48 protein-coding genes and 5 tRNA genes (2 of these 53 cut by a window edge) are annotated in these 56,403 nt (G+C 66.7%); 23 read left to right on the top strand and 30 right to left on the bottom strand.

Annotated features, from left to right (window positions below; translation table 11 throughout):
• From tig to FVQ98_RS13075, 11 genes are all read left to right on the top strand, one after another.
• A protein-coding gene (gene tig, locus FVQ98_RS13125) for a trigger factor (protein WP_147913896.1) crosses the window boundary here: on the top strand, positions 1-840 show its 3' portion. Its footprint begins 474 nt before the window's first position; 840 of the gene's 1,314 nt are visible here — the last part of the coding sequence; its start codon lies beyond the left edge, outside the window; its stop codon occupies positions 838-840.
• A gap of 330 nt (positions 841-1,170) precedes the next feature.
• Positions 1,171-1,782, top strand: a complete 612-nt coding sequence (gene clpP, locus FVQ98_RS13120) for an ATP-dependent Clp endopeptidase proteolytic subunit ClpP (RefSeq protein ID WP_147913895.1) — start codon at positions 1,171-1,173, stop codon at positions 1,780-1,782.
• A 157-nt stretch (positions 1,783-1,939) separates the two neighbouring features.
• Entirely contained in the window at positions 1,940-3,205 is a 1,266-nt protein-coding gene (gene clpX, locus FVQ98_RS13115) for an ATP-dependent Clp protease ATP-binding subunit ClpX (protein ID WP_147913894.1), read from the top strand.
• A gap of 217 nt (positions 3,206-3,422) precedes the next feature.
• On the top strand, positions 3,423-5,861 hold the full coding sequence (gene lon, locus FVQ98_RS13110) for an endopeptidase La (RefSeq protein WP_147913893.1): 2,439 nt from the start codon (positions 3,423-3,425) through the stop codon (positions 5,859-5,861).
• Between the two features lie 92 nt (positions 5,862-5,953).
• Positions 5,954-6,029: transfer RNA gene (locus FVQ98_RS13105), tRNA-Gly, on the top strand.
• Positions 6,030-6,107: 78 nt separating this feature from the next.
• A tRNA-Cys gene (locus FVQ98_RS13100) sits at positions 6,108-6,181 on the top strand.
• A gap of 121 nt (positions 6,182-6,302) precedes the next feature.
• Positions 6,303-6,378 (top strand) — tRNA-Gly (locus tag FVQ98_RS13095).
• A gap of 88 nt (positions 6,379-6,466) precedes the next feature.
• Positions 6,467-6,540: transfer RNA gene (locus FVQ98_RS13090), tRNA-Cys, on the top strand.
• Positions 6,541-6,683: 143 nt separating this feature from the next.
• A tRNA-Leu gene (locus FVQ98_RS13085) sits at positions 6,684-6,775 on the top strand.
• Positions 6,776-6,792: 17 nt separating this feature from the next.
• Positions 6,793-7,416 (top strand): DUF6806 family protein, encoded by a 624-nt coding sequence (locus FVQ98_RS13080; RefSeq protein WP_147913892.1) that lies wholly within the window; start codon positions 6,793-6,795, stop codon positions 7,414-7,416.
• 477 nt (positions 7,417-7,893) lie between these two features.
• Complete coding sequence (locus tag FVQ98_RS13075; RefSeq protein ID WP_147913891.1) at positions 7,894-10,128, top strand: NADP-dependent isocitrate dehydrogenase; 2,235 nt, start codon at positions 7,894-7,896, stop codon at positions 10,126-10,128.
• A 172-nt stretch (positions 10,129-10,300) separates the two neighbouring features.
• Here the strand turns inward: FVQ98_RS13075 and cydB are convergent, their stop codons facing one another.
• The 3 genes from cydB to FVQ98_RS13060 form a co-directional block, all read right to left on the bottom strand.
• A complete protein-coding gene (cydB, locus tag FVQ98_RS13070) occupies positions 10,301-11,338 on the bottom strand; it encodes a cytochrome d ubiquinol oxidase subunit II (protein ID WP_147913890.1) in 1,038 nt (345 codons plus the stop codon).
• Positions 11,335-12,753 carry a cytochrome ubiquinol oxidase subunit I gene (locus tag FVQ98_RS13065; protein WP_147913889.1) on the bottom strand — a complete coding sequence of 473 codons (1,419 nt, stop codon included), beginning with the start codon at positions 12,751-12,753 and terminating at the stop codon, positions 11,335-11,337. The genes cydB and FVQ98_RS13065 overlap by 4 nt, the downstream gene beginning before the upstream one ends.
• Positions 12,754-13,044: 291 nt before the next feature.
• Positions 13,045-13,554, bottom strand: coding sequence for a DUF192 domain-containing protein (locus FVQ98_RS13060; protein ID WP_147913888.1), 510 nt, complete (start codon positions 13,552-13,554; stop codon positions 13,045-13,047).
• A gap of 279 nt (positions 13,555-13,833) precedes the next feature.
• Between FVQ98_RS13060 and icd the strand changes: the two genes are divergently transcribed.
• Complete coding sequence (gene icd / locus FVQ98_RS13055) at positions 13,834-15,093, top strand: NADP-dependent isocitrate dehydrogenase (RefSeq protein ID WP_147913887.1); 1,260 nt, start codon at positions 13,834-13,836, stop codon at positions 15,091-15,093.
• Positions 15,094-15,183: 90 nt separating this feature from the next.
• Here the strand turns inward: icd and FVQ98_RS13050 are convergent, their stop codons facing one another.
• Positions 15,184-15,456, bottom strand: coding sequence for a cold-shock protein (locus FVQ98_RS13050; RefSeq protein WP_147913886.1), 273 nt, complete (start codon positions 15,454-15,456; stop codon positions 15,184-15,186).
• Positions 15,457-15,629: 173 nt separating this feature from the next.
• On the opposite strand from FVQ98_RS13050, the gene clpS reads away from it, so the two are divergent.
• Both clpS and clpA read left to right on the top strand, forming a co-directional pair.
• A complete protein-coding gene (clpS, locus tag FVQ98_RS13045; RefSeq protein ID WP_147913885.1) occupies positions 15,630-16,007 on the top strand; it encodes an ATP-dependent Clp protease adapter ClpS in 378 nt (125 codons plus the stop codon).
• A gap of 100 nt (positions 16,008-16,107) precedes the next feature.
• Positions 16,108-18,450 (top strand): ATP-dependent Clp protease ATP-binding subunit ClpA, encoded by a 2,343-nt coding sequence (gene clpA / locus FVQ98_RS13040; RefSeq protein WP_147913884.1) that lies wholly within the window; start codon positions 16,108-16,110, stop codon positions 18,448-18,450.
• 165 nt (positions 18,451-18,615) lie between these two features.
• On the opposite strand, the gene FVQ98_RS13035 is transcribed toward clpA, so the two are convergent.
• Positions 18,616-20,181 (bottom strand): glycosyltransferase family 39 protein, encoded by a 1,566-nt coding sequence (locus tag FVQ98_RS13035; protein ID WP_187265727.1) that lies wholly within the window; start codon positions 20,179-20,181, stop codon positions 18,616-18,618.
• Positions 20,182-20,574: 393 nt separating this feature from the next.
• Here FVQ98_RS13035 and sbcB point away from each other — a divergent pair, with 393 nt between their 5' ends.
• Entirely contained in the window at positions 20,575-22,020 is a 1,446-nt protein-coding gene (gene sbcB / locus FVQ98_RS13030; protein WP_147913882.1) for an exodeoxyribonuclease I, read from the top strand.
• 384 nt (positions 22,021-22,404) lie between these two features.
• On the opposite strand, the gene FVQ98_RS13025 is transcribed toward sbcB, so the two are convergent.
• From FVQ98_RS13025 to ribBA, 10 genes are all read right to left on the bottom strand, one after another.
• A complete protein-coding gene (locus FVQ98_RS13025; protein ID WP_187265726.1) occupies positions 22,405-22,968 on the bottom strand; it encodes a redoxin domain-containing protein in 564 nt (187 codons plus the stop codon).
• Between the two features lie 224 nt (positions 22,969-23,192).
• On the bottom strand, positions 23,193-24,389 hold the full coding sequence (gene tolA / locus FVQ98_RS13020) for a cell envelope integrity protein TolA (protein WP_147913880.1): 1,197 nt from the start codon (positions 24,387-24,389) through the stop codon (positions 23,193-23,195).
• Between the two features lie 10 nt (positions 24,390-24,399).
• The gene (locus tag FVQ98_RS13015; protein ID WP_147913879.1) at positions 24,400-24,810 is read right to left on the bottom strand and encodes an ExbD/TolR family protein; all 411 of its coding nucleotides are present in this window, start codon (positions 24,808-24,810) and stop codon (positions 24,400-24,402) included.
• 4 nt (positions 24,811-24,814) lie between these two features.
• Positions 24,815-25,534 carry a protein TolQ gene (gene tolQ / locus FVQ98_RS13010; protein WP_147913878.1) on the bottom strand — a complete coding sequence of 240 codons (720 nt, stop codon included), beginning with the start codon at positions 25,532-25,534 and terminating at the stop codon, positions 24,815-24,817.
• Positions 25,531-25,956: a YbgC/FadM family acyl-CoA thioesterase gene (locus FVQ98_RS13005; protein WP_147913877.1), complete on the bottom strand. Its 426-nt coding sequence runs from the start codon at positions 25,954-25,956 to the stop codon at positions 25,531-25,533. Before FVQ98_RS13005 ends, tolQ begins: the two co-directional genes overlap by 4 nt.
• Positions 25,957-25,969: 13 nt before the next feature.
• Entirely contained in the window at positions 25,970-27,187 is a 1,218-nt protein-coding gene (locus FVQ98_RS13000) for a pyridoxal phosphate-dependent aminotransferase (protein ID WP_147913876.1), read from the bottom strand.
• A 34-nt stretch (positions 27,188-27,221) separates the two neighbouring features.
• Complete coding sequence (locus FVQ98_RS12995; protein ID WP_147913875.1) at positions 27,222-29,075, bottom strand: polysaccharide deacetylase family protein; 1,854 nt, start codon at positions 29,073-29,075, stop codon at positions 27,222-27,224.
• Between the two features lie 4 nt (positions 29,076-29,079).
• The gene (gene nusB / locus FVQ98_RS12990; protein ID WP_147913874.1) at positions 29,080-29,604 is read right to left on the bottom strand and encodes a transcription antitermination factor NusB; all 525 of its coding nucleotides are present in this window, start codon (positions 29,602-29,604) and stop codon (positions 29,080-29,082) included.
• Complete coding sequence (gene ribH, locus FVQ98_RS12985) at positions 29,601-30,071, bottom strand: 6,7-dimethyl-8-ribityllumazine synthase (protein ID WP_147913873.1); 471 nt, start codon at positions 30,069-30,071, stop codon at positions 29,601-29,603. Before ribH ends, nusB begins: the two co-directional genes overlap by 4 nt.
• A gap of 18 nt (positions 30,072-30,089) precedes the next feature.
• Entirely contained in the window at positions 30,090-31,229 is a 1,140-nt protein-coding gene (ribBA, locus tag FVQ98_RS12980) for a bifunctional 3,4-dihydroxy-2-butanone-4-phosphate synthase/GTP cyclohydrolase II (RefSeq protein ID WP_147913921.1), read from the bottom strand.
• A 254-nt stretch (positions 31,230-31,483) separates the two neighbouring features.
• Here ribBA and FVQ98_RS12975 point away from each other — a divergent pair, with 254 nt between their 5' ends.
• Complete coding sequence (locus FVQ98_RS12975) at positions 31,484-32,440, top strand: AEC family transporter (RefSeq protein WP_147913872.1); 957 nt, start codon at positions 31,484-31,486, stop codon at positions 32,438-32,440.
• 14 nt (positions 32,441-32,454) lie between these two features.
• Here the strand turns inward: FVQ98_RS12975 and FVQ98_RS12970 are convergent, their stop codons facing one another.
• The 3 genes from FVQ98_RS12970 to FVQ98_RS12960 form a co-directional block, all read right to left on the bottom strand.
• Positions 32,455-33,336 carry a lysophospholipid acyltransferase family protein gene (locus tag FVQ98_RS12970; RefSeq protein ID WP_147913871.1) on the bottom strand — a complete coding sequence of 294 codons (882 nt, stop codon included), beginning with the start codon at positions 33,334-33,336 and terminating at the stop codon, positions 32,455-32,457.
• Between the two features lie 74 nt (positions 33,337-33,410).
• Positions 33,411-34,046, bottom strand: a complete 636-nt coding sequence (gene pdxH, locus FVQ98_RS12965) for a pyridoxamine 5'-phosphate oxidase (protein ID WP_147913870.1) — start codon at positions 34,044-34,046, stop codon at positions 33,411-33,413.
• A 45-nt stretch (positions 34,047-34,091) separates the two neighbouring features.
• Complete coding sequence (locus FVQ98_RS12960; protein ID WP_370512958.1) at positions 34,092-34,736, bottom strand: gamma-glutamylcyclotransferase; 645 nt, start codon at positions 34,734-34,736, stop codon at positions 34,092-34,094.
• A gap of 45 nt (positions 34,737-34,781) precedes the next feature.
• On the opposite strand from FVQ98_RS12960, the gene FVQ98_RS12955 reads away from it, so the two are divergent.
• Positions 34,782-35,417 (top strand): OmpA family protein, encoded by a 636-nt coding sequence (locus FVQ98_RS12955; RefSeq protein WP_255507771.1) that lies wholly within the window; start codon positions 34,782-34,784, stop codon positions 35,415-35,417.
• 257 nt (positions 35,418-35,674) lie between these two features.
• On the opposite strand, the gene FVQ98_RS12950 is transcribed toward FVQ98_RS12955, so the two are convergent.
• Both FVQ98_RS12950 and gloA read right to left on the bottom strand, forming a co-directional pair.
• A complete protein-coding gene (locus FVQ98_RS12950) occupies positions 35,675-37,279 on the bottom strand; it encodes a CYTH and CHAD domain-containing protein (RefSeq protein ID WP_147913869.1) in 1,605 nt (534 codons plus the stop codon).
• Positions 37,280-37,396: 117 nt separating this feature from the next.
• Positions 37,397-37,810, bottom strand: coding sequence for a lactoylglutathione lyase (gloA, locus tag FVQ98_RS12945; protein ID WP_147913868.1), 414 nt, complete (start codon positions 37,808-37,810; stop codon positions 37,397-37,399).
• Between the two features lie 260 nt (positions 37,811-38,070).
• On the opposite strand from gloA, the gene FVQ98_RS12940 reads away from it, so the two are divergent.
• From FVQ98_RS12940 to FVQ98_RS12920, 5 genes are all read left to right on the top strand, one after another.
• Entirely contained in the window at positions 38,071-38,598 is a 528-nt protein-coding gene (locus tag FVQ98_RS12940; RefSeq protein ID WP_255507770.1) for a TRAP transporter small permease, read from the top strand.
• 121 nt (positions 38,599-38,719) lie between these two features.
• A complete protein-coding gene (locus FVQ98_RS12935) occupies positions 38,720-40,042 on the top strand; it encodes a TRAP transporter large permease (RefSeq protein WP_147913867.1) in 1,323 nt (440 codons plus the stop codon).
• Positions 40,043-40,067: 25 nt separating this feature from the next.
• Positions 40,068-41,105 (top strand): TRAP transporter substrate-binding protein, encoded by a 1,038-nt coding sequence (locus FVQ98_RS12930; RefSeq protein ID WP_147913866.1) that lies wholly within the window; start codon positions 40,068-40,070, stop codon positions 41,103-41,105.
• A 453-nt stretch (positions 41,106-41,558) separates the two neighbouring features.
• Positions 41,559-42,074: an exosortase H gene (xrtH, locus tag FVQ98_RS12925; RefSeq protein ID WP_147913865.1), complete on the top strand. Its 516-nt coding sequence runs from the start codon at positions 41,559-41,561 to the stop codon at positions 42,072-42,074.
• Between the two features lie 16 nt (positions 42,075-42,090).
• Entirely contained in the window at positions 42,091-42,747 is a 657-nt protein-coding gene (locus FVQ98_RS12920; RefSeq protein ID WP_147913864.1) for an exosortase H-associated membrane protein, read from the top strand.
• 35 nt (positions 42,748-42,782) lie between these two features.
• Here FVQ98_RS12920 and FVQ98_RS12915 read toward each other — a convergent pair whose 3' ends face one another.
• From FVQ98_RS12915 to FVQ98_RS12875, 9 genes are all read right to left on the bottom strand, one after another.
• Complete coding sequence (locus FVQ98_RS12915; RefSeq protein ID WP_147913863.1) at positions 42,783-44,141, bottom strand: TolC family outer membrane protein; 1,359 nt, start codon at positions 44,139-44,141, stop codon at positions 42,783-42,785.
• 38 nt (positions 44,142-44,179) lie between these two features.
• Positions 44,180-44,521 carry a rhodanese-like domain-containing protein gene (locus FVQ98_RS12910; RefSeq protein ID WP_147913862.1) on the bottom strand — a complete coding sequence of 114 codons (342 nt, stop codon included), beginning with the start codon at positions 44,519-44,521 and terminating at the stop codon, positions 44,180-44,182.
• 33 nt (positions 44,522-44,554) lie between these two features.
• On the bottom strand, positions 44,555-45,229 hold the full coding sequence (locus FVQ98_RS12905) for a protein-L-isoaspartate O-methyltransferase family protein (RefSeq protein ID WP_147913861.1): 675 nt from the start codon (positions 45,227-45,229) through the stop codon (positions 44,555-44,557).
• Positions 45,230-45,257: 28 nt separating this feature from the next.
• On the bottom strand, positions 45,258-48,473 hold the full coding sequence (locus FVQ98_RS12900; RefSeq protein WP_147913860.1) for an efflux RND transporter permease subunit: 3,216 nt from the start codon (positions 48,471-48,473) through the stop codon (positions 45,258-45,260).
• Between the two features lie 106 nt (positions 48,474-48,579).
• Positions 48,580-49,743 carry an efflux RND transporter periplasmic adaptor subunit gene (locus FVQ98_RS12895; RefSeq protein ID WP_147913859.1) on the bottom strand — a complete coding sequence of 388 codons (1,164 nt, stop codon included), beginning with the start codon at positions 49,741-49,743 and terminating at the stop codon, positions 48,580-48,582.
• A complete protein-coding gene (locus FVQ98_RS12890; RefSeq protein ID WP_147913858.1) occupies positions 49,740-50,420 on the bottom strand; it encodes a TetR/AcrR family transcriptional regulator in 681 nt (226 codons plus the stop codon). Before FVQ98_RS12890 ends, FVQ98_RS12895 begins: the two co-directional genes overlap by 4 nt.
• 273 nt (positions 50,421-50,693) lie before the next feature.
• On the bottom strand, positions 50,694-52,250 hold the full coding sequence (locus FVQ98_RS12885; protein WP_147913857.1) for a potassium/proton antiporter: 1,557 nt from the start codon (positions 52,248-52,250) through the stop codon (positions 50,694-50,696).
• A 186-nt stretch (positions 52,251-52,436) separates the two neighbouring features.
• Positions 52,437-53,489 (bottom strand): serine/threonine protein kinase, encoded by a 1,053-nt coding sequence (locus FVQ98_RS12880; protein ID WP_147913856.1) that lies wholly within the window; start codon positions 53,487-53,489, stop codon positions 52,437-52,439.
• 48 nt (positions 53,490-53,537) lie between these two features.
• The gene (locus FVQ98_RS12875; protein WP_147913855.1) at positions 53,538-54,053 is read right to left on the bottom strand and encodes a DUF3617 domain-containing protein; all 516 of its coding nucleotides are present in this window, start codon (positions 54,051-54,053) and stop codon (positions 53,538-53,540) included.
• A 104-nt stretch (positions 54,054-54,157) separates the two neighbouring features.
• Between FVQ98_RS12875 and FVQ98_RS12870 the strand changes: the two genes are divergently transcribed.
• Entirely contained in the window at positions 54,158-55,375 is a 1,218-nt protein-coding gene (locus FVQ98_RS12870) for a PLP-dependent transferase (RefSeq protein WP_147913854.1), read from the top strand.
• A 159-nt stretch (positions 55,376-55,534) separates the two neighbouring features.
• Here FVQ98_RS12870 and FVQ98_RS12865 read toward each other — a convergent pair whose 3' ends face one another.
• Positions 55,535-56,403 carry the 3' portion of a cyanophycinase gene (locus FVQ98_RS12865; protein ID WP_187265725.1) on the bottom strand. Its footprint extends 334 nt past the window's final position, so 869 of the gene's 1,203 nt are visible here — the last part of the coding sequence; the start codon falls outside the window, past its right edge; its stop codon occupies positions 55,535-55,537.

Here is a 56,403-nt window from a genome sequence, read left to right as displayed (position 1 = left end):
CCCGCCGAAGACGGCGACCGCGTGACCGTGGACTTTGCCGGCAAGATCGACGGCGAGCCGTTCGAAGGTGGCAAGGCGGAAGACTTCCAGTTCGTCATCGCCGAAGGCCAGATGCTGAAGGAATTCGAAGACGCCGTGCGCGGCATGAAGGTCGGCGAATCCAAGACCTTCCCGCTGGCCTTCCCGGCCGACTACCACGGCGCTGACGTCGCGGGCAAGACCGCCGACTTCCTGGTGACCGTGAAGAACATCGAAGCCGCGCACCTGCCCGAAGTGAACGACCAGCTGGCCAAGTCGCTGGGCGTGAAGGAAGGCACCGTGGACGCGCTGCGCGCCGACATCCGCAAGAACCTGGAGCGTGAAGTCAGCTTCCGCGTGACCCAGCGCAACAAGCAGGCCGCCATGCAGGCCCTGGTCGGCGCCGCCGAGCTGGACGTGCCCAACGCTCTGGTCAAGGGCGAGGTCGACCGCATGATCGACAACGCCCGTGCCGACCTGAAGCAGCGTGGCATCAAGGACGTCGAGAAGTTGCCGATCCCCGAAGACACCTTCCGTCCCGAAGCCGAGCGCCGCGTGCGCACCGGCCTGGTGGTGGCCGAGCTGGTCAGCAAGAACGAACTGCAGGCCACGCCCGACCAGGTGAAGGCCCAGGTGGAGAACATGGCCGCCAGCTACGAACGCCCGGAAGAGGTCGTGCGCTACTATTTCGCCGACGCCAACCGCCTGGCCGAAGTGCAGGCCATCGCCACCGAGAACAACGTGGCCGACTTCGTGCTGGGCAAGGCCAAGGTCACCGACAAGAAGCTGGCCTTTGACGAGCTGATGGGCCAACAGGCGTAATTCGGTACACCCCCCTGAGCCGCTGGTGCGGCTTCCCCCCGCTCTCGCCGCACGGCGTGCGGCGGGCAGGGGGACGACACCGGCGGCCGGGCGGAGCCCGCTCCGCGGTGTCTGCTGGTGGAGGTGGCGAAGGCGCTGGCGACAGGCTTCTCGTTTGAAGTGATGAATACCGGATACTGCGATTTTGATAGCTGGCCGCGCAGGTGGTTGTAGGGCCAGAGGGCGAAATCGTTTGCAACGGGGGGGGTGACGGCACGCGCCCCATGCGTGGGGCTTGGAATCGGTGGGTTCCGGCCCCATTTGCTTGACCAGACCTAACTTGGAGTTTTCATGAGCGAGTACGACACCCAGCAAAACCTCGGCCTGATTCCGATGGTGATCGAGCAGTCCGGCCGCGGCGAACGCTCCTACGACATCTATTCGCGCCTGCTGCGCGAGCGCGTCGTGTTTCTGGTGGGCGAAGTGAACGACCAGACCGCCAACCTGGTGGTGGCCCAACTGCTGTTCCTGGAGAGCGAGAACCCGGACAAGGATATTTCCCTGTACATCAACTCGCCGGGCGGCAGCGTCACGGCCGGCATGTCGATCTACGACACCATGCAGTTCATCAAACCCGACGTGTCCACCATGTGCCTGGGCTTTGCGGCCAGCATGGGCGCCTTCCTGCTGGCCGCCGGCGCCAAGGGCAAGCGCTACAGCCTGCCCAACAGCAAGATCATGATCCACCAGGTGCTGGGCGGCGCGCGCGGCCAGGCGACCGACATCGAGATCCACGCCCGCGACATCCTGCGCACCAAGGACCAGATGAACCGCATCCTGGCCGAGCGCACCGGTCAGCCGCTGGAAAAAGTCCAGCGCGACACCGAGCGCGACTACTTCATGACCGCCGACGAAGCCAAGGACTACGGCATCGTCGACCAGGTCATTGCCAACCGGCCGTGACCGGCGCGCGCCGAGGCGCGGTGGGCCTGCACGGCCCGCGCGCTGACGGCGCGGTTTGCAAGGCCGTTTCACCCCCGTTGCCTGTGGGCAACGGGGTTTTCTGGCGCGGTGCATGATTTGGTTATCATGGGTCGCTTCAACACGAAACTGACATTCAATGGCCGATAAGAAAGGCTCTTCCAGCGAGAAATCGCTCTATTGCTCGTTCTGCGGCAAGAGCCAGCACGAGGTCAAGAAGCTGATCGCCGGCCCCTCGGTGTTCATCTGCGACGAGTGCATCGACCTGTGCAACGACATCATCCGTGAGGAAGTGCCCGCGGATGCCGCGCCGGGCGAGGCCAAGGCCGAACTGCCGACGCCGTCGGACATCAAGACCAACCTCGACAACTACGTCATCGGCCAGGAAAAGGCCAAGCGCACGCTGGCCGTGGCGGTCTACAACCACTACAAGCGCCTCAAGCACAAGGAAGACGCCAAGGCGGGCGAGGTCGAACTCGCCAAGAGCAACATCCTGCTGATCGGCCCCACGGGGTCGGGCAAGACGCTGCTGGCCCAGACGCTGGCGCGCCAACTGGACGTGCCCTTCGTCATGGCCGACGCCACCACGCTGACCGAGGCCGGTTACGTGGGTGAGGACGTCGAAAACATCATCAGCAAGCTGCTGCAAAGCTGCAACTACGACGTGGACCGCGCGCAGCGCGGCATCGTCTACATCGACGAGATCGACAAGATCAGCCGCAAGGCCGACAACCCGAGCATCACGCGCGACGTGTCGGGCGAGGGCGTGCAGCAGGCGCTGCTCAAGCTGATCGAAGGCACGATGGCCAGCATCCCGCCGCAGGGCGGGCGCAAGCACCCGAACCAGGACTTCCTGCAGATCGACACGACCAACATCCTGTTCATCTGCGGTGGCGCGTTCGCGGGGCTCGAAAAGGTCATCGAAGCGCGCACCGAAGCGTCCGGCATCGGCTTTGGCGCCACCGTGCGCAGCAAGCAGCAGCGCTCGATCAGCGAGGCGTTCCAGGAAGTCGAGCCTGAAGACCTGATCAAGTTCGGCATCATCCCCGAGCTGGTGGGCCGCATGCCCGTGGTGGCCACGCTGGCCGAGCTGACCGAAGACGCGCTGGTGCAGATCCTGACCGAGCCGAAAAACGCGCTGGTCAAGCAGTTCGGCCGCCTGCTGCAAATGGAAGGCGTCGAGCTGGAGATCCGCCCGTCGGCGCTCAAAGCCATCGCCCGCAAGGCGCTGGCGCGCAAGACCGGTGCGCGCGGGCTGCGTTCGATCCTCGAACAGGCGCTGATCGACACCATGTTCGAGCTGCCCCACACCGCCAACGTGGCCAAGGTGGTGGTGGACGAAAACACGATCGAAGACAACCAGCCGCCGCTGCTGGTGTACCGCGAAGCCGCGAAAAAGGCTTGACCAGCATCGGCACCGCGAATTCGGAACGATTTCGCGGCCCGGCCCTAGAGCCATCTGCGCGGCCAGCTACCATTAATGTAGCATTCAGTTGCGGCAAATGGCCTCGCCGCACGCCAGGGCCCGGCGCCAAGGGTCTGCCCCGAGCGGCCGCCGCGCCGCTGGGTTGAAAATAACGCCTGAGCAGCCATTTACTGGCGAATCACCCGAAGGATCATTCATGTCCGGAACCACCCCGTTGCCCGCCACGCCGATCGACCTGCCGCTGCTGCCGCTGCGCGACGTCGTGGTCTTTCCCCACATGGTCATCCCGCTGTTCGTGGGCCGGCCGAAGAGCATCAAGGCGCTGGAAACCGCCATGGCGGCCGACCGCCGCATCATGCTGGTGGCGCAAAAGACCGCCGCCAAGGACGAGCCCACGGTGGGCGACATGTTCGAAGTCGGCTGCGTGTCCACCATCCTGCAGATGCTCAAGCTGCCCGACGGCACCGTGAAGGTGCTGGTCGAAGGCCAGCAGCGCGCCACCGTGACGCACATCGAAGACGATGGTGAGTCGCACTTCGTCGCCACCGTCACGCCGATCGAGCCCGCGACCGACCAGGACGACGCCGAGGTCGAGGCGCTGCGCCGTGCGGTGATGCAGCAGTTCGACCAGTACGTCAAGCTGAACAAGAAGATCCCGCCCGAGATCCTGACCTCCATCGCCAGCATCGACGAGCCTGGCCGCCTGGCCGACACGATCGCCGCGCACCTCCCGCTCAAGCTGGAAAGCAAGCAGAACGTGCTGGACCTGGCCAGCGTGAAAGAGCGCCTGGAAAACCTGTTTGAGCAGATCGAGCGCGAAGTCGACATCCTGAATGTCGACAAGAAGATCCGTGGCCGCGTGAAGCGCCAGATGGAAAAGAACCAGCGCGACTTCTACCTGAACGAGCAGGTCAAGGCGATCCAGAAAGAACTGGGCGAAGGCGAAGAAGGCGCGGACATCGAAGAGATCGAAAAGAAGATCCGCGCCGCGCGCATGCCCAAAGAAGCGCGCAAGAAGGCCGAGGGCGAGCTGAAGAAGCTCAAGCTCATGTCGCCCATGTCGGCCGAGGCCACCGTGGTGCGCAACTACATCGACGTGCTGGTCGGCCTGCCGTGGTCGAAGAAGACCAAGATCAAGCACGATCTGGCCAACGCCGAGGCGGTGCTGAACGAAGACCACTACGGTCTGGAAAAGGTCAAGGACCGCATCCTCGAGTACCTCGCGGTGCAGCAGCGCGTGGACAAGGTCAAGGCGCCGATCCTGTGCCTGGTCGGCCCACCCGGCGTGGGCAAGACCTCGCTCGGCCAGTCGGTCGCCAAGGCCACGGGGCGCAAGTACGTGCGCATGGCGCTGGGTGGCATGCGCGACGAGGCGGAGATCCGCGGCCACCGACGCACTTACATCGGTGCGATGCCGGGCAAGGTGCTGCAAAGCCTGAACAAGGTCGGCACGCGCAACCCGCTGTTCCTGCTGGACGAGATCGACAAGCTGGGCATGGACTTCCGCGGTGACCCGTCCAGCGCGCTGCTGGAAGTGTTGGACCCCGAGCAGAACCACACCTTTGGCGACCACTACGTCGAGGTCGATTTCGACCTGTCGGACGTGATGTTCGTGGCGACCAGCAACTCGATGAACATCCCGCCGGCGCTGCTGGACCGGATGGAAGTCATCCGCCTGTCGGGCTACACCGAGGACGAGAAGACCAACATCGCCGTCAAGTACCTGCTGCCCAAGCAGATGAAGAACAACGGCGTGAAGGAAGACGAGTTGGACGTCACCGAAGCGGCGGTGCGCGACATCGTGCGCTACTACACACGCGAAGCCGGTGTGCGTTCGCTGGAGCGCGAGCTGTCCAAGATCTGCCGCAAGGTGGTCAAAGGTTTGCAGCTCAAGCAGATGACGCCGAAGGTAGTCGTCACGGCGGACAACCTCAACGACTTCCTGGGCGTGCGCAAGTACACCTACGGCCGCGCCGAACAGCAGAACCAGGTCGGTCAGGTGGTCGGTCTGGCGTGGACGGAAGTGGGCGGTGACCTGCTCACCATTGAAGCCGCCACCATGCCGGGCAAGGGCGCCATCCAGCGCACCGGCCAGCTGGGCGATGTGATGAAGGAATCTGTCGAGGCGGCGCGCACCGTGGTGCGCTCGCGTGCACGCGTGCTGGGCATCAAGGACGAGGTGTTCGAGAAGAAGGACATCCACATCCACGTGCCCGATGGCGCCACGCCCAAGGACGGCCCGAGTGCGGGCGCCGCCATGACGACAGCCATCGTGTCGGCGCTGACCGGCATCCCCGTGCGCAGCGACGTTGCGATGACCGGCGAGATCACGCTGCGCGGCGAGGTGACGGCGATCGGCGGTCTGAAGGAAAAGCTGCTCGCGGCCCTGCGTGGCGGCATCAAGACCGTACTGATCCCGGAAGAGAACGTCAAGGACCTTCAGGAGATCCCGGCGAACGTCAAGGAAGCCCTGAAGATCGTGCCCGTGCGGTGGATCGACAAGGTGCTGGAAATCGCGCTCGAGCGCCAGCCGACGCCGCTGCTGGACGACGACGCTGCTGCGCCTGAACCTGCCCCCGCCACATCGCCCGCCGCCAAGAAGACGGGCGAGCGCCGTGGTGCGGTGAAGCACTGAGGCGCAGCGCACGAAACCGGTGGCGCGAAGAATTTTTTCGCGCCACTGGGTCGAAACGATGAATTCCCGGTATAGAATCTAAGGCTTGCAGTGCGGGAATAGCTCAGTTGGTAGAGCGCAACCTTGCCAAGGTTGAGGTCGCGAGTTCGAGCCTCGTTTCCCGCTCCAGACATTGCATCCGGCTCACCAAGCCGGGAGCAGCCAAAAAGGGAAGCTCTGGCTTCCCTTTTTTGTCGCAGTACCTGCGGCGCGATAGCAAAGCGGTTATGCAACGGATTGCAAATCCGTCTAGTCCGGTTCGACTCCGGATCGCGCCTCCACTTCTCCTGTGCCATGTCGGATCGAAAGCAGTCGGTCGGGCCGGGGCTGTGAAGGGTGCTAACGCGAGGGGCATCGCAGCCAAAAGCGGGCACGTTTTTGGGTTATAATTTTGAGTTCCATGCGGGAATAGCTCAGTTGGTAGAGCGCAACCTTGCCAAGGTTGAGGTCGCGAGTTCGAGCCTCGTTTCCCGCTCCAAACGCTCGGCACCGGTCATTTGACAGGTGCTATAAAAAAAAGGAAGCATCCGCTTCCTTTTTTTTCAGGCGAATGGGCATGCATTCCCGGCGCGATAGCAAAGCGGTTATGCAACGGATTGCAAATCCGTCTAGTCCGGTTCGACTCCGGATCGCGCCTCCACCTTCCCCCTGGTTGTTCGACCGCACCCGCGAATTGAGCGGGAAGGCGCGGGCGTGATGGTGTACGCCAGGGATTGTTCGACGACGCCGCCAGCGCCGGTGCGAAGCGCCCAGGCAGGGATTGAGTGCGACAATGCACGTTTGGCCCCGGTGGTGAAACTGGTAGACACAGCGGACTTAAAATCCGCCGCTTCCCGAAAGGGCGCGTGCCGGTTCGATCCCGGCCCGGGGCACCAGTTGTGAGGAATACGCCATGAGTGATGACGCACCTTTCGAGATCCACGTGCATGGCGACGTGAAACTGCGCGCCGACGTCGGTTTCGACGCCCTGCAGGACGCGCTCAAGCCCTTGTGGAAGTACGCACGCGCCCGCTCGCTTGCCGACGGCGCTGCCAGCCTGTACGAGGACGAGCCCGGCATCCGTTTCGACGCCAAGGACCACCTGCTGCAGATGTGCTGGACGGTGAGCGGCGACGACGACTTCCGCCAGCAGCTGGACGACCTGTGCATGAACCTGAACGATCTGTCGGCCGAAGGCACCCAGATCGAAGTCACGTTTTACGACGCCCAGTACGACGAAGAAGACGAGGAGCAGGGCCGCGACTCGCGCGACGATTTCGTGCTGCTGTTCGTCGGCCCGACGCCTGAGGCCATCATGCAGGCGCAGCGCAACCTGCTGGTCGAAGACGTAGTGGCGTTGATGGAGCGCCACTTTGACGGCGCCGAGCTGGGTGGCGTGGTCAGCGAGATCGACAAGCTTTTCTCAGACCGCTTCACCGCGCTGGTCAGCTCGCTCGAACTGGGCAAGCCGCCGCGCAGCCCGGGCTCCGGCAACAACGGGCACGGCAGCGGGCGCCGTCCGCGCCATCTGCACTGAGGCAGATTGCATCGCAGTCGCGGTCAATGCTCCTGATTCAGGAGCTTTCCGCGCAGGTGGCTGTAGGGCTACAAGCCAAAATGTGTCTTAACGGGCGGTTGCAGCACATTCCGGCGAATTGAGCCGCCAACGCCGCGCCGCGGCCTCCAAGTCAGCCAGATCGCTGGTGAGCACCAAGTGAATGCGGTCAGACGCGGGTCAGTGGCTTCAGGGTTCAGCAGGCCGGCTGTGGCCAGCACGCGCTGCAGTCGTCGCGCCACTGCCGCCGCCGTACCCCAAATGCGCGCTTCTTGCGCCAGGTGAACAAAATAGTTCGGTCAAATCCCGCATGGTGGGAAATCGTTGCGTAATTGGAGATTCAGCCCGCCACGGGCACCGCACAATCGGGGATGACCGCCCGGACCGGCGACCGGCGCCACACGCGCCCGGCCTGCGCCCCTGCCCGGGCATGGCATCCCAACATCCAAGGAGAGACAGATGAGCACCCAGCAACCCACCATCATCTACACCCTGACCGACGAGGCGCCGCGCCTGGCCACGGCCTCGCTGCTGCCGATCGTGCGCAGCTTCGCCAAGGTGGCGGGCATCGACATGCAGACCAGCGACATCTCGGTGGCCGGCCGCATCCTGGGCCAGTTCCCCGAAGTGTTGACCGAAGCGCAGCGTGTGCCCGACAACCTGAGCGAGCTGGGCAAGCTGACGCTCAAGCCCGAAGCCAACATCATCAAGCTGCCCAACATCAGCGCGTCCGTGGCCCAGCTCAAGGCGGCCATCAAGGAGCTGCAGGACAAGGGCTACAAGGTGCCCGACTTTCCTGAGAACCCCAAGGACGACAAGGAAAAGGACATCCGCGCGCGCTACAACAAGTGCATCGGCTCGGCCGTGAACCCGGTGCTGCGCGAAGGCAACTCCGACCGCCGCGCGCCGCGCGCCGTCAAGGAGTACGCGCGCAAGCACCCGCACAGCATGGGCGAGTGGAGCCAGGCCTCGCGCTCGCACGTCTCGCACATGCACGGCGGCGACTTCTACCACGGCGAAAAGTCCATGACGCTGGACCGCGCGCGCGACGTCAAGATGGAGCTGATCACCAAGAGTGGCAAGGCCATCGTGCTCAAGCCCAAGGTGTCGCTGAAGGACCGCGAAGTCATCGACTCGATGTTCATGAGCAAGAAGGCGCTGATGGCCTTCTACGAGAAAGAGATCGCCGACGCGTACAAGACCGGCGTGATGTTCTCGCTGCACGTGAAGGCGACCATGATGAAGGTGTCGCACCCCATCGTGTTCGGCCACTGCGTGCGCATCTTCTACAAGGAGGCGTTCGAAAAGCACGCCAAGACCTTTGAAGAGCTGGGCGTGAACGTCAACAACGGCATGATCGATCTGTACAACAAGATCGCCGACCTGCCCGAAAGCCAGCAGGACGAGATCAAGCGCGACCTGCACGCCTGCCACGAGCACCGGCCCGAACTGGCCATGGTCGACTCGTCCAAGGGCATCACCAACTTTCATTCGCCCAACGACGTGATCGTGGACGCGTCCATGCCGGCCATGATCCGCAACAGCGGCAAGATGTACGGCGCCGACGGCCGCCTGAAGGACGTCAAGGCCGTGATGCCCGAATCGACCTTCGCCCGCATCTACCAGGAGATGATCAACTTCTGCAAGTGGCACGGCGCGTTCGACCCCAAGACCATGGGCACCGTGCCCAACGTCGGTCTGATGGCCCAGCAGGCCGAGGAATACGGCAGCCACGACAAGACCTTCGAGATCCCCGAAGACGGCGTGGCCAACATCACCGACCTGGACACGGGCGAAGTGCTGATGAGCCAGAACGTGGAAGCCGGCGACATCTGGCGCATGTGCCAGACCAAGGACGCCGCCGTGCGCGACTGGGTCAAGCTGGCCGTCACGCGCGCGCGCAACTCGGGCATGCCGGTGGTGTTCTGGCTGGACGCCTACCGCCCGCACGAGAAGGAGCTGATCACCAAGGTGCGCATGTACCTGCACGAGCACGACATCAGCGGCCTGGACATCCAGATCATGAGCCAGGTGCGCGCCATGCGCTACACGCTGGAGCGCGTGATTCGCGGCCAGGACACCATCAGCGCCACCGGCAACATCCTGCGCGACTACCTGACCGACCTGTTCCCGATCATGGAGTTGGGCACCAGCGCCAAGATGCTGTCCATCGTGCCGCTGATGGCCGGTGGCGGCATGTACGAAACGGGCGCGGGCGGCTCGGCCCCCAAGCACGTGCAGCAGCTCGTCGAGGAAAACCACCTGCGCTGGGATTCGCTGGGTGAGTTCCTGGCCTTGGCCGTCAGCCTGGAAGAGCTGGGCATCAAGGAAAACAACGCCCGCGCCAAACTGCTGGCCAAGGCGCTGGACGCCGCCACCGGCAAGCTGCTGGACAACAACAAGGGCCCAAGCCCCAAGACCGGCCAGCTCGACAACCGCGGCAGCCACTTCTACCTGGCACTGTACTGGGCGCAGGCCCTGACCGAGCAGAAGGAAGACGCCGAACTGGCCAAGGTATTCGCACCGGTCGCCAAGCAACTGGCCGATAACGAAGCCAAGATCGTCGAAGAGCTCGCCGCCGTGCAAGGCCAGCCGGCCGACATCGGGGGCTACTACCTGCTGGACGAGGCCAAGCTCGACCAGGTCATGCGCCCCAGCGCCACGCTGAACGCCGCGCTGGCCAAGCTCGGCTGATGCGCCTTCGGCCAGCAGCGGCGGGCCGCCACGGAAAAGCCACCGCGAGGTGGCTTTTTCTATGGTTTTTTGGCCTGCAGCCCTACAGCCACCAGCGCAGGCAGCTTCTTAATTGATAGCGGAGAAGGTTCGCTGCCTGCAGAAAAAACGTCGCACGGGGGTGGCGTACCGCTCAGTGGTAGCCCGCGTCCGCCGCCACCTTGCCCCGGAACACGCTGTACGACCAGCCGGTGTAGCCCAGGATCAGCGGCACCAGCACGACCAGACCCCACAGCACAAAGCCCTGCGATTCCGGCGGTGAGGCGGCGTCCCAGATCGAGAGCGCGGGCGGCACGATCAGCGGCCACATGCCCAGCACCAGCCCGATGAAACCCAGGCCAAACAGCGCCAGCGTCCAGAGGAACGGCCGAGCGTCGTGGGCGGCAGGCCGTTCGGGCGTGGCCAGTGCGGCGTCGCGCCACAGCAGCCACGCGACCCCCAGCGTGACGATCGGCACCGGCGACAGCCACAGGAAGTTGTAGCCGGAGAACCAGCGCGCCATCAGCCGCGATTCAAGGAAGGGCAGGCTGACGCTCACCGCCAGCATGGCCACCAGCACCGCCAGCACCAGCGGGCGCGCCAACTGGCGTGCCCGGGCGTGCAGCGCGCCCTCGGTTTTCAGGATCAGCCAGCCCGCGCCCAGCAGGGCGTAGCCGATCACCAGCGCCACCCCGGTCAGCAGCGCGAACGGGCTGAGCCAGCCGAATGGGCCCCCGTCGTAGTAGCCGCTGTTGTTCAGCGGTAGGCCCTGCACCAGCGCACCCAGGATCACGCCCTGGAAGAACGCTGCCACGATGGAGCCCAGGCTGAATGCCGCGCCCCAGGCGCGCCGCGCCGCGCCGTAGCCCTTGAAGCGGAATTCGAACGCGACGCCGCGAAACACCAGGGCCAGCAGCATCAGGATCACCGGCAGGTACAGGGCCGACAGCACCACCGCATAGGCGCGCGGAAACGCTGCCATGAGGCCGGCACCACCGAGCACCAGCCAGGTTTCGTTGCCGTCCCAGATGGGGGCGGCGGTGTTCATCATGTGGTCGAGCTGATCGCCGTCGCGGGCCGCGGGCGCCAGAATGCCCAAGCCGAGCACGAAGCCGTCGAGCAGCACGTACATCAGCACGCCAAAACCGATGACGCCGAACCACGCCACCGGAAGCCAGGTGCTGGCGTTCATGGCGTTCTCCTTTCGTCGATGTCTTCCGCGTCGGCGGCGGACAGTGGCCGCGCAGGCGTCTTGGTCACGCCTGAGCCGTGTTGCTGCGGCGCCGCCTCTTGCGACTGAGGCCCCTTGCGCAACAGGCGCAGCAAATACCAGATGCCGGCCCCGAAGATGATGGCGTACACGAGGACGAAGCCAGCCAGCGACGTGGCGACCTGCGTGCTCGTCAGGTGGGGGCTGACCGCGTCGCGCGTGCGCAGCAGGCCGTACACGACCCAGGGCTGGCGGCCGATCTCAGTCACGTACCAGCCGGCCAACAGGGCCACGAAGCCGGTGGGCGCCATCCAGCGCCAGCTGTTTAGCAGCCAGTGCGACCGCGTCAGCCAGCCGCGCCACCATGCCCAGGCCGACACCGCCATGAGCGCCAGCATCATGAAGCCCAGGCCGACCATCACGCGGAACGCGAAGAACACCGGCGCGACCGGTGGCCGGTCTTCCGGCGCCACCGAGGTCAGTGGCGGGATGTCGCCATCCCACGAGTGCGTGAGGATCACGCTGCCCAGGTGCGGCAGGGCGATCTCGTACAGGTTGCGCTCGTTGGCCTGGTCGGGCCACGCGAACAGGATCAGCGGCACGCCGGTGCCGGGTGGCTCGGAATGCCAGTGCGCTTCCATCGCAGCGACCTTGATCGGCTGGTGCTCCAGCGTGTTCAGACCGTGCTGGTCGCCCACCATCACCTGCAGCGGCACCGCGATCGCGCCGAACGCCACGGACAGCTTCAACATACGGGTGGCGGCGGCCACGTGCACGCCACGCCGCAGGTACCAGCCCGCCACGCCGCCGATCACCAGGCAGGTGGTGATGAAGGCGGCCAGCACCATGTGCGGAAGGCGGTAGAAGAAGGAGGGGTTGAAGATGATCGCCGGCCAGCTTTCGGGCACGAAGATGCCGTCCACCAGCACGTGGCCTTGCGGTGTGTGCATCCAGCTGATGGCCGCGATGATCCAGAAAGTGGAGATCAGCGTGCCCAGCGCCACCATGCAGGTGCAAAAGAAATGCACGGCCGGTTTGACGCGGTTCTGGCCGAACAGCATGACGCCGAGAAAGCCTGCCTCCAAGAAGAAGGCGGTGAGCACCTCGTAGCTGAGCAGGGGCCCCAGGACGTTGCCGGCGCGGGTGGACAACTCGGCCCAGTTCGTGCCGAACTGGAAGCTCATCACGATGCCCGAAACCACGCCCATGCCGAAGGAGATAGCGAACACCTTGGCCCAGAAGCGGTACAGGTCCATCCAGCTGTCGTCGCGCGTGCGCAGCCAGCGCCATTCCAGGAACATCAACCAGCTGGCCAGTCCGATCGTGAAGGCCGGGAACAGGATGTGAAACGAGATCACAAACCCGAACTGGATGCGCGAAAGCAGCAGGACGTCCATGGCGACATTCTGGGAAACACCGCCATCCTCGGATGTAGGCAGACCCCGACAAGTTGTACCCAGCGAGTGTGCGCCGGAGCTTGATCCGAATCAAGGGAAAACCCCAGGTGACATGTCGGTATGACCGGCAGCTTCGGGATGCTGCGTGGCGGTGCACGGCCTGCAGGCGGGGCAAAAGGCTGTTTTTAAGGGATTTTGGCCTATAGCCCTACAACCATCTGCGCAGGCAGCTATTGAAACAATAGTATTTTCGCCATCGTCAGGCGCAGCGGAGGCGCCCACAGGTGAGGCTCAGTGGCGGCGGAACAGCTCGCCGCCCAGCTTGTGGCCGGCCTTGATGTGCTTGGCGTCGAACCAGCCCTGGTTCATCTCCAGCACGTAGCGCACCGGGCCTTTGGAGCAGTGGCTGGTTTCGTCCTGCGGCTTCATGTCGGCCAGGTTGGCAATGGTGCCGTCGTCGGTGACGAAGGCCGCCGTCAGCGGGATCAGCGTGTTCTTCATCCAGAAACACTGCACGGCCGGTTGCTCGAACACGAACACCATGCCTTCGTGCTGGGGCATGTCCTGGCGGTGCATCAGGCCGATCTGGCGCTGCTGGTTGTTGCCCGCCACCTGCGCATCGATGCGGTGCATGCCAGCCGTGATGGTCGTGCGCGGCAGGTTGAGTTGCGGCTGGCCGGCCGGCGTCAGCTGGGCGTGCGCCGTGGCCCCAAGCAGGGACAGCGCGCCAGCCCAGGCGGTACGGCGCAGCGCAGGGCAGGGAACGGCGTTGGCACCGGAAAAAAGCGCAGAAAAAGCCATGGCAGCATGTTCGGAAGTAAAGGACAGGGCCAAGGCCGCTTGGAGCGGCGGAGGGCGCGGGCCACATTCTGCGCTACGTGGCCCCATGCCGCTCTTTCAGATACGCCGAGTCCGCACGGCTTAGCGCGACCGATCCGCCCAACCCTATGGGCGCTTGCATCGGCTCGTGCGTGCCGCCCGAATGGCCGAAGTCTCCGCCTAGAATCCTTGCGAGCGGCGCGAGCCATCGGCGATGGCGACGCGCGGTCCGATTGCCCCTTTCAGTTTGTGGAGACTGCCATGACCCGTTCCGAGCACATCCAGGTGCCTGCCGAAGGCCAGAAGATCACCGTCAACGCCGATTTTTCTCTCAACGTGCCCGACCAGCCGATCATTCCCTTCATCGAGGGGGACGGCACCGGGCTGGACATCACCCCGGTGATGATCAAGGTGGTCGATGCGGCGGTGGCCAAGGCCTACGGCGGCCAGCGCAAGATCCACTGGATGGAGGTGTACGCGGGCGAGAAGTCGACCCGGGTGTACGGCCCCGACGTCTGGCTGCCTGAGGAAACGCTGGCGGCCCTGAAGGAGTACGTGGTGTCGATCAAGGGCCCGCTGACCACGCCTGTGGGCGGCGGCATCCGCAGCCTGAACGTGGCGCTGCGCCAGGAGCTGGACCTGTACGTGTGTCTGCGGCCGGTGCAGTATTTCAAGGGCGTGCCCTCGCCGGTGAAGGAGCCCGAAAAAGTCAACATGGTGATCTTCCGCGAGAACAGCGAAGACATCTACGCCGGCATCGAGTACGAGGCCAAGTCGGACAAGGCCAAGAAGCTGATCAAGTTCCTGATCGACGAGATGGGCGTGAGCAAGATCCGCTTCCCGGAAAGCTCGGGCATTGGCATCAAACCCGTGTCGATCGAAGGCACCGAGCGCCTGGTGCGCAAGGCCATTCAGTACGCCATCGACAACGACAAGCCCAACGTCACGCTGGTGCACAAGGGCAACATCATGAAGTACACCGAAGGGGGCTTTCGCGACTGGGGCTACGCGCTGGCGCAGCGCGAATTCGGTGCCGAGCCGATCGACGGCGGGCCGTGGTGCAAGTTCAAGAACCCGAAGACCGGCAAGGACATCGTCGTCAAGGACGCGATCGCCGACGCCTTCCTGCAGCAGATCCTGCTGCGCCCGGCCGAGTACAGCGTGATCGCCACGCTCAACCTCAACGGCGACTACATCTCCGACGCGCTGGCGGCGCAGGTCGGCGGCATCGGCATCGCGCCCGGCGCCAATATGAGCGACAGCGTCGCTTGCTTCGAGGCCACGCACGGCACGGCGCCCAAGTACGCGGGCAAGGACTACGTTAACCCGGGTTCCGAAATCCTGTCGGCCGAGATGATGCTGCGCCACATGGGCTGGGCCGAAGCCGCCGACAAGATCATCGACAGCATGGAAGCGGCCATCCAGAGCAAGAAAGTGACCTACGACTTCGCCCGCCTGATGGACGGCGCCACGCAGGTCAGCTGCTCGGGCTTCGGGCAGGTCATGATCGATCATATGTGAGCAGAAATGCCGCCCAAGGCGGCGTGGCGCTGACGCAAAAAAGCCCGGCTGGACCGGGCTTTCTTTCCTGGGTGCGTGGGCTGACGCCGCTCAGGACAGCATCGGTGGTTGGATGTCCCCGGGGTTGCTCAGCGACATTTCACCTGGCAGCGGCGCAGCGGATTCCGTGCGAATGTGCATGGCCAACAGGCCCTTGGGGCCCTCGTTCACTTCGTAGCTGACGCGGCTGCCCTCTTTGAGGGTCTTGAAGCCGTCCATGTCGATAGCCGAAAAGTGAGCGAACACATCTGGACCACCGTCGTCCGGTTCAATGAACCCGAAGCCCTTCAAATCGTTGAACCATTTGACTTTCCCTACTGGCATGGCACGTCTCCTTTGCTTACTTCCATCCTGCGAAGCGAGTGTGCTGTAACAAGTTCTCACTTGTCAACCGAAAGGAGTCACCTGTGCGAACTGCGGAGGCTCAGCGCTGCACTTGTGCTGGTGGTTGGCGGCCGCATATGCAGGTTCGATGCGTGTGCGAGCGCACCGATAGAATGATTTTCATGGCGACCCGCAACCCCAAAAATCCCGTTCCTGCTCCGCCCAGCGTGACCCCCGCCCGCCAACCGGATGGCGGCGATGCCGTCGTGCTGGAGCGCGTGCCGCAGAAAGTCCAGCCGCCGCAGATGCACCAGGTCGTCATGCTCAACGACGACTTCACGCCGATGGAATTCGTGGTGCTGGTGATTCAGGAGTTCTTTGGCAAGGACCGTGAGAGCGCGACGCAGATCATGCTGAAGATTCATCTGGACGGTAAGGGCGTCTGCGGCGTGTATTCACGCGACGTGGCGGCCACCAAGGTCGATCAGGTCATGGGTGCGGCGCGCGATGCCGGCCACCCGCTGCAATGCGTGAGCGAGCCGGTCGAGTGAGGCCGCGGGGCGGCCTGTTGAATATGACCGAACTTCCCCCAACTGAGACTGTCGAAACCTGCAGAACGTCGTAAGCTGTAGGCGCAAAGGAAATACCATCATGATCGCCCAGGAACTTGAAGTCAGTCTCCACATGGCCTTTGTCGAGGCCCGGCAGCAACGCCACGAGTTCATCACCGTGGAGCACCTGTTGCTGGCCCTGCTGGACAACCCCAGCGCGGCTGAAGTGCTGCGCGCCTGTTCGGCCAACATCGACGACTTGCGCAAGTCGCTCACCAACTTCATCAAGGACAACACGCCGCAAGTGGCGGGCTCCGATGAAGTGGACACCCAACCCACGCTGGGCTTCCAGCGCGTGATTCAGCGCGCCATCATGCACGTGCAGTCCACGGGCAATGGCAAGAAGGAAGTCACCGGTGCCAACGTGTTGGTGGCGATCTTCGGTGAGAAGGACTCGCACGCCGTCTACTACCTGCACCAGCAGGGCGTAACGCGCCTGGACGTGGTGAATTTCATCGCGCACGGCATCCGCAAGAGCGATCCGCCCGAGCAGGCCAAGTCGCCCGATGGCCAGCAGCCCGGTGCCGAAGGCGAAAGCGAAGGCGGCGAGCGCAACGAGAAGCAGTCGCCCCTGGAGCAGTTCACCGTCAACCTCAACCAGAACGCCAAGGAAGGCAAGATCGATCCGCTGATCGGGCGCGAGTACGAGGTAGAGCGCACCATCCAGATCCTGTGCCGTCGCCGCAAGAACAACCCGCTGCTGGTGGGCGAAGCTGGCGTGGGCAAGACCGCCATCGCCGAAGGCTTGGCTTGGCGCATCACGGAAAGCACTGTGCCGGAGGTGCTGGAAGATGCGGTCGTCTACGCGCTCGACATGGGCGCGCTGCTGGCTGGCACCAAGTACCGCGGCGACTTTGAGCAGCGCCTCAAGGGCGTGCTCAAGGCACTCAAGGACAAGCCGAACGCGATCCTGTTCATCGACGAGATCCACACCCTGATCGGCGCGGGCGCCGCGTCGGGCGGCACGCTGGATGCGTCCAACCTGCTCAAGCCGGCGCTCTCGAGCGGCCAGCTCAAGTGCATTGGCGCAACCACCTTCACCGAGTACCGCGGCATCTTCGAAAAGGATGCGGCGCTGTCCCGTCGGTTCCAGAAGGTGGACGTCGTCGAGCCGACCGTGTCCGAGACCATCGACATCCTCAAGGGCCTCAAGAGCCGGTTTGAAGAGCACCACAGCGTGAAGTACGCGGCCGCTGCGCTGCAGGCTGCGGCCGAGCTGTCGGCCAAGTACATCACCGACCGCCATTTGCCCGACAAGGCCATCGACGTGATCGACGAGGCCGGTGCCGCGCAGCGCATTGCGCTTGCCAGCAAGCGCAAGAAGACCATCGGCAAGCACGAGATCGAGGAGATCGTGGCCAAGATCGCGCGCATTCCGCCGGCCAGCGTGTCCAACGACGATCGCAGCAAACTGCAGACGCTGGAACGCGACCTCAAGAGCGTGGTGTTCGGGCAGGACCAGGCGCTCGATGTGCTGTCGGCTGCGGTCAAGATGGCCCGCTCGGGCCTCGGCAAGGCGGACAAGCCGATCGGCTCGTTCCTGTTCAGCGGCCCGACCGGCGTCGGCAAGACCGAAGCGGCCAAGCAACTCGCCTACATCATGGGCGTGGACCTGATCCGCTTCGACATGTCGGAGTACATGGAGCGCCATGCGGTGTCGCGCCTGATCGGTGCGCCTCCGGGCTACGTGGGCTTTGACCAGGGTGGGCTGCTGACCGAGGCGATCACGAAGAAGCCGCACAGCGTGCTGCTGCTCGACGAGATCGAGAAGGCGCACCCGGACATCTTCAACGTGCTGCTGCAGGTCATGGACCACGGCACGCTGACGGACAACAACGGACGCAAGGCCGACTTCCGCAACGTCATCATCATCATGACGACGAACGCGGGTGCCGAGACCATGAACAAGGCGACCATCGGCTTCACCAACCCGCGCCAGGCGGGCGACGAGATGGCCGACATCAAGCGCCTGTTCACGCCCGAGTTCCGCAACCGGCTGGATGCGATCGTCAGCTTCAAGCCGCTCGATGAGCAGATCATTCTGCGCGTGGTCGACAAGTTCCTACTGCAACTGGAACAGCAGCTGGGCGAGAAGAAGGTGGAAGTCACCTTCACCGACAAGCTGCGCAAGTTCCTGGCGAAGAAGGGCTTCGATCCGCTGATGGGCGCCCGCCCGATGCAGCGCCTGATTCAGGACACCATCCGCAAGGCGCTGGCAGACGAGCTGCTCTTTGGTCGGCTGACCGAGGGCGGCCGACTGACTGTGGACCTGGACGAGAAGGACGAGGTGCTGCTCGACATCACGCCGCTGCCGAAGCGCGAACGGGCGAAAGGGTCGGAGCCGGCGGAGCCCGAAGAAGAGGTCACCACCGACACCGATTGACCGTCAGGTCGGCCGCGCCAAATGCGGCACAGATCAGCCAGCGGGCCGGAGGGCTCGCTGGCTTTTTTGTGGAAGTGGCGGCGTCAACTCGAGAGAGAAGGATTTCGTGTTTTCGCGAGCGCAAGCACTGCCATGCGGCGGAATCCCCGGCGGGGGGCGCCTAAGTCACGGTCCGCCTTTTGCAGCCACCGGCAGGTACTGCACAAGCAAGGTCGGCTGTCCCTGGCGGGCCCAGCGAAACGGCAGGCGCACCGTTGGGGGCTGGGTCGGAAAGTCCATCGCGCGGGTCGTGGTCCGCCACCAGGCGCGGGGCCCCGCGTCCTCGATGGCGATCATCCACCAGCCGGTGCCCTCCTGGCGCAGCGCGCGCACGGCGTCCAGCACGCACAGCTCGGCGCCCCACAACTCGATATCGCACACGGTCACCGGCGCTTGGGGAAAGCGGCTGCGCAGCAGGCCGCCCGCGATGTGGCGGCTGGCGATGATGGGGCTGTGGCCGTCGTAGCCGGCGGCGCGCAGCTGGGCCTCCAGCGTGGACACGGGCCAGTTGTGTCGGTCTTCCCGGCCGCGCCGAGCGTCGATGAGCGGGTCGAGCAGGCTCATCGTCCAGACCAGCAAGCCCATCCCAGCGACGGCGATCAGGTAGCGGCGCTCGCCGCGCGGTTGCGCGCCCAGCCCAGGGCGCCAGGCGAACGCGGCCATCGGCAGCACCAGCACCATCGGATGGATCCAGCGGCCGTCCAGCTTGGTCACGCCGGCAAGCAGCACCATGCCCAGCAGGGCGGCGCCGATCAGCAGCAGGTAGCGCAGCAACAGCTGCGGTGCCCAGGGAGCGGCGTGCGCTGCTGGCGCTTCGGCGTCGGCACGCCCTGCCCAAGCAGGCGCGCCAAAGGCCCATGCCGCCATCGCTGCCCAGGGTAGAGCGCCCAGCACGAAGACCTTGAAGAAGTCGCCCAGACCGCCGAGCAGGGCCGACCAGCCAACGCCCATGTCGGGCGGGCGCAGCTTGTCGACGGTGCTGCGCGTGGCGTCGTCCCAATGCGCCAGCACCCATTGCGCGTGCGGGGCCACCAGCAGCGCCGCCACCAGCGGCACCAGCCACCACCCGCGGCCCAGCAGCGCGCGGCGCGGCGTGGGCAGGCTCAAGGCGGCCAGCACCGCAGCGCCCGCGATCAGCACGTAGCTGTACTTGCACAGCACCCCCACGCCCATTGCCAGGCCCAACCAGGCGAACCCGGCGCGCGTGGGCCGCTGTACCTGGCGCAAGAGCAACCACCAGGTGGCGGCCACCGTGCAGGTGACCAGCACCGTGTGCGTCAGATCGCGCAACACCTCCCAGCCCATGCCCGGCAACCAGACGATGCCGAGCGCCGACAGCCAGGCGCTGCTTCGCGGCATGATCTGGCGTGCTGCCGCGTAGAGGAAGACGAAGGTCAGCACCATCAGCGCGTGCTTGACCACGGCAAGCGCCAGCACACTGGGGCCCAGCAGCGCGTTCACGCCCCACTGCAGCCAGGTGTAGAGCGGCGGTTGCGGGCCATAGCCCCAGGCCAACGACTGCGCCCAGACCAGCTGTTCCGCCTGGTCCCACATCACGGCAGACGACAGCAGCACCCGCGCGACGGTGGCGGCGGTGGCCCACGCCAGCAACCAGGTCAGCGGCGACGTCCAGCGCACGCCCGCGCCGCCGCAGGGGGGCGGGGCAGGCTGTTCGGACAAGGCGGTGGGCATGGCGGAGCTTGGGCGACGCCGCGGCGCGGGATCGCGCGAACGTCGCCCTGGGTGCAATCTATTACTGCATATAGTATGCATTTTGCTACACCAAACATAGCTACCTACGCCGGCGGGGCAATCGCTGCAGCTTGATTTGTTTCGGAAAAACACATGGAAGAACGTTCGCGGCATGGCACAAACACCTGCTCGACATGGCCCGTCATCACCCCGCGTAGCGCCAGGTGGCGTGACAGTGCGTGCCACCGCCGGGGTACCGTCACAATGCGTTAGCCTATTCTGGGTAATATCGGGCTCCAGCGCCGGTGCCATCTGCGCGAGCAGCTATCAAAAGTGCAGTCCTTGGCGCCAACGCTGCGCTCGCCTGTGGTCGGCGGTTATGCTCGCGCCACCATGAGCACGCCCACTTTCCTCTGGCACGACTACGAGACCTTCGGTGCCAACCCGCGGCGCGACCGGCCCGCGCAGTTCGCCGCCATCCGGACCGACGCCGAACTGAACGAAATCGGCGAGCCGGTGATGCTGTACTGCCAGCCCGCCAGCGACGCATTGCCCGAACCCGAGTCCTGCCTGATCACCGGCATCACGCCGCAGGAATGCGCGGCCAAAGGCGTACCCGAACACGAATTTGCTCGCCGGATTCAGGCCCTGTTGGCCGAGCCCGGCACCATCGGCGTCGGCTACAACTCGATCCGCTTTGACGACGAGGTCACGCGCTTCTTGCTGTGGCGCAACCTGCGCGACCCCTACGCGCGCGAGTGGCAGAACGATTGCGGACGCTGGGACCTGCTGGACGTCGTGCGCGCCGCCCACGCGCTGCGCCCGGAGGGCATCGAATGGCCGGTCGGCGACGACGGCCAGACCAGCTTCCGCCTGGAAAAGCTCAGCGCCGCCAATGGCTTGCTGCACGAGGCGGCGCACGACGCGCTGTCCGACGTGCGCGCCACCATCGCACTGGCCCGCCTGCTGCGCGAGCGCCAGCCCAAGCTGTTTGACTTCTGCCTGTCACTGCGAAAGAAAGAGCGCGTCGCGCAGGAGCTGGGCCTGCCCAGCACGCTGCGCGACGCGCGGCCCTTCCTGCACATCAGCGGCATGTTCGGCGCCGCGCGCGGCTGCGTTGCCGTGATGTGGCCGCTGGCCATGCACCCGACCAACAAGAACGAATTGCTGGCCTGGGACCTGTCCGCCGACCCCGCCGAACTGGCCGATCTGCAACCCGACCAAGTGCGCGAGCGCCTGTTTACGCCCAACGCCGAGCTGCCGGAGGGCGTGACGCGCCTGCCCATCAAGGGCGTGCACCTGAACAAATCGCCCATCGTCGTCAGCAGCCTGAAGACGCTGCGGCCCGAGTTGGCCGAACGCTGGGGCATCGACATGGCTCAGGCCGCGCACCACGCCGACACGCTGCGCGCGTTGCCCGACCTGAGTGCGCTGTGGCCCGCCGTGTTTGAGCGCCCGCGTGGCGAGCCGCTGGACGTCGACGAAGACCTGTACGGCGGCTTCGTCGGCAACAACGACCGCCGCCGGCTGGAGACGCTGCTCGGGCTGTCGCCCGATGAACTGGCGCGCGACCGCACCGGCTTTGACGACCCGCGCCTGGCCGAGCTGGTGTTCCGCTACCGCGCCCGCAATTTCCCGGACACGTTGAATGAAGCCGACGCCGAGCGCTGGCAAGCGCACCGCGTTGCGCGTCTGCTGGAGGGCGAAGGCGGAGCACTCACGGTGCAGGCATTGTTTGACCGCATCGACGCCCTGGCCGAATCGGCCGACGATGAGCGCACCCACAGTATTCTGGAAGCGCTGTATGAATGGGGCGAGGCATCGGCGCCCGACGCGTGATCGCTTGATGCGCTCTCTGCAGCGCAGTCGGGGGCGTTTTTTTCGCGGTGGTTAGATGGGTTTTCCCAGAAGAACCGACGAGGCAAGGGCTGGTTCGAACAGTCCTTGGCGTGTGATGGTCCTTCCATGACCGGATTGGGTAGCGCCACATTAGCGTTGGGATGGCAGGCAGCGAGGCAGACGCCTCGCATCAGCGTTGCGTGTTTTTTTCCCATGGAGAAGTCGGCGCGGATCAGAGGTTCGCCCGCAACTGCCTCGACCGACAACCGGTTGCGAGCGATATCGGAAAGTTAATTGCTATCGATCTGGAAGCTGCTTGCGCAAGTGGTTGTAGGGCCGAATGGCTATTTTCTTAAGATATGACGGTCGATGCCAGCCTGATCTTCAAGCCCGCCAGGCTGCCCACCACAGCCGCGCGCGCATGCCCAGCGTGGTCGTGTAGCCGACGCTGGTGCTGCTGATGCGGCCGTCCGGCGCGACCACCACCAGCGCTGGCACGGCGCCCAGGCCGTAGCGGCGTGCGATGTCGGCGCGCGGGTCGATCACGGTGGCCCAGTCGAGGCCGCGCTGAGCCATCACGCGGCCGACGTTGGCGACGTCGCCGGAGCTCATCGCGACGGTCAGTACCGGCCAGTCGGCCGCCACGCGGCTGACGTTGCCTTCTTCCATGCGGCAGATACCGCACCATTCCGCCCAGAAGTGCAGCGCCACCGGCCGGCCCGGGTGCGCTGCACGCCATTGCGCCAACGACATCGTCACACCAGGCTGGGTGCTGACCGCCAGCGCGTCAAAGTCCGGCGCCGGCCCGCTGGGCACGTGGCGCGTCTGCCACCATTGAAAGCCGACCAGGATGGCCAAGGCCATCAGCAGGTTGGGGAGCCAGCGGCGCATGCGGGCGGCAAGGCCCGCGCGCGGCGGAGAGCTGGGAAGGGGGGAAGCGGCGGTCATCGTGGGTTTCGGGGAGGGCGCTGGCTGCGGTGGCGTTGGCGTTGGCGCGAGTCCGCAGCCGTAACCGTTCGAGCCGGTCGTGTGCACACAAGGGTGATGCCCCGACGCCTTGTCGTTAGCCGCGCCTCGCGTTCCGTAAGGTCCCCGGTCGGCGCCGAAGTTCCGCCCAAACAGGCTGCGGCAAGAGGTGCGTGAGCGCGCCACTCGGGCATTCGCCCAAGGCCTCAGTCGCGCCGGTTGAATGCGATTTCGAGCGGGTTGTAGTAGCGACCGCCGTCTGACGGCAGCTTTTCGGTACGGTCCAAGGCGCGCAGCACGGCGTCGTCCCAGGACTTCACGCCGCTGGATTTCACAACGCGGGCGCTGATGATGGTGCCGGTCGGCCCCGTGCGTACTTCCACCACGGTGCGCGGGTTGCCGGGCACGTCGTCCGTGAACACGATGTTCGGGCGCACCGCGGCGCGGATACGGCCCGCATAGCCCGCCGAGGGACCTGCGTCGCGTTCGTCCTGACCGCCGGTGTTGCCACCGCCCTTGCCTTTGCCAGCGGCCGTTCCGCCATCCGAATCCGCGCTGCCGGCCATCTTGGCCATGCGCGCCAGTTCGGCTTTGCGACGGGCGTCCGATTCCTTGGCGTCGCGCGCCGCGGCTTCGGCCTTGGCCTTCTTGGCGTCGGCGGCGGCCTGGGCTTTTTCGGCGGCCTCGGCCTTGGCTTCTGCCTTCGCCTTCTCGGCGGCCTCGGCTTTGGCCTTGGCTTGCTTTTCCGCTTCGGCTTTCTTCTTGGCTTCGGCCGCGGCTTCGCGGCGCTCGGCTTCTTCTTCCTTTTTCTTTTCAGCAGCGGCCTGCTTGCGCTGCTCTTCGTCCTTGCGCTTCTTCTCTTCGGCCGCTTTCTTCTGCGCCAGTTCGCGTTTTTCCTCGGCCTTCTCCTTTTCGCGCTCGCGCCTCTCCTTCTCTTCCTCGCGGCGCTCTTTTTCTTCCTCGCGCTTGCGCTCGGCTTCTTTCTTGGCCAGCGCCAGCTTGCGCGCTTCGTCCTCTTTTTTCTTCTTCTGGGCGAGGGCGATCTCGGCGTCGCGCGCTTCGTCCACCTCGGGCTTCGGCGGTGGTGTCGGTTTGGGGGCGGGGGCCTTCACTTCCGGCTTGGGATCGGGCTTGGGTGGCGGCGGGGGAGGCACCGCGCGCTCGACCGGTGGCGGCGGAGGGGGGGGCGCTTTGGGCGCTGCCTTGGCCGAAGCGGACTGCGCGGTCGGGGACCACAGCTCGGCCTCCACCGCGTCTTCGGTGGCTTCGTGCTTCCAGTTCAGGCCCCAGGTCAGCGCCAGGATCAGCAGCAGGTGGGCGATCAACGCCAGCGTGAGCGCACGGCCAATGCCGCGCTGGGGCGGTGGGGCGAATTCGTTGCGCTCGGCGGTGCTGGCGTTCACGGGCGGCGCCTTACTTCACCGACAGGCCGACGCGCTGCACGCCAGCTTCGCGCAGCTGTTTCATCATGGTGATGACCTGCTGGTAGCGCAGTTCGCTGTCGGCGGCGATCATGACCGGCATCTCGGGGTTGTCGGACAGGGCAGCCTTGATCGCGGAAATGGCTTCCTTGTCGGTGATGTCTTTTTCCTTCAGTTCGCCCCCCAACGACAGCTTGCCTTCGTTGTCGATCAGCACGTCGATGCGCTTGTCCGGCGTCTTGCTGGACTGCCCAGCCGTCGGGATATTGATGCTGCCCGGCGTGATGACGGTGGCCGTGACCATGAAGATGATCAGCAGCACCAGCATCACGTCGATGAAGGGCACCATGTTGATTTCGTTCATGGCGCGGCGGCCACGGCCGCGGGAGCTGACGTTGGGCATGGCCTCAGTATCCGGTGGGCGAGCCCGTGGCCGGGCCGGCTGGCGGCGTGTGCACGCCGAGGTTGCGCTGCAGGATGTTGGAGAACTCTTCGATGAAGGTTTCCTGCTTGATCGAAATGCGGTCGATGTCGCGCGCGAAGCGGTTGTATGCCACGACCGCCGGGATGGCGGCGAACAGGCCGAGCGCCGTCGCCACTAGAGCCTCGGCAATGCCCGGCGCCACCGTCGCCAGCGTCACCTGCTGCAGACCGGCCAGGCCGGTGAAGGCGTGCATGATTCCCCACACGGTACCGAACAGGCCGACGTAAGGGCTGATGGAGCCGACCGAGGCCAGGAAGGACAGGTTGGATTCGGTGGCGTCCATCTCGCGTTGAAAGCTCGCGCGCATGGCGCGGCGCGCACCGTCGAGCAGGGTGCCGGGGTCGGCGATGCGGCGTTCGCGTAGCTTCTGGTATTCGCGCATACCGCTGGCGAAGATGCGTTCCATCGGGCCGCCCTGGCGCGCGTTCTGCGCGGCGGCGGCGTACAGGTCGTTCAGGCTGGTGCCGGACCAGAACTCGCGCTCGAATTCGTCGTTCTGCGCCTTGATTTCCTTCAGCGAGCGCAGCTTGCGGAAGATCGCGGCCCAGCTGGCGATGGAGCCGATCAGCAGCACCAGCATCACCAACTGCACGGTGAAGCTGGCGTGCAAGACCAGCTGGAGGATGGACATGTCCTGGTTCATGGATTTAACTTTTCTAGGATGGCGGACGGGATGCGCGCCGGCTTCATGGATTCGGCTTCAACCCAGCCGATGCGGATGCTGCCTTCGCACAGCAGGGCAGGTTGCGCGGCGTCGGCCGCTACCGTGCCGGGCTTCAACCAAGCCTGCTGCTGGACCACTAGGGCCGTCCGGCCGCTGGATTGGAGTTGGGCGGTGACCAGAAGTTCATCGTCCAGGCGGGCGGGCCGCCGGTATTTGAGAGCCGCGTCCGCCACGACGAACATGCCGCCGGCTTCCTCGCGCAGCGCCCACTGGCCGATGCCCAGCGCACGCAGCCATTCGGTGCGGGCGCGCTCAAAGTACTTCAGGTAATTGGCGTAGAAGACGATGCCACCGGCATCGGTGTCTTCCCAGTAGACGCGGATGGGCAACTCAAAAGCCATCGGCCCCGGTCCCTTACGCCAGCACCTCGCGCAGACGGGCCACCGCGGCTTCCAGCTGCGGCATGGCATTGGCGGTGGAAAAGCGGATGTAGCGCGCCGTGTCGGCATGGCCGAAGTCGCGCCCCGGCGTCACCGCCAGATGCGCACGCTTCATCAGCTCAAACGCGAATTCCCAGCTGCCTGCTGTCTGCATGCCGCTATTGTATTCGGAGCGAGAGGCGAACAGTTTGTCACATGCGCGGCTGCAATCGGCCCAGGCGTAGAAGGCGCCGTCGGGGGTCACCGGCACATCCAGGCCCAGCTCGCGCAGTGCGGGAACGAACCAGTCGCGGCGCGCCTTGAATTCGGCGCGGCGGCGCTCGTACTCGGCCAGGCTGTCGGGTTCAAAGCAGGCCAGCGCGGCGTACTGCGACACCGTGCTGGCGCAGATGAACAGGTGCTGGGCGATCTGCTCGACCACGTCGACCAGCGCGTCCGGCACCACCAGCCAGCCGAGGCGCCAGCCGGTCATGTTGAAGTATTTGCTGAAGCTGTTGATGCTGATGATGTCGTCCGACAGGCCCAGCGCGCTGTGGCTGTAGGTGTCTTCGTAACTCAGGCCCAGGTAGATCTCGTCGACCAGGGTGATGCCACCGCGTTCGGTCACGACGTCGTGGATGCGGCGCAGCTCGTCGGGATGGATCGAGGTGCCGGTCGGGTTGGAGGGCGACGCCAGCATCACGCCCCGCGTACGCGCTCCCCAGGCGTCGGCGACCTTCTCGGCGCTGAGCTGAAAGCGCTCCGCCGCCGTCGCAGGCAGCAACACGGCGCGGCCTTCGGCGGCGCTGACGAACTGCCGGTTGCACGGATAGCTGGGGTCCGGCATTAGGATTTCGTCGCCGGCGTCGATCAGCGCCAGGCAGGCCAGTTGCAGGGCCGCAGAAGCGCCTGCGGTCACCACGATGCGGCGCGCCGGCACTTGCAAGCCGAAGCGCTGCGCGTACCAGTCGCTGATGCGCTCGCGCAGCGGCATCAGGCCAGTGGCTTGCGTGTACTGCGTGCGCCCGTCGCGAATGGCGCGTTCAGCCGCCTCGCGCACCAGCGGCGGCGCGGTGAAATCGGGCTCGCCGATGTTCAGGTAGATCATGGGCCGGTCGCTGCCGGCAGCTTCGCGGGCAATGGCGTTGGCCGACTTGGCCATCTCCATCACGTAAAACGGCTCAATGCGCTGGGCGCGGGCGGAAATTCTCATGCGGCGATTAGAGCACTGCGCGACTGGCAGGCATTCAGTGGGCGCGTTCCAAGACAATCTGTGTTGGCCCGGCGGGCAAGTCCATCACCCAGCCATGGGCTGCATTGCGGCCGCTGGCCAAGGGTGCGCGCCAACCTTCAGGCAATTGCAGAGCCAGGCCGCGAATCGCCTCCGGCGCGTGAATTCGCAGGTGCGGCGCGCTCGTGGAGTCTCCAGGCGTGACGTCGATCTGAACAGCATCGCGTGCCCGCCACCAAGCGCCGAATTCACCAACCGTGCCGAACCATGCGCCACGCTCGCGCATGGCGGTGACAAACGCTTCCTGAAAGCGCAGCTTGTCGTCCAGCACGTTGGGGTGGATCAGCACGAGGCAAAGGCCGCCGTAGCGCGCCAACCGGTCCGCCACCTTGATCGCCTGCGGCAACAGCACTGTGTCCATGGGGCGCACACGCTCGTCCTCCAGCGTGATCGGGAACTCGAAAACCGCGACGGGTGCACGCCCCTCGCGCTGGTGGCTCAACTGGAACGGAAGGTGGCTCAGCGCCATGCCGGATGACACGGACGAGCTGAAACGGTAGCCTGTCGCCTGTAGCGCTTCGGGTAAGGACTTCGGATAGGCCAGATGACCGGGCCGGAAGCTGTCCACCTTGCGGCCGCCCGAGGCCTGTTCAAGCAGCATCTGGCTGATGCGCAACTCGCCCAGCACCGTGGCGCCGCGCGTCTTTTCCTTGGACTGCACATAGGGTGTGTAGTCAGAATAAATTTCTTCGCCGGTGCCCACCGGTACCGTCGCAAACACGGGCGTGTGGGCCACCGAATGGCTGGCCAGTTCACCGCCTAACGCCTGCAGCTCGCGCGCCAGCGCCAAGCCATTAGCGTCAAAGAAGCGCTCATCGCTCCAGTCCTTCACGTACTTAGTCTGCACGAAGAAGGTAGACCGCACTTTCTGGCGGGCTTCGCTGCGCGCGTAGTCCAGAGCGTTGCGCATTGATCCGCTGAAATCCACATCGTGCGACAGCACGACCGACAGGGCGCGGCCTTCCGGCGCGGTGGCCAGCGTCACGGCGGAGGGCTGCCCTTCCCGGTAAACGGCTTTCAGCCAGCGCAGCAGGACATCAACCGCGGGCTCGTAGCTGTTGATGTATTCCTGCCACAGCGCGCGCCGACCTTGCTGCGCGCCGGCGATGAAGGCGCCCGCGTCGAAAGCCAAGGTGTAGGCACGACCTTTGCCGTGGCGGTGCTCCAGCAGGGCCGGACTGGCGTCTTCGAATGTCGCCAGCACGCGCGCAGCCGGCGCGGCTTGCAGGCCAACGCCACGCAGCGGTGCCTGGGCGGTGCCCAAGCGGATCTCGCGCTCTTGCGGTGCGTCAAAGCCCCAACGCTGCGCGCCAGGCGACTCGAAGCGCAGTTGCCGCCGCTCGGCGCCTTCCTGCACGGACGTCAGTCCGAACACGTCCGCGAGGCCGGCACCCAGCACCTCGAAGCCGATCACCGTGCCACCCGCCTGCACATGCTGGCGCAAGGCCATCGACGCTGCGGCGGAGACTGTTCGACCCGACACGCGCGGATAGGCGAGGACAACGGTGTGCTGGGTGGCGCGGGCGGCCTCGGTGGTGACGACCAAGGGCACGCCGATGCTGCGCAGGCCGAACGCCAGGCTCAACCAGTCGCTGTCGGGGTCGGTGACCCATAGGGCCAGTGCAGAAGTTCCGCCGCTGGCGGGAAAGGCATCAGGCAAGGCTGCGGCCGGTGCTGCGGGCAGGGGCGTGATGGCTGACGGTCCCGCGACCCCCGGTATGCGCACAGCGGGGTCGAGCAGGCGCGATACGATCAGGCCGCCCAACACCAGCGCGACAGCGGCCACCAGGCCGATCAGCGCGCGGCGCATGGTGTCAGGCGTTGGGGCGGGGCTGGCTGGCGCCGCGGTCGGCAGCCACCTCGGCTGGACGCAGCTGCGGCGCGATGCCGTTCAGCACCGCATTGACGTACTTGTGGCCGTCCGTGCCGCCGAAGTCCTTGGCCAGCTCGATGCATTCGTTCAGCACCACGCGCCAGGGCACGTCGGGGCAGCGCAGGAATTCGTAAGCGCCAATCCACATGCAGCCGTGCTCGATCGGCGAGATCTGGCCCAGTTCGCGGTCGAGCTTGGGCACGATCAGCGCGTCCAGGTCGTCTTTCAGCTCAATGCAGCCGCGCAGCAGGGCGTCGTAATGCACCGAATCGGCCTTGCTGAAGCCCTGCAACTCGCGCGTGAAGGCGTCGATCACGGCGACGTCGCTGCCGCCCACGAAATGCTGGTAGAGGCCTTGCAGCGCAAATTCGCGCGCGCGCGAACGAGCCGACTTGGCGGAGGACTTGCGGGTGCCATTGGCAGGCGTTGCAGCGCGCGGCGGGCGGGAAGCCGGTGCGGTGCTCATGCCAGGCGCTCCTGCAGCAGGGCCATTTCCACCGCCACGCGGGCGGCGTCGCGGCCCTTTTCCACCTGGCGGACCACGGCCTGGGGCATGTTTTCGGTCGTCAGGATGGCGTTGGCGATCGGCACGGCGTTGTCCAGCGACACGCGCGTCACGCCCGCGCCGGACTCGTTGGCGACCAGCTCGAAGTGGTAGGTCTCGCCGCGCACGATGCAGCCCAGCGCGATGAGCGCATCGAACTGCCCGTCGCCGCTGCGCGCCATCGCCTGCAGCGCCAGCGGCACTTCCAGCGCACCCGGGACTGTGACGTGCACGATCTGTTCGGGTTTGACGCCCAGCACGGCCAGCTCGGCCAGGCAGGCGTCGCGCAGCGCGTTGGTCACGCCTTCGTTGAAGCGCGCCTGCACCACGCCGATGCGCAGGTGTTGGCCGTCGAGGGCCTGGGTTTGTCCTTTGTCAGCGCCAAGCATGGCCGTCCTTTGATCCGTTCAGTCCTTGGTGATGTGGCCGGCCACATCCAGTCCGTAGCCACCGGCCATGCTGGGCAGGCGGCGCGGGGTGCCCAGCAGCAGCATGCGCTGCACGCCGCAGTCGCGCAGGATCTGCGCACCGATGCCGTAGCTGCGCAAGTCCATGCGGCCACGCTCCGGTGCGTGCGACGAGCGCGCCGTGCCCTGGAACTGCGCCAACAGCTGCTCGGCCGTTTCGCCGCAGTTCAGCAGCACCACCACGCCGCGGCCTTCCTGCTGGATGCGCTGCAGTGCGGCGTCCAGGCTCCAGGAATGCATGCCTCGGTCCAGTTCCAGCGCGTCGAGCACCGAGAGCGGTTCGTGCACGCGCACGGGTACCGGCTCGTCGGGCGCCCACTGGCCGAGCACCAGGGCCAGGTGCAGGCTGCCACTGGGCTGGTCGCGGTAGGCGTGGGCGACGAATTCACCGTGCGCCGTGCGGATGGGGCGTGACGCCACTTTCTCGACCAGCGATTCGGTGCGGCTGCGGTATTCGATGAGGTCGGCAATCGTGCCGATCTTCAGACCGTGTTCGGCGGCGAACACCTGCAGATCGGGCAGGCGGGCCATCGTGCCGTCGTCCTTCATGATCTCGCAGATCACGGCGGCGGGCTCGCACCCGGCCATGGCCGCCAGATCGCAGCCGGCTTCAGTATGGCCGGCGCGCATGAGCACGCCGCCATCCACCGCCTGCAGCGGGAAGATGTGGCCGGGTTGCACCAGGTCGGTGGGCTTGGCGTTGGCGGCCACGGCGGCCTGCACAGTGCGGGCCCGGTCGGCGGCCGAGATGCCGGTGGTCACGCCTTCGGCCGCCTCGATCGACACGGTGAAGGCCGTGCCCATCTTGGTGCCGTTGCGGGCCACCATGGGCGGCAGGTTCAGGCGCTCGCAGCGCTCGCGCGACAGCGTCAGGCACACGAGGCCGCGGCCAAAGCGCGCCATGAAGTTGATGGCTTCGGGTGTGACGTGGTCGGCGGCCAGGATCAAATCGCCTTCGTTCTCGCGGTCTTCCTCGTCGACCAGAATGACCATGCGGCCGGCGCGCAGCTCGGCAACGATGTCTTCCACGGGCGAAATGCCGGCTACTGCGGGGTCAGCGGAGGCAAGAGGGGAGTTCATGGCGGTGTTCAGCAGGCGGGTGCCAGCGGGTGCCAGCGGGTGGCGCGGTGCGCGTTGGCCGGCGCGTCGCGGTGCGGCGTCGGCAGGCAAGTCCGCCATTATCCGCCCTTTGGCACCCTGGCCGGGCAGGGGAGGGCATGTGGCCTGACGGGGCCATCAAGCTGTTCGCTAGTAAAACAATAGCTGGTTGCGCAGACCAGTCATCATGAATGGGCGATTTCGCTTATAAATCCCGCACTTTGACCGCCTGACCCATGTCGCTCGACCACCCTGTCCTTTCCTCGCTGCTGCCCGTGGTGCTGCTGATCGCCATCGGTTTTGCGGCCGGGCGCCTGAAGCTGATCCGCGGCGAGGCGGTGCGCGACCTGTCCAACCTGGTGTTCCTCGTGCTGGTGCAGGCGCTGCTGTTTCGCACCATGGCCACCGCGCACCTGGAGCGGCTGGATTTGCGCTCGGTCGCGCTGTACTACATCGTGGCCGGGGCGATGTTTTTCGTGCTGCTGTTCATCCAGGGCCTGAACAGCCGGTCGGCCGTCGTGGCGCTGGCCGCGATTTTCAGCAACACGCTGATGATCGGCGTGCCGCTGGTGCAGCTGGCCTACGGGCAGGCTGGGCTGGTCAACCTGTTCACGCTGATCTCCATGCACGCCCTGGTGCTGCTGACGCTGGCGACCATCGTGATCGAGCTGCTGGTGGCGCGCGAGCAGGCGGCCAGCGGCCAGGCGCCACAGCGCCATTTGGCGGCGACGGTGGGTCTGGCCATCAAGAACGCCATCCTGCACCCGGTGCCGCTGCCGATCATTGCGGGCTTTCTGTATTCGCTGACAGGCTGGGGGCTGCACCCGGTGGTCGAGCGGCCTCTAAAGCTGTTGGGCGATGCCTTCGGTCCGGTCGCGCTGGTGCTGGTCGGCGTGACGCTGGCGCAAACGGCCATCGGCAGCCAGCTGCGTGGCGCGCTGCGCGTGTCGGTGCTGAAGTGCGTGGTTCACCCGATCCTGATGGCGCTGGCGGGCTGGGCGTTCGGCCTGTCGGGCCTGGCCTTGTCGGTGATGGTGGTGGCGGCCGCGCTGCCGGTGGGCGCCAACGTGTTCCTGTTCTCGCAGCGCTACCACAAGGCCGAAGAGCTGGTGACCGCGTCGGTGGCGGTGTCCACCGCGATGGCAGTGGTGACCATCTCGATCACCATGGCGTTGCTGGCGCGCTGGAACTGAGGGGTGCGACCGGCTCAAGCCGCCGGCGGCTTCGTCATCTCGTCCAGCAGGCCCCAGTTCCACCAGGCCCAAGGGCGCTCGCGCACGTCGCGCTCCAGCTGCTCGATCACCTGGTCGACCGCGCGCCCAGGGTCGCCGTCCAGCTCGCGGATGCGAACGCGGACATGGCCGTCGGGCTCGGTGAACGAGGTCACGTGCAGCAGCGCTGCCTGCGTGTGCGCGGCGATGCGCTCGATCCCCGTTGCCAGATACAGCGTCTTGCCCAGAAACGGGTGGCCGCGCTTGGCCTTGGCTTCCGGGTGCCAGGCGTCGGCCAGGATGGTCCAGGTGTTGCCCAGGCCCAGGCTGTCGTAAATCTTCTTGACCGAGCGGTTGCGCTTGACCGAGGTGCCGCCGGTCATGTCGTCGAACGTGCTGATCTTGCGGTGGAAGTACGCCTTTTCCAGCTCGGACAACTGGTTGTTCTCGTCGATTTCCATCGTCAGCGAGCTCACCGGAATGCCGGCCTGCGCCACCGCGATCGGGCCCGTCAGGATGCGGTCGAAGTGCGTCAGGATGATGATGGCGCCGTGCCCGGCTTGCAGGCCCCGCTGAAGCTTCTCGATGCCCTCGATCTTGAGCGGGATGTCGCCGCCGCGGCCCACGCGGCGCAGGGCGATGGCGTCCATCAATTCATAAGCGACCAGGTTGACGTGCTGGCGCGCCCAGGCCTGCACCGTGGCCTCGCCCGCATCCGGAAAGTGCTGGCGGAACAGGGCGTGCACGGCGTCCTCGGTCGAGCGGGCTTCTGCGGCGTGCGTGCGGCGGTACAGCCAGGGCGCCAGGCGCCAGGGCCAGCGGCCGGGCAGCTTGCTGGCCAGGCGGTAGATGCGTTCTTGTTGCGGGGTGCGGATCATGAAACGGGTCGCGTGCGCTATCTAAACCATAGCTGGTTGCGCAGTGGGTTGTAGGGCTGATGCCCGATTTTTCTTCAAGGTGCCAGTCGCTCGCGCACCCAGGCATCGCCTTCGCGCCGGTACTGCAGGCGGTCGTGCAGGCGGCTTTTGCGGCCTTGCCAGAACTCCCAGCGGTCGGGCACCAGGCGGTAGCCGCCCCAGTGCGGGGGGCGTGGCGGGTTGAGCAAGAACCTGGCGCCGACCTTGGCCGCCTCGGCCGCCAGCCAGGCGCGGCTGGGGATGACCTGGCTTTGCGGGCTGGCCCAGGCGCCCAGGCGGCTGTCCAGCGGGCGGCTGGCGTAGTAGGCGTCGCTTTCGGCGTCGCTGACCTTGTCCACCCGGCCTTCGACGCGCACCACGCGCTCCAGCTCGACCCAGTGGAACTGCAGTGCGGCGAACGGGTTGCCCGCCAGCTCCTGCCCCTTGCGGCCCTGGTAGTTGGTGAACCAGACGATGCCCTGCGCGTCGTAGCCCTTGATCAGCACGATGCGCGTGCTGGGCCGCAGGTCGCTGCCGACGGTGGCCAGGGTCATGGCGTTGGGCTCAAGCACTTCACTGCGGCGCGCTTCCTCGAACCACTGGCCGAACTGCGCCATCGGGTCGGCGTGCGAGGCGTCTTCGGACAGTTCGGCGCGCTCGTAACTCTTGCGCAGATGGGCGATGTCGGACATGCGCGGCAGTATAGGCAGGGTGGGGTGCGGCAGGGCGGGCCGCGCTCAGCGGGCGTCGTCGGCTTCAGCGTGGCGCAGCAGCGCGTCCAGGCGCCGGTCGGTCACGCCGTGTGAGCGCAGGCTGCCCTGGGTCTGGCGCGCGTAGTCGAGCGTGCTGCCGTAGCGGCCGGTGGCGTGGCGGAAGATGTGGCGGTACTGTTCGGCCGTCAGCTCGCCGGTGTGTGAGGGGCTGCGGCGCGACAGGGTGAAGGCCAGCGCCGGCACCGTGCCGTGCGGCGTGGCGCAGGGCAGCCAGCGCGGGTCGTACACGCCGCTGGGCATTTCGCGCGCCCACAGCGTGTCGAACACCGCTTCGGCGGTTTCGCGGGGAATGCGGAACACCACGCCCTGGCAGCTGCCGCCGGGCAGCAGCGCAAATACGAGGCCCGGCACCTCGGGCGTGCCGCGGTTGACGCGGCTCCACATCGCCAGCGCGCGGTGCCAGCCGTGCACGCGCGTGGCGTGGCGCTCGGCAAAGTCGAAGTCGGGGCGCCAGATCAGCGAGGCGTAGCCGAACACCCACAGATCCGGCTGGGCCCCCGCGACGGCGTGCCACTGCCGGCGCGCTGCGGCCAGCATGTCCAGCGGGTCGCGGCCCGGCTGGCGCAGGTGGGCGTAGGGTGCGTAAGCGGTGGTGTCACCAGGCTGCATGGTCAGACTTTATACAATCGCCCCAACTTTTCTGGAGCGACCTCAATGACAAACGACGACAACGACGACAACCAAGGCGTGGTGTGGGCCATCCTGATTGGCGTGATTCTGCTGGCCATCAGCCTGGCCGTGGGCATGGGCCTGTACCGCACCGGCAAGGCCGCTGCGGGTGGCGCGGGCGCGGTCAGCGCCTCGTCGGCTGGTGCTGCGGCCGCAGGCGCCGGCAGCGCGGCGGCTGGCGCCGCGACGGCGTCGACCAGCCCGACCGTGGTCGCCAGCGAGCCCGCTGCCGCTGGCATGCCCGCCGGCACCGCGCCCGGCAGCACCGCCGACATGACCAGCGCATCGGCCGACGTGGCCAGCATCCGCGTGGAAAACGGCGTGGTGAAGTTTTACTTCGCCAGCGCTAGCGCGGCGCTGGCACCGGGTGCCGCCGAGGCGCTGGGTGACGTGGTCAAGGGCGTGGCCGCCGGCCAGAAGGCCGTGATCAGCGGTTTCCACGACGTCACCGGTGACCCCGCCAAGAACGAAGAGCTGGCCAAGCAGCGCGCCTTCGCCGTGCGCGACGCCCTGGCTGCCCTGGGCATCGGCGAAGACAAGATGGACTTGAAAAAGCCCGAAGTCACCACCGCCACCGGCTCGAACGCCGAAGCGCGCCGCGTGGAAGTGTCGCTGCAGTAAGCGCGCCGACCTGCTTTGGTGCAAGAGCCCGGCTTCGGCCGGGTTTTTTATGCCTGTTTCAAGAGGCGGGGATTGGCGGGTTTGCCATCAGCGCGGCGTATTCAAGCGTTTTGCTATTAAAATAGAAGCTACTTGCGCTGACGGTTGTAGGGTTTGGGATCGATTTGGCTTGAAATCCTGAGTGCCGAGCCGATCCAGGTGTGCCGAGGCACATACGTCGAGGCTGCGCCGCAGACGGAGCCGAGGGCTCGTCGGTCTCAGCCGTCCGCCAGTCGACCAGCCGCCACGCCGCGCAGAAAACCCAGGATCGCGCGGTCGACGCCGATCGGCTCCAGCAGCGTGGCCAGCAGCATCAGGTCGCGCGCGGCGCCGATGCGGGTTTGCAGTTCGGTGGCCTGCTCTGCCCAGCGGCGCGTGCGGCGCTCGGGCAGCACTTCGGCCAGCCCTTGCAGCACGTAGCGCGTGCGCTTGGCCAGCAGGCGCACGCGGTGCTGGTGTTCGCTGGCGTGGTCGTTGGCGCCCGGTGCTTCGGGTGCATTGGCGGAGGTGTCGAGCTCGCGCACTTCGTGCTTCAGGCGGCGGTGCAGGCGCTGGGTGCGCTCGCGCGCCCACTGCGCCAGCGGTGCTTGCGCGCCCTCGGTCTGCGCGACGGCCTGCGGCAGGGCGTGCAGCCAGCGCTCCAGTTGCAGCAGCGCACGGCCGGTGGGCGGGGTCTGCAGCACGGCCAGCAGCCCGGCGCGGCGGATGCGGCGCTCGGCCAGCACCGCCGCTTCCATGGCCTGCCATTGCTCGGCGCGTTCGGGGTCGCCATCGACATAGGCGTCGGACCAGAGGGGCAGGCTTTCCAGACCGGCCACGTCCAGATCGCGCGTGCTGCCCAGCGCCTTGAGCAGCGGGCCCAGCGCGGCGCCGTGGGGCAGCGGATGCGCCCCTAGCAGGGGTTTGAACAGCCACAACGCGCTGCGCCAGCGGCGCCAGCCGACGCGCGCCTGGTGCACCAGCTCAGACCCGTCGGCGTGCAGGATGCCGCCCAGGTTGTCCAGGAACTGACCCAGCGCCTCGCCCAGCACGGCTTGGGCGGCGGCGGTGACGGTCATCTGGCGAGTGAGCGGCGGTGTGCGGGCGCGGCGTGGCGCGTGGCTGGTGCCGGCCAGCAGACGCCAGCCACGCTCGGCCTTGCTCAGGCTGGCGGGCAGCACGGGGATGTGTTGCGCGATCTGGTCGGCCAGCGCAAACAGCGCGTCGGGCTGGCCTTCGAGCAGTTCGAGCTCGAGTTCACACAGATCGACGGAGAGTTCGGCGGACGCGCCGTCGACGGACGTCGCTGCCGGAGCCCGCACGCGGCCGATGTCCAGTACCAGCTCGATCCGGCTGCCGTCGGCGCCTGGCAGCGCGCGCAGGGTGCGCGTGGCTTCGGTGGCGAAGGCAGGCGCCAGCTGCGGCCAGAGCGCACCGTCGGCGTCAAGCGCGGCCCAGGGCGGTGTCGCCTGCAGGGCGGTGCGGTCCAGCGCATGGTCTGCCAGTGGCGTCTCCCATTCGCCGCGCTGGCTGAGGCCGCCCGAGGCGCCGTCGGCGGTCTTGAGCGTTTGCAGCCAGCGCACGGGGGCGCCGTCGGTTTCGAGCCGGCGGATGCGCAGCGCCGCGCGTGCGCGGTGCAGGGCCTGGTCGGGGGTGTCGAAGTAGGTGTTGGTGAGGCGCTGCTCACTGACCCGAACGCCGGCGAGGCCCGGCAGCGCGGCCAATTGCTCGCCGATGCGCGCAGGGTCGGCGCCTGGCAGCGCGAGCTTGAGCTCGGTTTCCTGGGGCTGCGCCGGGCCGTCGGCTGCCGACGCCGGAGGAGAGGAAGGGGTGCGTCGGCTCATGGTCAAGTATGAAAGAAAAAGGTCTGTGGCGCTACAACCATCGGCGCAGGTAGCTACTTAAAACATAGCGCTCTATGGGCTCGCGATCTGGGCGGCAATGCGGTGACCTCCGGTGGCTCAGCGCAGACCACCGCCTGCGTCGCCCTCGGCGCGCTGGATCAGCTCGACCTTGTAGCCGTCGGGGTCGGTGACGAAGGCGATCACGGTCGTGCCGCCCTTGACCGGGCCCGCTTCGCGTGTGACGTTGCCGCCAGCGGCCTTGATCTTCTCGCACGCAGCGTAGGCGTCGGGCACAGCCAGTGCGATGTGGCCGTACGCGGTGCCCATGTCGTAGCTGTCGGTGCCCCAGTTGTAGGTCAGCTCGATTTCGGCTTGGCCGGGGTTGCCGCCGTCGTAGCCGACGAAGGCGAGCGAGTACTTGTATTCGGGGTTTTCGGAGGTGCGCAGCAGCTGCATGCCCAACACCTGGGTGTAGAAGTCGATGGAGCGCTGCAGATCGCCCACGCGCAGCATGGTGTGGAGAAGTCTCATGCAGCCATTGTGCCTGCCTCACATGACAGGCGTGAAAACACACCCCATATGACCGGGGCGTGTCAAGTCGGGGATGCGCGCTAGGCATTGCGCAATTTATTTAATACATTAAACGTTGCAACCCGTCGCGCCTAGGGGAGCCCCGAGATCGCGCTGCGCACCCGGTAGGTAGACTAGCCGGCCCGAAAACGTGTGCGTATGTGCCAGCCTGGCGGCCGTGACGCCCGGGATCATGAACAACGAGAGGAGAGCGGTGCTGCATGACCACCGAGCAACGAATGCGTGAAGGCCCTGTAGGGCGCGCACTGCACGTGCTGTGCGACGTCTGCGCCGTGATCGGCGGCGCCGTGCTGATCGCCATGGCCGCCATGACCGTGGTCAGCGTGATCGGGCGCACTTTCTTCGACAGCCCTATCCTGGGCGACGTCGAACTGGTGCAACTGGGTCTGGCGGTCTGCGTGGCGACCTTCCTGCCTTACACGCAGTTTCGCAGCGCCAACATCATCGTCGACTTCTTCACCGCCAAGGCTTCGCTGCGCAGCCAGCGCTGGATGGACGGCCTGGGTTGCCTGCTCTACGCCGGCATGACCGCGCTGATCGCCTGGCGCGTGTACGCCGGCGGCGTGATGAGCCAGGAGAACCAGGAAGCGTCCATGCTGATGAACCTGCCGCTGTGGATTCCTTACATGCTAATGGTGCCCGGCCTCGTGCTGTGCACCCTGGTGGGCCTGTACCAGGCGTTCATCTACTGGACGCAACCGGCCGATGAACAGGTGAGTGCGTCATGAGCGCGCCGGGCCGTTCCCAAGCGCGTACCCCGCAGTGCGCAGTACGGAGGGGTTGCCCCGGTCGCGCGCCGGGCCGTTCCCAAGCGCTCATTCCGCAGCGCACAGCGCGGAGGGACGTTCGATGAGCACCTTGACCATCGGCCTGATGCTGTTTGTGGCCATGTTGCTGCTGATGGCCATCCGCGTGCCGATCGCCGTGGCTATGTTCGTGCCCGGCGCCATCGGTTATGTGATGCTGTCGGGCTGGGACCCGCTGATGGCGCACTTGCGCGGCGCGGTGTACGGCCGCGTGTCGGTGTACGACCTGTCGGTGATTCCGCTGTTCATGCTGATGGGGGGCTTTGCCGTCAACGGCGGGCTGTCCAAGGCGCTGTTCGACTTCGCCAACTCGCTGCTCGGTCGCTTCAAGGGCGGCATGGCGATGGCCGGCATCCTAGCCTGCGCGGCGTTCGGGGCGATTTCGGGCTCCACGGTGGCGACCACGGCGACCATCGCTCAAGTGGCCTACCCGGAGATGCGGCGCATCAACTACTCAGGCCGGCTGGCCACCGCGGCCCTGGCCACCGGCGGCACCATGGGCGTGCTGCTGCCGCCTTCGGTCACCCTGATGGTCTACGCCATCCTGACCGAGCAGAACATCACCAAGACCTTCCTGGCCGCCTACGTGCCGGCCATCCTGGCTGCGCTGGGTTACTTGGTGGTCATTGCCATTTACGTGCGCCTGCGGCCCGACCAGGCGCCCGAGGCGCGCGCCGCCAGCGGTGCGGAGGTGATGCAGGCCGGCGCCAAGGTCTGGCCGATCGCGCTGATCTTCCTGGCGGTGTTTGGCGGCATTTACGGCGGCATTTTCACGCCGACCGAGGGCGCGGCCATCGGCGCCACGCTGACCTTCGTCATCACGCTGATCCAGCGTCAGCTGACGCTGAAGAAGGCGATCGAGTCGATCCGCACCACGGCGGTGACGTCCGGCATGATTTTCATGATCTTCATCGGCGCGGACATGATGAACGCCTCGCTGGCGCTGTCGCAGCTGCCCAACCAGATGGCCGACATGATTGCCCACGCCCAGATCCCGCCGGTGGTGGTGATGGCGGTGATCATGATGTTCTACGTCGTGCTGGGCTGCGTGATGGACGAGATGTCGATGATCCTGCTGACGGTGCCGGTGGTGTTCCCGGTCATCATGGGCATGGACTTCTACGGGCTGGACACGTCCGACAAGGCGCTGTGGTTCGGGATACTCATTCTTACTGTTTGTGCCATCGGCATGATCTTCCCGCCAGTGGGATTGAACGTTTATGTCATGAACGGCTTGGCCAAGGACGTGCCCATGGTCGAGACCTACAAGGGCGTGTTCATCTTCCTGGCCTGGGACTTCATCCGCCTGGCCCTGCTGATCCTGTTCCCCGGCATCACCCTGTGGTTGGTGCACCTGCTGACCTGACCGATTTTTTCAAGGAGACAACGCCATGGCTTCACCCCTCAATCGACTCATTGCTGCCGCCGCGCTGGCCTTGGCGGCCGGTGGCGCCGCGCACGCGGAAACGGTGCTCAAGGTGCACCACTTCCTGCCTTCGGGCTCAAGCTCGCACCAGAAGATCATCGCGCCCTGGTGCGCCAAGATCGAGAAGGAATCCGGTGGCGAGCTGAAGTGCCAGATCTACCCCGCCATGCAACTGGGCGGCACGCCGCCGCAGCTGCTGGACCAGGTGCGCGACGGCGTGGCGGACATCGTGTGGTCGGTGCCGACCTACTCGGCCGGCCGCTACACCAAGTCGGAAGTGTTCGAGCTGCCCTTCATGGCGATCAACGCCAAGCAGGGCTCGCAGGCGCTGTGGGATTACGTGCAGAAGAACGCGCTGGATGAGTACAAGGGCATCAAGCCGCTGTTCATGCACACGACCGAAGGCTACGTGCTGCACAGCAACAAGCCCATCCACAAGCTGGAGGACATGAAGGGCAAGAAGATCCGCACGGCCACGCGCATCTCGGCGCGCATGATGGCCGCGATGGGTGGCACGCCAGTGCAGATGCCGCTGCCGCAGGTGCCGGACGCGCTGTCCAAAGGTGTGGTGGATGGCGTGCTGGTGCCGTGGGAAGCGATTCCCGCCACCAAGCTGCACGAGATCGTGAAGTACCACCTGGACGCGCCGATCGGCTCGCCGCGCTTTGCCAACACCATCTTCATCTTCGGCATGAACCAGGCCAAGTACGACAGCCTGTCGCCCAAGCTCAAGAAGGTGATCGACGACAACTCGGGCCTGGCTGCGTCGGCTTGGGCGGGCGAGGAAGGCTTCGACAACATCGTCGCGCCGTATTCCAAGCTCGCACGCGACCGCGGCAACACCATCTCGGTGATCGAGCCGGCCGAGTTGGCGCGCTGGGAAAAGGCCACGGCCAATGTCGATGAGATCTGGCTGAAGGACGCCCAGGCCAAGGGCTACGACGGCAAGAAGCTGATCGATGAGGCCAAGGCCCTGCTGAAAAAGTACGCACCGACCAAGTAATGGAGGAAGGCGCGACCGGCTGCTGCCCCGCGCGCTGAGGGAGGAGCCGCTGCTGGCGCAGCGGCTTTTTTATGGCCAAATAGGTCGCCTGCCCTTGTCAGAAAAGGGCAGGGGGCTATTGATTTGGAAGCGCATCGTGCAACCTGGAGAGTCGTTGCGCCCAGTCGCTCGCTCTGTGATGTCACCTGAGGCGGCTCCAGGCCTGTCGATCATCGAGTTCACCTCGCTGCCAGCACGAGCCCTTGCGGAGCAAATAGCGCCGATGGCACCGGGGCTGTAAGCATGGTGCCGATCCCTTCTGCGCGCCATCCACCGGTGCAAGTATCAACACCGGGCAAACGACCGCATGCGGACAGCTCCATCATCTCCCTGGGGTATGGACAGTCGGTCACGTCCTGATACAGTGCAGCATAGTGGCGCGGGACGGTCTGGCGCCGATCTTTCATTGATGCCGTGATCCGATTTTTTCTGTTGTTCCTGACCATTCAGGCGGTGCTTTTTGGCGTCGAAATGCTGACGGTCGTTCAGGCGGCGGTGGTGCAGCCCTGGACCAGCTGGGTCGCCAAGGCCAGCGCGCTGATCGTCCACGTGTTCGATCCGAGCGTGATCTCCCAGGGCCGCGTGCTGCAGAGCTCGCAGACCGGGTTTGGCGTGTCGATCGAGCCGGGCTGTAATGGCATCGAGGCGGCTGTGGTGCTGATCGCAGCCATCGTGGCGTTTCCATCCAGTTGGAAAATGAAGCTCTGGGGCATAGGCGTGGGCTTCATCGCGGTGCAGGCTGTCAACCTGATCCGCGTTGTCAGCCTGTTCTTCCTCGGCCAGTGGAACATTCAGGTGTTCGAGTTTGCGCACCTCTACATGTGGCAGGCGCTGATCATGCTCGACGTGCTCGTGGTGTGGTTGCTGTGGATGCGCTACGTCGCCAAGCACGACGGTGTCCGCGACACCCCCGCCACGGCGGCGGCCTGAAAGCAGGCGGTTGCGCATGGATCGCCGTGCCACGCTGATCGGGCGGTTCCTGCTGCTGTCGGTCCTCGGCCTGATCGTGCTGATCCCGCTGTGGTACATGGCGGCGCCGCTGTTTGCCCGGCCCCCGACCTGGCTGGCCGGCAAGGCCATGGAGGCGCTGTTTCCCTGGGTCAAGGGCTTCGACCTGAAGGCCGCCACGTCCATTTTGTACACCTCGGTCCAGGTGCGCATGCGCGGGCCGTCGGGCGACGTGTTCGTCGAGGCCACACCATCGGCGCCGTACCCCATCCTGGGCTATGGCGTTGCGCTGATCTGGGCGATGCTCATCGCGTCGCGGACGCCGCGCTGGTGGTTGAAGGGGCTGGCTGCGACGGCAATTTTGTTCGTTTCGCAGGCGATCGGGATCTGCTTCGTCTGGCTGAAGAACCTGGTGGTGTCGATCGGCCCGGCCGCCATCGACTATCTGGGTGTGTCGCGCTTTCAGGCCAACGCCATCCTCTACGGCCATCAGTTCAGTGTCCTGATGATGACGCCGATGCTGCCCATCCTGCTGTGGCTTCTGTTCAACAAGCGCTTCGTAGCCGCGCTGTGGCTGGAAGCGGCGCTGGAGGGGCCTGGGGAAAAGAAAGCTTCAGCCCAGCACGACGTCGCGGTGAAGGAGCCGCAGGCCTGATCGCCTGAGCCCGTGCAGCCATCGGTGGCTGACGCTTACTGCACCAGTAGCTGCTCGATCGGCGCCAAGTCGTTGGCAGACAACACACCGCTGGCCTGCTTGAGGCGCAGCATGCCGACCAGCACGTCGTAGCGCGCCCGCGCCAAGTCGCGCCGCGTCTGGTAGAGCTGGCTTTGCGCGTTCAGTACATCGATGTTGATGCGCACGCCGACTTGGTAGCCCAGGCGGTTGGCTTCGAGCGCCGTCAGGCTGGACTGCTCGGCCGCTTCCAGCGCGGCGACCTGCCCGTGGCCGGACTGCACGCCGAAGTAAGCGGCGCGGGTGGCTTGGGCGACGTTACGCCGCGCGTTGTCAAGATCGGCTTGCGCCTTGTCTTCCAGCGACAGGGTTTCGCGCACCCGGTTCTGCACTGCAAAGCCGGCGAACAGCGGCCAGTTGAGCACCACGCCAATGCCAGCGTTGGTGCTGCGGTAGCGTGACCCTGGCGCCGCCGCAAACGCGGGGTTGCCGTCGGGGTAGCGGTTTTGCCCCACGCTGGCCTGCAGGTCGACGGTCGGCAGGTGACCAGTCTTGGCCTTGGCGGTTTCCAGACGCGCCAGTTCCTGCGCCATGCGCGCCTGCAGCACCGCGGGATGCTGGGCCTGTGCCTGCTCGACCCAAACATTCACGTCGTCAGGCTGCGGGCGCGGCAGGGTCACGGGCTGCACCAGGGGCCGTGGCTGCACGCCGGTGAGGCCGACCAACTGGTCCAGCGCGAGGCGCTTGACGCGCAGATCGTTGTCGGCGGCGATTTCCTGCGCCGTGGCCAAGTCAAATCGTGCCTGTGCCTCGCGGCTGTCGGTGATGGTCGCGTTGCCGACCTCGAAATTGCGCTGGGCTGACGCCAACTGCTCGGCCACGGCGGCCTTCAGCGCACGCACAAAGCCCAGGGCGTCCTCGGCCGCCAGCACATCGAAGTACGCCTGCGCCAGGCGCACGATCAGGTCCTGCTCAGTGCCGCTGACCTGCACCTGCGCCAGCTCGGCGCTTTTCTTGCCCTGGTCCCAGTTGATTCGGTTGGCTGGCCGGTACAGCGGCTGCGAGCCGACGATCGAGCCGTTCAGTGTGTTGAACGACACGCTGCCGCCCATGCCGCCGACCTGCGTGTCGGCCCAGTTGCGCTGCGCGCCCAATTGCAGGCCGACCTGCGGCAGCAGGCCGGCGCGGGCTTGGTCGGCGCGGGCCTGGCTGGCCTGCGCATTGGCCAGGGCGGATTGGTAGGGCGCGTCGTAACCGTGCGCGGTCTGGTAGAGCTGCAACAGCGACTGCGCCGCCGCCGGCGCGGGCGCCCCGAGCAGCGCGGCCACACAGGCCGTGCCAAGCACCTGCCAAACCGCTGATCGCAAGGGCGCCATGGCAGCAGCGATAGGTCGGTCGGTCAGGGCAGGGCGCGTCAGTAGCGCGGCACGCTGGGGTCGACCGGCAGCGCCCAGGCGTCGATGCCGCCGGCCACGTTGGCGACGCGCTCGAAGCCATGCTGGGCCAGGAACATCGCCACCTGCATGCTGCGACCACCGTGGTGGCACAGCACGGCCACGGGGCGGTCCGGGTCCAGCTCGGCCAGGCGCGCGGGCAGGGTCTGCATCGACATCTGAAGCAGCTCGGCGCCGGCCGGGCGCACGCTGGCGGCTTGCCATTCGGCCGGCTCGCGCACGTCCAGCAGCAGCGGCGCGCCGTCCGCGGACGCGGCCTCGAACCAAGCGGGCAGTTGGCCCGGAGTGACTTGCTCAATCATGCTCTAACCCGCTCCCAATATGCGCAGACAGCTTCAAAATTTGAAGCGCGACGGCTCGGGGAAGTTCAGCAGGCGCGGGATGTTCTCGTCCCACGGCTGGGTCACCATGGCGCCGGTCTGGGCCTGCTGCGCCAGCGTGGCGCGCATGATCGGGTCTTCGCCCACGATCGCCATCAGGCGACCTCCGGGTTTCAGCAGGCCCATCAGCCGCTCTGGCAATTGGCCGACCGAGCCGGACAGCGCGATCACGTCAAACGGGCCGTCGGCCGACAGGTCGGCCGTGGCGCCATCGGCCACGCGCACTTCCACGTTCAGCACGCCGGCGCGCTGCAGGTTGGCGTGGGCAAAGGCGGCCAGCCCGTTGTCGAGTTCCAGTGTCAGCACCCGCTGGGCGCGGTGGCCGAGCAGGGCGGCCATGAAGCCGGAGCCGGTGCCGATTTCCAGCACCTTTTCATGCTTGGCGACCTGCAGGTCCTGCAGGATGCGCGCTTCGATGCGCGGCTCCAGCATGACCTGGCCCATGGCGATGCCCGCTTCGGTGTCCGCCAGCGGGATCTGCATGTCGGCAAACGCCAGGGCGCGGAACGCGGGGGGCACGAAGTCTTCGCGCTTGACCACGGCCAGCAGTTCCAGCACATGCGTGTCGAGCACGTCCCACGGACGAATCTGCTGCTCGATCATGTTGAAGCGGGCTTGTTCGACGTTCATGCTGCGCCCTCCAGGCGAAAAGTCGGTGTCATTCGGGATAACCCTTCATTTTATCGGCTTGGGCGGGCGCAGCCGTTTCCGGCGCGCGCCGCCAGCGCCGCCGCGCCCAATTGGCGAGATCGTCCAGGTAGCAGTACACCACCGGCACCACCACCAGGGTCAGCAGGGACGAGGTGATCACCCCGCCGATCACCGCCTGGCCCATGGGTGCGCGCTGCTCGCTGCCCTCGCTCACGGCAAAGGCCAGCGGCACCATGCCGAACACCATGGCCAGCGTGGTCATCAGGATGGGGCGCAGGCGCACCCGTGCGGCCAGCAACAGCGCCTGATCGCGCGGCAGCGGCTCGGTGTGTTCGCCGTCGCCCACGCGGCCCTCGCGCGCGCGAATGGCAAAGTCGACCAGCAGGATGGCGTTCTTGGTCACCAGGCCCATCAGCATGACGATGCCGATGATCGAGAACATCGACATGCTGGAGCCGAACAGCAGCAGCGCGAGCACCACGCCGATCAGCGTGAGCGGCAGCGAGGTCATCAGCGCCAGCGGCTGCAAAAAGCTCTTGAACTGGCTGGCGAGGATCATGTAGATGAAGATGATCGCCATGGCCAGCGCCTGCAGCGCGTAGGCGAACGATTCCTGCATGTTCTTGGTGGCGCCGCCAAAGGTGGTGGTGTAGCCGGGCGGGATCGCCATGTCGTTCAGCAGCGCACGGATGTCGCCCGACACCTCGCCCGTGCTGCGGCCCGCCACGTTGGCCGTGATCTGGATCTCGCGCAGCATGGCACGGCGGTTGATCTGGTTGGTGCCGGTGGCTTCGCTCAGCGTGGCCACCTGGTTCAGGCGCACGATGCGCGGCGTGCCATCGGCGTTGGCGCCGGCCGTGAGCGGCAGGCGTTCCAGGTCCTGCATGGTGGTGCGCGCCGCGGGCGCCAGCCGCACGATCACGTCGTAGGTCTGGTCGTCCGGCGCGCGCCAGTTGCCCACCGTGGTGCCGGCCACCAGGGTGCGCAGCGGCGCCGCCACCTGCGCGCTGGACAGGCCCAGCTCCGACGCCGCTTCGCGCTTGACGGTGACCTGCACCGTCGGCTTGTCCGGCTTGCTGCTGGAGTCGAGATCGACCAGGCCAGGAATCGCCTGCAGGCGTTCCAGCAGCGGGCGCGCCAGGCGCTCCAGCTCCGCCTGGTCGGGCCCCTGCAGCGAAAACTCGATCTGCTTTTGTCCGCCCACCGGCTCCATCACGCCCGACTGCGTCACCGTGATGCCGGGCACGGCGGCCAGGCGCTGGCGGAAGTCGGCGGCCAGCACCTCGGCGCTGCGGGTGCGCCCTTCGCGGTCGGTCAGGCGCACGTACAGGCTGGCGTTGGTCTTGCCCTGCGCCGCGCCGGTGTTGATGGTGGTCACGGTGTAGCGCACCTCGGGGTAGCTGCGCAGGATGGCGTCCACCTGGCGCGCCTTGGCCTCGGTCGCCTCCAGCGACGAGCCTTGCGGCGTGTAGAAGGCCACCGTGGTTTCGGAAAAGTCCGCCTTCGGCACGAATTCCGTGCCCAGCAGGCGCACCATGAACACGCTGGCCGCGAAGATCGCCGCCGCCACCAGCAGGGTCAGCGCCTTGTGCGCCAGCGACCAGGCCAGCAGGCGCTGGTAGGCGCCTGCCAGCGCTTCGGTGGCGCGGTCAAACCAGCCGGTCACGCGGCCCAGCGTGCGGTCGTACAGCGTTGCTGGCTGCTGCCCGCGCTGGCCGTGCGCGTGCATGGCCGGGTCTTCCCACACCGACGACAGCATCGGGTCCAGCGTGAAGGCGACGAACATCGAAATCAGCACCGCGGCCACGATGGTGATGCCGAATTCGTGGAAGAACTTGCCGATGATCCCCTGCATGAAGCCGATCGGCAGGAACACCGCGACGATCGACAGCGTGGTCGCCAGCACCGCCAGGCCGATCTCCTGCGTGCCCTGCATCGCCGCCGGCCACGGCGCCTTGCCCATCTGCGCGTGGCGCACGATGTTCTCGCGCACCACGATCGCGTCGTCGATCAGCAGGCCCACGCACAGGCTCAGCGCCATCAGCGTGATCATGTTGATGGTGAAGCCGAAGGCCTGCATGAAAAAGAAGGTGCCGATGATCGAGATCGGCAGCGTCAGCCCGGTGATCACCGTGCTGCGCCAGCTGTTCAGGAACAGGAAGACGATCAGCACCGTCAGCAGCGCGCCCTCGATCAGCGTCTGGCGCACGTTCTTCACCGCCACGCGGATCTGGCGCGACTGGTCGACCACCGGCTCCAGCTTCACGCCCGGGGGCAGCTCGGCCTTCAGCTGCGCGATGGCGGCGTTCAGCCCGTCCACCACCTCGATCGTGTTTTCGTCCTGCGCCTTCTGCACCGCCACCAGCAGCATCCGCTGGCCATTGAAGTGGGCCAGTGTCTCCAGCTCCTGGGCGCCGTCGTGCACGGTGGCGACCTGGTCCAGCGTGATGGCGCTGCCGCCGCGCCGCGCGACGATGATGCGGCCAAAGTCCTCTGGCCGCGTCAGCCGGCCTTCCAACTGCACCGTCAGCTCCTGCGCGCCGGTGCGCACGGGGCCAAGCGGCTGGTCCTGGTTCTCGCTGCGCACCGCCGCCATCACCTGCTCGGGCGTCACCGCCAGCGCCTCCAGCGCGGTCGGGTTCAGGTAGATGTGGATCTCACGCTTGGCGCCGCCCACCAGGTTGACGGCGCCCACGCCGCGCACGTTTTCGAGGCGCTTTTTGAGAACCTGATCGGCCCAGTTCGTCAGCTCAATCTGGGTGGGTGCCTTCTGGCCCTCTTTCGCATCCGGCAAGACGGCCAGCGACCACACCGCACGGCTGGCCGGGTCGAAGCGCAGCACGCGCGGCTCTTTCACCTCGTCGCGCAGCAGCGGACGCACCTGGCCGATCTTTTCGCGCACGTCGTCGGCGGCCTTGCGGCCTTCGATGTGCAGCTGGAATTCGATGATCACCACCGACATCCCCTCGTAGCTGCGCGAGTACAGCGAGTTGATGCCGGCGATCGAGTTGACGGCTTCCTCTACCTTTTTGGTGACTTCGCTTTCAACGATGGCGGGCGCCGCGCCGGGGTATTCGGTGGTGATCACGACCACCGGAAAGTCGATGTTCGGAAACTGGTCGACCTGCAACCGCTGCAGCGAAAACAGGCCCAGCACCACGAACGCCAGCATCACCATGGTGGCGAAGACCGGGTTGTTCAGGCTGACCTTGGTGAACCACATGGTGGCGGCGCGTGCTCGGATTTATGGATGAAATTGGTCTGCAGCGCCAAAGCCAATTGCGCGAGCAGCTATCAAAAACAGAGTGATTGAGAGGGTCATGACCTATTCAACCCGCCGCGGATGCGGGCGCAGGCGGCGCTGCGGCGGGGGCGAGCGCGCGCACCGCCGTGCCTTCGCGCAACGCGCCGGCGCTGCCGCGCAGCACCTGGGCGCCGCCCGCCACGCCTTCCACGGCCACCCAAAGTGCCCCGTCCACTTCGCCGCGCACGCCGGTGCGCACCGGCACGTGGGCGATGTGGCCGGCCTGCGCCACCTGTACGTAGGGCGTGGGCTTGTCGGTGCGCACGGCGTCCAGCGGCACGGCCAGCGCCTGCAGGCGCGCGGTGGCCAATTCGCCCTGCGCGAACAGGCCCTGACGCAGGCCGGGCTGCGGCGCCACTGTCAGGTAGACCAGCACGCTGCGGCTGCCGGCCTGGGCGCTGGGGTTGATGCGCGCCACGGTCGCCGTCACCGGCTGCGCCACACCTTCGATGTGCAGCGTGGCGCGCTGGCCCACGCGCACGGCCACCGAATCGGCGGGGCTGAGCGGCGCTTCCAGCTCCAGCTGGCGCAAGTCGACGATCTCGACGATCGGCGCCTCGGGCACCACGCGCTCGCCGGGTTGGGCCACGCGGCGCGCAATCTGCCCCGCGATCGGCGCGCGCACCACGGTGTCGGACACCGACTTGCGCGCCACCTCGGCCCCGGCACGCGCCGCGCGGTAGGTGGCCTGCGCCGCGTTCAGGGTGGACAAGGACGTGTCCAGCGCGGTCTGCGAGATGAAGCCGCGCTGCACCAGCGCGGCGTTGTTGTCGTACTGGCGCTGGGCGATGGCGACCTGCGCCTGCGCGGCGCTGGCCTGCTGCTCGGCCTGGCGCAGGCGGTCGGCATGGTCGCTGGAATCGATGCGCGCCAGCACCTGGCCGGCCTGCACGGCGTCGCCTTCGCGCACCGTGAGGCCCTGCAATTCGCCCGGCACGCGCGCCTTGACCAGCGCCGTCTGCACCGCCTTCAGCGCGCCCGACACCGGCAGGCCGGTTTGCAGATCGACCACGCGGGCGGTGGCCACATCGGTGGGCGCCAGCTCGATCACCGTCGCGCGCGGCGCACTGGCTGCGGCCGGCGCAGCCGCCTTGCGGGCCTGCCAGCCGCGCAAGCCGAACAGGGCGAGCGCCAGCAGGACAAGGACCAGCACGGCCCAGGCCAGGGCGCGACGTAAAGAGGGGTTCATGCGGTTTCGGGGGCGTGCAGGCTCAGCCCGCGCACCACCATGTCGGCGTGCTGGGCCAGCAGGGCTTGCGGGTCGGGCAGGGTGCCGGGCGGGCAGCAGGGCGCCAATGAAAAGCGCCAGGTGACCAGTTGCGCCAGCGGTGCGACGATCAGGTGCGCAGCGGCCTTGGCGTCCACCGGCCGGAATTCGCCGCGGTCGATGCCGCGCTGCACGATCCCGCGCACCAGGTCGTGGCTGGGCTGAACGACTTCGCCCTGGTAGTAGCGCGCCAGGTCGGGAAAGTTGGCCGCCTCGCCGATGATCAGCTTGGTGAGCCCGGCGGCGGGCGTGCCGCCGTACTGCGTCCACCAGCGGCGAATGAATTCGTGCACCAGCTCGGCCGTCGGGCCGGCGTACTCGGCCACTTGGCGCTGTGCGTCGGCCAGCGGGCGCCCCGCGTTTTCGTGCACCACGGCCTTGAACAGCGCTTCCTTGCTGGGGAAATACAGAAACAGCGTGCCCTTCGACACCCCGGCCTGCGCCGCCACTTCCTCGACGCGTGTGGCCGCGTAGCCCTTTTCAACGAACAGGGCGAGCGCGGCGTCCAGCAGCTCGCCCGCGCGCACCTGCTTGCGCTGGCTGCGCCGGGCGGCCGGCGTGGCGGGCGCGCGGGCAGCGGGGTAGGAGTGTGTCTGCATGAAAATGACCAACCGGTCAGTCATGCTACGGGGTGGCGGTCGCAGCGTCAACGACGATGGACAAGAACAGGTGGGTGGGTGCGCCGCACGGCGACGCGGCCGACGGCCCATCTCACCCACTGCTTGGGGCCAGAGCGGACATGCCGGACACGCGATCACACTCGGGTTCGCTATGAATACAGAAGCTGCTGGCGCTGGTGGTTGTAGCGCTGCAGCCAGATTTAGGTCATAAAAAAAGCGCCGGACGTCCCGTGTTCACGGTCGCGCCGCGCGCTAGTACAGCGTGGCCGGTGCGGTCGGATCCGCGGTTTCCGGCAGGCGCAGGCCGACGATCAGCACGCGCGCGCCGTCCATGGCGCGCACGCTGAGCTGTGCACCGCCGAGCGTCACCCGGTCGCCCACGACCGGCGGGCGGCTCAGGGCGCGGGCGATCCAGTGCTCCAGCGTCTCGTCGGCGTGGGCGCTCGAGCTGGCGGCGGGCTCGGGCAGGCCATAGAAGGCGCAGATGTCGGCCAGCGGGGCGCTGCCGTCCAGCGCAAAGTCGCCGTACAGCGCGCGGCGCCCGGCGTCGTCGGTCTCGTCGGGCAGGTTCAGCCCCAGCAGGCGCGCGCCGAGGGCAATGGTCGAGCCCTGCAGCAGCAGCGAGGCCAGCACCACCACAAAGGCCACGTTGAACAGCGTGCGTGCGCCGGGCACACCGGCCATCAACGGAAATACCGCCAGCACGATCGGCACCGCGCCGCGCAGGCCGACCCAGGCGATGTAGAGCACCTCGCGCGGCTCGAAGTGAAACGGCTTCAGGCACAGCCACACGGTGAGCGGCCGCGCCACCAGCATCAGGAACGCCGCCACGCCCAGCGCCGGGCCCAGGCTGGGCAGCATCTCGCGCGGGGTCAGCAGCAGGCCCAGCAACAGGAACATGCTGGCCTGGCTGAGCCAGGCGTAGCCGTCCAGCGCCGACAGCGCCGGCGCCACCGCGCCACGCGCCCGGGCGCGCGCCGTCACGCCCATGACGTAGACCGCCAGAAAGCCCGAACCGCCGACCCAGGTCGTCGCCGCGAACACCGCCAACCCGAGCGACACGCACAACAGCGCCAGAATGCCGCCGCCGCCCGGGCTGCCGCCGGGTTGGGCCAGGCGCGGGTAGGTGCGCCCGAGCAGCGCCGCCATCGCGAAGCCGCCGGCCAGCCCCGCCGCGCCGCCGATGCCGAATTGCTGCGCCAGCGTGCGCAGGGCGGCCAGCCAGGCGTCGGCGCCACTGCCGGCCTGGGTCCCACTGGCGTGGGCCAGCGCGATACCGATGAAGGCGATCGTCAGGTACACCGCCATCGGGTCGTTCATGCCCGACTCGATTTCCAGCGTGGCCGCCACGCGCTCGTTCAGCCGCACGCGCGACGAGCGCAGCAGCGCGAACACGGCGGCCGCGTCGGTCGAGCCGACGATCGAGCCCAGCAGCATCGCCAGGCGCCAGTCCAGGTCCAACAGCCACCACGCGCCCAGGCCGGTGAGCCCGGCGCTCATCACCACGCCCACGGTCGCCAGCAGCAGCGCCGGCCGCAGCCCGGTGCGGAAGGTGGCGAAATCGGTGCGCAGGCCGCCGTCCAGCAGGATCACCGCCAGCGCCACGTTGCCCACCCAGAAACTGAGGTTGATGTCGTCAAAGACGATGCCGCCCGGCCCGTCCTCGCCCGCCAGAATGCCCGCCAGCAGAAACACCAGCAGGAAGGAAAAGCCCGCGCGCGCCGACAGCAGCCCGGCCAGCACGCTGAAAAACACCATCAGCGACGCAGCCAGCAGCGGCAGGATGAGCATGTCCACGGCAGACGACATGCGCCTGAAACTAGCAGAAGGCGTGCCGAACGCGAAAACCTTTTTTTGCGCCCCAGCGTCGATTTCGCAGGTCAATTGCTACTGAATGAGTAGCTTTCAGCGCAGGTGGTTGTAGGGCTACAGGCCTATTTTTCTTGAAGCCTCAGTGTCACGGGCCCCCGCCGTGGCCAGTCACAGCGGCGCCGGTCAGGCCACCAGCGCCGGCGCCTGCATAGCCTCGATCTGGTCGGTCAGCACATGGATCTGGCCGCGCCAGTAGTCGGCGCTGCCGAACCACGGAAAGGCGGCGGGGAAGGCCGGGTCGGCCCAGCGCTGGGCCAGCCAGGCGCTGTAGTGGATCAGGCGCAGGGTGCGCAGCGGCTCGATCAGGGCCAGCTCGCGCCGGTCGAAGTCGCGCACCTGTTCGTAGCCGTCGATCAGCGCGCCCAGCTGGCGCTGCTGTTCGTGCCGTTCGCCCGACAGCAGCATCCACAAATCCTGCACGGCGGGGCCGGTGCGGCAGTCGTCCATGTCGACGAAGTGTGGGCCGCCACCGGGTGCGTCCAGCGGCGTCCACAAGATGTTGCCGGCGTGGCAGTCGGCGTGCAGGCGCAACGAGGCGATGGGCGCGATATCTGAGTCAAATTGACCCGTAGCCCTAGAGGGATCTGCGCGGGCAGCTGCGATTTCGATAGCGTTCTGGCTGACCTCAGCCCACTCAGCTTGCACCTCGGGTGCGACCGCACCGTGCGCCAGCAGCCAGTCGCGCGGCGTGCGGCCGTGGGTGTCGGCGTCGATCGCCGGGCGTTCGGTAAAAGACGCCGCGGCGCCCACGACGTGCAGGCGCGCCAGGAAGCGGCCGATGGCCTCCAGCGTGTCGGGGTCGTCCAGTTCGGGCGCGCGCCCACCGCGGCGCGGGCTGACGCTGAACAGAAAGCCCGCGTGCTCGTGCAGCGTGCGCCCGTCCAGCATCAGCGGGCCGACCACCGGCACCTCGGCCGCCATCAGCTCGGCCGAGAAGCGGTGCTCTTCGCCGATCTGCTCTGGCCGCCAGCGGCCCGGGCGGTAGAACTTCAACACCACCGCGGGGTGCATGTCGGCCAACGGCGTGCCGGGCTCCAGGTGCGCCAAGTAGACGCGGTTTTCGTAGGAGTTGAGCGGCGTGAGCCGCCCGTCGGCCATCAGCCCGACGGCGGACAGCGCGTCGACGACCAGGTCGGGGGTGAGGGCATCAAACGGGTGCGCAGCGGGTGAACTCATGCGCCGATTGTGGCCCGCGTCGGGGTGCCGGGCGGCGCGCGGCGCGGCTCAGGGCTTCTTGGCGGGCTTGGGCGGTTCCGGCTTGCTCATTTCTTCGGTGCACTCGCCGATGTAGCGGCCTTCGCCTGCGATGGTCACGCGGCCCTTGCCGCCGCCACCGCGTTCGACGTCCTGCACCATTTGCGTGGTCAGGCGGTCGGCGGTGGCGCTGTTGCGCAGGCGCGCCCGCAGGCGGCTGCCGTCGGCCAGCTCGCAGGCCATGACCCAGGACGCGCTGTCGCCGTCGCGCTGCAGGTCTTCCGACGTGCACTTGGCCTGGCGCGCGGCCATGCGTTCGTCGTCCAGGCCGGGGCTGAGGTAGGGCTCGGCCGCCAGGAATTCGCGCGTCAGGCAGATCTTCAGCGTGTGGCGGCCCATCTGCTCGACCGGCTGGCCTGCCAGCTCGCGGGTGATGCTGCTGGTCATCTCCCAGCCGCCGGGCGTCATGATTTTCTGGGCCATGGCCGGTGGCGCCACCACGCAGGCGGCAAGCAGGGCAAGCGGGGCAAAGGCGACGGGGCGCATGGCGGATTCTCGGGATTGCGAGGATGCGGGGCATCATAGTCCGGCGAAGCGTGCGGCGGGCTCCACAGCGGTCCGGCGCGCGCGTGCAATACCATGTGACCACCATGTCCGACGCCATCACCGACCTCATCCACCACCCTTACCAGCCGCCTGAGGGCTTCGTCGCGCCCCAGCCGGGCGTGTTCAAGGCCTCCACCGTGATCTTCCCCAACGCCGCCGCCATGCGCTCGCGCGACTGGAAGAGCAAGGCCGGCTACACCTACGGCCTGCACGGCACGCCCACCACTTTCGTGCTGGAAGAGCGCATCGCCGCGCTGGAAGGCGGCCTGCAGACCGTGCTGGTGCCCAGCGGGTTGGCGGCCATCGCCAACGTCGCGCTGGCGCTGCTGAAAACGGGCGACGAGGTGCTGATCCCCGACAACGCCTACGGCCCCAACAAGGCGCTGGCCGAGGGCGAACTGGCCGCTTTCGGCATCGCCCACCAGTACTACGACCCGATGGACGTGGCCGACCTGGCCGCGCGCATCACGCCGAAAACCAAGCTGGTGTGGCTGGAGGCGGCGGGCTCCGTCACCATGGAAATGCCCGACCTGATCGCCCAGACGCGCCTGTGCCGCGAACGCGGCGTGGTCAGCGCGCTGGACAACACCTGGGGCGCGGGTCTGGCCTTCAACGCTTTCAACCTGGACGGGCAAGGCCTGGCGGTGGACGTCAGCGCCCACGCCCTGACCAAATACCCCAGCGGCGGCGGCGACGTGCTGATGGGCGCGGTGACCACGCGCGACGATGCGTTGCACCTGAAGATCAAGCACACCCACATGCGCCTGGGCCTGGGCGTGGGCGCCAACGACGCCGAAGCCGTGCTGCGCGCCCTGCCCAGCATCGCGCTGCGCTACCGCGCGCAGGACCAGGCTGCGCGCGCGCTGGCGCGCTGGTGCCAGAGCCAGCCGGCCTTCGCCCAGGTGCTGCACCCGGCGCTGAGTGGATCGCCCGGTCACACGCACTGGCAGGCGCTGTGTGGTGCAGCCGACGAACGCGGTGGCGGCGCGGCGGCCGGCCTGTTCAGCGTGGTGGTGGATGACCGCTACACATCCGATCAGGTCGACGCGTTCTGCGACGCACTGAGGCTGTTCAAGCTGGGCTACAGCTGGGGCGGCCCCGTCAGCCTGGTCGTGCCCTACGACCTGGCCAGCATGCGCGCCAACGGCTGGCCCGCGCAGCTGGCGCGCGGCACGGTGGTGCGCTTTTCGACGGGCCTGGAAGCGGCCGAGGATCTACAGGCGGATCTGGCGCAGGCAGTCAGCGTGGCGCTGCAGGGCTGAGCGCCGGGCCGCGGTCCCGGCGGACGGGGTTTTGGCCGGCGCAACAAGCTATCAATCCGATAGCTGGCCGCGCTGGTGGTTGTAGGGCTGAAGGCCAGTTTGGCATAAATTCTGACGCGGAAGGTGCCGCGCCATGACAACCTACGGGCCCGTGTCTGGTCAGTACGGATCGCGGCTCAGCACCCCGTTCACCACATCGACCAAGTAGGTCGGCAGGCCGCTCCAGTCGCTCAGGTTGAAGACGGTGTCATCGGTCAGCTTGTTGATCGCCATGGCCGGGGCGCTCAGCGGAGTGCCGCGCGCGCACACCGTGGGCGCCTGCAGCGGCCGCACGAAGTAGATTGCGCCTTCGGTGCTGAGCCCGGGGTTGGTGGCGCGGCGGCCGGTATAGGGCGTGCGCAGGCCGTCGCCTTCGATCAGCAGGGCGGTGTCTTCGCTGACGCCGATGGCGCGCGCGCCGTTCTGCGGCGAGGTGCCGGCCGCAAGGATGCCGCCCGCGCAGCCGCTGGTGCCGATGGGCGCCACCAGGCGCGACACGAAGGTCATCAGCCGGCCCATGCGGTTGCGCCCGTCGAAGTGGCTGTCGAGGATGGTGTTCTTCAAGCTGCCTGGTACCAGAAAACCACCGCTCAGGCTGAGCGGGTCCGGGTCTAGCGTCATGAAGTGGTTGAACGGATCGGCCAGCGCTTCGGCCGAGCTCACGCTGTCGTTGAGGGCCGAGAAATCGAACTGGCCCAGCACCGCCAGGCCAGCGCTGGTGCCGCCGATCGGCACGTTGCGCGTCATCAGGGCATTGAGCGAAGAATGAAGCGCCGTGTTCTTCCAGTAGCGGATGTAGTTGGCCTGGTCGCCACCGGCGATGAAGACCACCTGCGCGCTGCGCAGAACCTCGTTGACGTGCGGGTCGTTGGCGGCGTCGCGGTCGGGGACGATCAGGGTCTCGACCGAAGTCAGGCCCATGGCTGCGCCGCCGACCCAGCCGGGCCGTGCGCTGCCGCTGGTCGCTTCCCCTACGTCGCTGTAGAAGA

Origin of the sequence: Ottowia flava (genome assembly GCF_008017535.1) — a bacterium.
GTDB lineage: Bacteria > Pseudomonadota > Gammaproteobacteria > Burkholderiales > Burkholderiaceae_C > Ottowia > Ottowia flava.
This window is presented reverse-complemented; position numbering and strand designations above follow the sequence as displayed.

What these genes read in the sequence shown, in the direction of transcription:
- FVQ98_RS12875 (WP_147913855.1), bottom strand. Translation starts at nt 54,053, where the DNA reads ATGCGCCCCGTCGCCTTTGCCCCGCTTGCCCTGCTTGCCGCCTGCGTG.
- FVQ98_RS12975 (WP_147913872.1), top strand. Translation starts at nt 31,484, where the DNA reads ATGTCGCTCGACCACCCTGTCCTTTCCTCGCTGCTGCCCGTGGTGCTG.
- FVQ98_RS13080 (WP_147913892.1), top strand. Translation starts at nt 6,793, where the DNA reads ATGAGTGATGACGCACCTTTCGAGATCCACGTGCATGGCGACGTGAAA.
- clpA (WP_147913884.1), top strand. Translation starts at nt 16,108, where the DNA reads ATGATCGCCCAGGAACTTGAAGTCAGTCTCCACATGGCCTTTGTCGAG.
- clpP (WP_147913895.1), top strand. Translation starts at nt 1,171, where the DNA reads ATGAGCGAGTACGACACCCAGCAAAACCTCGGCCTGATTCCGATGGTG.
- FVQ98_RS12900 (WP_147913860.1), bottom strand. Translation starts at nt 48,473, where the DNA reads ATGTGGTTCACCAAGGTCAGCCTGAACAACCCGGTCTTCGCCACCATG.
- FVQ98_RS12935 (WP_147913867.1), top strand. Translation starts at nt 38,720, where the DNA reads ATGAGCACCTTGACCATCGGCCTGATGCTGTTTGTGGCCATGTTGCTG.
- FVQ98_RS12955 (WP_255507771.1), top strand. Translation starts at nt 34,782, where the DNA reads ATGACAAACGACGACAACGACGACAACCAAGGCGTGGTGTGGGCCATC.
- FVQ98_RS12920 (WP_147913864.1), top strand. Translation starts at nt 42,091, where the DNA reads ATGGATCGCCGTGCCACGCTGATCGGGCGGTTCCTGCTGCTGTCGGTC.
- FVQ98_RS13075 (WP_147913891.1), top strand. Translation starts at nt 7,894, where the DNA reads ATGAGCACCCAGCAACCCACCATCATCTACACCCTGACCGACGAGGCG.
- FVQ98_RS13005 (WP_147913877.1), bottom strand. Translation starts at nt 25,956, where the DNA reads ATGGCTTTTGAGTTGCCCATCCGCGTCTACTGGGAAGACACCGATGCC.
- nusB (WP_147913874.1), bottom strand. Translation starts at nt 29,604, where the DNA reads ATGAGCACCGCACCGGCTTCCCGCCCGCCGCGCGCTGCAACGCCTGCC.
- FVQ98_RS13000 (WP_147913876.1), bottom strand. Translation starts at nt 27,187, where the DNA reads ATGAGAATTTCCGCCCGCGCCCAGCGCATTGAGCCGTTTTACGTGATG.
- sbcB (WP_147913882.1), top strand. Translation starts at nt 20,575, where the DNA reads ATGAGCACGCCCACTTTCCTCTGGCACGACTACGAGACCTTCGGTGCC.
- gloA (WP_147913868.1), bottom strand. Translation starts at nt 37,810, where the DNA reads ATGAGACTTCTCCACACCATGCTGCGCGTGGGCGATCTGCAGCGCTCC.
- pdxH (WP_147913870.1), bottom strand. Translation starts at nt 34,046, where the DNA reads ATGTCCGACATCGCCCATCTGCGCAAGAGTTACGAGCGCGCCGAACTG.
- FVQ98_RS12995 (WP_147913875.1), bottom strand. Translation starts at nt 29,075, where the DNA reads ATGCGCCGCGCGCTGATCGGCCTGGTGGCCGCTGTCGCGCTGGTGTTG.
- clpX (WP_147913894.1), top strand. Translation starts at nt 1,940, where the DNA reads ATGGCCGATAAGAAAGGCTCTTCCAGCGAGAAATCGCTCTATTGCTCG.
- FVQ98_RS13060 (WP_147913888.1), bottom strand. Translation starts at nt 13,554, where the DNA reads ATGGCTTTTTCTGCGCTTTTTTCCGGTGCCAACGCCGTTCCCTGCCCT.
- lon (WP_147913893.1), top strand. Translation starts at nt 3,423, where the DNA reads ATGTCCGGAACCACCCCGTTGCCCGCCACGCCGATCGACCTGCCGCTG.
- tolQ (WP_147913878.1), bottom strand. Translation starts at nt 25,534, where the DNA reads ATGAACCAGGACATGTCCATCCTCCAGCTGGTCTTGCACGCCAGCTTC.
- FVQ98_RS13025 (WP_187265726.1), bottom strand. Translation starts at nt 22,968, where the DNA reads ATGACCGCCGCTTCCCCCCTTCCCAGCTCTCCGCCGCGCGCGGGCCTT.
- FVQ98_RS12870 (WP_147913854.1), top strand. Translation starts at nt 54,158, where the DNA reads ATGTCCGACGCCATCACCGACCTCATCCACCACCCTTACCAGCCGCCT.
- FVQ98_RS12950 (WP_147913869.1), bottom strand. Translation starts at nt 37,279, where the DNA reads ATGAGCCGACGCACCCCTTCCTCTCCTCCGGCGTCGGCAGCCGACGGC.
- FVQ98_RS12960 (WP_370512958.1), bottom strand. Translation starts at nt 34,736, where the DNA reads ATGCAGCCTGGTGACACCACCGCTTACGCACCCTACGCCCACCTGCGC.
- FVQ98_RS12910 (WP_147913862.1), bottom strand. Translation starts at nt 44,521, where the DNA reads ATGATTGAGCAAGTCACTCCGGGCCAACTGCCCGCTTGGTTCGAGGCC.
- ribH (WP_147913873.1), bottom strand. Translation starts at nt 30,071, where the DNA reads ATGCTTGGCGCTGACAAAGGACAAACCCAGGCCCTCGACGGCCAACAC.
- FVQ98_RS12885 (WP_147913857.1), bottom strand. Translation starts at nt 52,250, where the DNA reads ATGTCGTCTGCCGTGGACATGCTCATCCTGCCGCTGCTGGCTGCGTCG.
- icd (WP_147913887.1), top strand. Translation starts at nt 13,834, where the DNA reads ATGACCCGTTCCGAGCACATCCAGGTGCCTGCCGAAGGCCAGAAGATC.
- FVQ98_RS12915 (WP_147913863.1), bottom strand. Translation starts at nt 44,141, where the DNA reads ATGGCGCCCTTGCGATCAGCGGTTTGGCAGGTGCTTGGCACGGCCTGT.
- cydB (WP_147913890.1), bottom strand. Translation starts at nt 11,338, where the DNA reads ATGAACGCCAGCACCTGGCTTCCGGTGGCGTGGTTCGGCGTCATCGGT.
- clpS (WP_147913885.1), top strand. Translation starts at nt 15,630, where the DNA reads ATGATTTTCATGGCGACCCGCAACCCCAAAAATCCCGTTCCTGCTCCG.
- FVQ98_RS13065 (WP_147913889.1), bottom strand. Translation starts at nt 12,753, where the DNA reads ATGGACGTCCTGCTGCTTTCGCGCATCCAGTTCGGGTTTGTGATCTCG.
- FVQ98_RS12970 (WP_147913871.1), bottom strand. Translation starts at nt 33,336, where the DNA reads ATGATCCGCACCCCGCAACAAGAACGCATCTACCGCCTGGCCAGCAAG.
- FVQ98_RS12890 (WP_147913858.1), bottom strand. Translation starts at nt 50,420, where the DNA reads ATGCAGACACACTCCTACCCCGCTGCCCGCGCGCCCGCCACGCCGGCC.
- FVQ98_RS12940 (WP_255507770.1), top strand. Translation starts at nt 38,071, where the DNA reads ATGACCACCGAGCAACGAATGCGTGAAGGCCCTGTAGGGCGCGCACTG.
- FVQ98_RS12930 (WP_147913866.1), top strand. Translation starts at nt 40,068, where the DNA reads ATGGCTTCACCCCTCAATCGACTCATTGCTGCCGCCGCGCTGGCCTTG.
- FVQ98_RS13015 (WP_147913879.1), bottom strand. Translation starts at nt 24,810, where the DNA reads ATGCCCAACGTCAGCTCCCGCGGCCGTGGCCGCCGCGCCATGAACGAA.
- FVQ98_RS12895 (WP_147913859.1), bottom strand. Translation starts at nt 49,743, where the DNA reads ATGAACCCCTCTTTACGTCGCGCCCTGGCCTGGGCCGTGCTGGTCCTT.
- ribBA (WP_147913921.1), bottom strand. Translation starts at nt 31,229, where the DNA reads ATGAACTCCCCTCTTGCCTCCGCTGACCCCGCAGTAGCCGGCATTTCG.
- FVQ98_RS13050 (WP_147913886.1), bottom strand. Translation starts at nt 15,456, where the DNA reads ATGCCAGTAGGGAAAGTCAAATGGTTCAACGATTTGAAGGGCTTCGGG.
- FVQ98_RS12880 (WP_147913856.1), bottom strand. Translation starts at nt 53,489, where the DNA reads ATGAGTTCACCCGCTGCGCACCCGTTTGATGCCCTCACCCCCGACCTG.
- FVQ98_RS12905 (WP_147913861.1), bottom strand. Translation starts at nt 45,229, where the DNA reads ATGAACGTCGAACAAGCCCGCTTCAACATGATCGAGCAGCAGATTCGT.
- FVQ98_RS13035 (WP_187265727.1), bottom strand. Translation starts at nt 20,181, where the DNA reads ATGCCCACCGCCTTGTCCGAACAGCCTGCCCCGCCCCCCTGCGGCGGC.